This is a genomic window from Leptospira haakeii, from assembly GCF_002812045.1.
Classification (GTDB): Bacteria; Spirochaetota; Leptospiria; order Leptospirales; family Leptospiraceae; genus Leptospira_B; species Leptospira_B haakeii.
The window spans coordinates 1-57671 of record NZ_NPEG01000010.1 but is presented as its reverse complement, the minus strand read 5'-3'; the positions used below and the strand labels follow the sequence as shown (position 1 = coordinate 57671).

General features: G+C 39.4%; 46 protein-coding genes, 1 pseudogene and 1 riboswitch (1 of these 48 running past the window's edge). Of the genes and pseudogenes, 18 read left to right on the top strand and 29 right to left on the bottom strand.

Going from position 1 to position 57671, the window contains the following annotated elements; genetic code table 11:
- The 5 genes from CH377_RS14515 to CH377_RS14495 form a co-directional block, all read left to right on the top strand.
- On the top strand, positions 1 to 1111 hold the 3' portion of the coding sequence (locus CH377_RS14515; RefSeq protein ID WP_100724485.1) for a hypothetical protein. Its footprint begins 80 nt before the window's first position; only the last 1111 of its 1191 coding nucleotides appear in the window; its start codon lies beyond the left edge, outside the window; it ends in the stop codon at positions 1109 to 1111.
- Positions 1112 to 1258: 147 nt separating this feature from the next.
- Positions 1259 to 2083, top strand: coding sequence for a CheR family methyltransferase (locus tag CH377_RS14510; RefSeq protein ID WP_100724484.1), 825 nt, complete (start codon positions 1259 to 1261; stop codon positions 2081 to 2083).
- Positions 2084 to 2101: 18 nt separating this feature from the next.
- Positions 2102 to 2671 carry a chemotaxis protein CheB gene (locus CH377_RS14505; protein ID WP_100724483.1) on the top strand — a complete coding sequence of 190 codons (570 nt, stop codon included), beginning with the start codon at positions 2102 to 2104 and terminating at the stop codon, positions 2669 to 2671.
- A 1-nt stretch (position 2672) separates the two neighbouring features.
- A complete protein-coding gene (locus tag CH377_RS14500) occupies positions 2673 to 6317 on the top strand; it encodes a response regulator (RefSeq protein ID WP_100724482.1) in 3645 nt (1214 codons plus the stop codon).
- A 4-nt stretch (positions 6318 to 6321) separates the two neighbouring features.
- Positions 6322 to 7449: a sensor histidine kinase gene (locus CH377_RS14495; protein WP_100724481.1), complete on the top strand. Its 1128-nt coding sequence runs from the start codon at positions 6322 to 6324 to the stop codon at positions 7447 to 7449.
- 2 nt (positions 7450 to 7451) lie between these two features.
- On the opposite strand, the gene soxR is transcribed toward CH377_RS14495, so the two are convergent.
- On the bottom strand, positions 7452 to 7904 hold the full coding sequence (soxR, locus tag CH377_RS14490) for a redox-sensitive transcriptional activator SoxR (protein WP_100724480.1): 453 nt from the start codon (positions 7902 to 7904) through the stop codon (positions 7452 to 7454).
- 186 nt (positions 7905 to 8090) lie between these two features.
- Between soxR and CH377_RS14485 the strand changes: the two genes are divergently transcribed.
- The 10 genes from CH377_RS14485 to CH377_RS14440 all read left to right on the top strand — a co-directional run bounded on the left by CH377_RS14485 (position 8091) and on the right by CH377_RS14440 (position 22801).
- Entirely contained in the window at positions 8091 to 8687 is a 597-nt protein-coding gene (locus CH377_RS14485; protein ID WP_100724479.1) for an NADPH-dependent FMN reductase, read from the top strand.
- Between the two features lie 16 nt (positions 8688 to 8703).
- Complete coding sequence (locus CH377_RS14480) at positions 8704 to 9963, top strand: MFS transporter (protein WP_100724478.1); 1260 nt, start codon at positions 8704 to 8706, stop codon at positions 9961 to 9963.
- 100 nt (positions 9964 to 10063) lie between these two features.
- Complete coding sequence (locus tag CH377_RS14475; protein ID WP_100724477.1) at positions 10064 to 10456, top strand: OsmC family protein; 393 nt, start codon at positions 10064 to 10066, stop codon at positions 10454 to 10456.
- A gap of 90 nt (positions 10457 to 10546) precedes the next feature.
- A complete protein-coding gene (locus CH377_RS14470) occupies positions 10547 to 11695 on the top strand; it encodes an OTU domain-containing protein (protein ID WP_100724476.1) in 1149 nt (382 codons plus the stop codon).
- A 122-nt stretch (positions 11696 to 11817) separates the two neighbouring features.
- A complete protein-coding gene (locus CH377_RS14465; protein WP_100724475.1) occupies positions 11818 to 13173 on the top strand; it encodes a GAF domain-containing sensor histidine kinase in 1356 nt (451 codons plus the stop codon).
- The gene (locus CH377_RS14460) at positions 13170 to 13802 is read left to right on the top strand and encodes a response regulator (protein ID WP_100724474.1); all 633 of its coding nucleotides are present in this window, start codon (positions 13170 to 13172) and stop codon (positions 13800 to 13802) included. The genes CH377_RS14465 and CH377_RS14460 overlap by 4 nt, the downstream gene beginning before the upstream one ends.
- Positions 13803 to 13996: 194 nt before the next feature.
- Positions 13997 to 20323: a hybrid sensor histidine kinase/response regulator gene (locus tag CH377_RS14455; protein ID WP_100724473.1), complete on the top strand. Its 6327-nt coding sequence runs from the start codon at positions 13997 to 13999 to the stop codon at positions 20321 to 20323.
- A gap of 17 nt (positions 20324 to 20340) precedes the next feature.
- Complete coding sequence (locus CH377_RS14450) at positions 20341 to 21504, top strand: sensor histidine kinase (protein ID WP_100724538.1); 1164 nt, start codon at positions 20341 to 20343, stop codon at positions 21502 to 21504.
- Entirely contained in the window at positions 21501 to 21980 is a 480-nt protein-coding gene (locus CH377_RS14445) for a response regulator (RefSeq protein ID WP_100724472.1), read from the top strand. The genes CH377_RS14450 and CH377_RS14445 overlap by 4 nt, the downstream gene beginning before the upstream one ends.
- 59 nt (positions 21981 to 22039) lie before the next feature.
- Positions 22040 to 22801 carry a response regulator gene (locus CH377_RS14440; RefSeq protein WP_100724471.1) on the top strand — a complete coding sequence of 254 codons (762 nt, stop codon included), beginning with the start codon at positions 22040 to 22042 and terminating at the stop codon, positions 22799 to 22801.
- Between the two features lie 3 nt (positions 22802 to 22804).
- On the opposite strand, the gene CH377_RS14435 is transcribed toward CH377_RS14440, so the two are convergent.
- The 23 genes from CH377_RS14435 to CH377_RS14325 form a co-directional block, all read right to left on the bottom strand.
- The gene (locus CH377_RS14435; RefSeq protein ID WP_100724470.1) at positions 22805 to 24955 is read right to left on the bottom strand and encodes a TonB-dependent receptor; all 2151 of its coding nucleotides are present in this window, start codon (positions 24953 to 24955) and stop codon (positions 22805 to 22807) included.
- A gap of 410 nt (positions 24956 to 25365) precedes the next feature.
- Complete coding sequence (locus tag CH377_RS14430) at positions 25366 to 25968, bottom strand: histidine phosphatase family protein (RefSeq protein WP_100724469.1); 603 nt, start codon at positions 25966 to 25968, stop codon at positions 25366 to 25368.
- Positions 25969 to 25983: 15 nt separating this feature from the next.
- Complete coding sequence (gene cbiB, locus CH377_RS14425; RefSeq protein WP_100724468.1) at positions 25984 to 26949, bottom strand: adenosylcobinamide-phosphate synthase CbiB; 966 nt, start codon at positions 26947 to 26949, stop codon at positions 25984 to 25986.
- Complete coding sequence (locus CH377_RS14420; RefSeq protein WP_100724467.1) at positions 26946 to 29546, bottom strand: cobyric acid synthase; 2601 nt, start codon at positions 29544 to 29546, stop codon at positions 26946 to 26948. Before CH377_RS14420 ends, cbiB begins: the two co-directional genes overlap by 4 nt.
- Positions 29543 to 30097, bottom strand: coding sequence for a bifunctional adenosylcobinamide kinase/adenosylcobinamide-phosphate guanylyltransferase (gene cobU / locus CH377_RS14415; protein WP_100724466.1), 555 nt, complete (start codon positions 30095 to 30097; stop codon positions 29543 to 29545). The genes CH377_RS14420 and cobU overlap by 4 nt, the downstream gene beginning before the upstream one ends.
- The gene (locus CH377_RS14410; protein WP_100724465.1) at positions 30085 to 30714 is read right to left on the bottom strand and encodes a histidine phosphatase family protein; all 630 of its coding nucleotides are present in this window, start codon (positions 30712 to 30714) and stop codon (positions 30085 to 30087) included. The genes cobU and CH377_RS14410 overlap by 13 nt, the downstream gene beginning before the upstream one ends.
- Positions 30711 to 31415, bottom strand: coding sequence for an adenosylcobinamide amidohydrolase (locus CH377_RS14405; protein WP_100724464.1), 705 nt, complete (start codon positions 31413 to 31415; stop codon positions 30711 to 30713). Before CH377_RS14405 ends, CH377_RS14410 begins: the two co-directional genes overlap by 4 nt.
- Positions 31412 to 32791, bottom strand: a complete 1380-nt coding sequence (locus tag CH377_RS14400) for a cobyrinic acid a,c-diamide synthase CobB (RefSeq protein ID WP_100724463.1) — start codon at positions 32789 to 32791, stop codon at positions 31412 to 31414. The genes CH377_RS14405 and CH377_RS14400 overlap by 4 nt, the downstream gene beginning before the upstream one ends.
- Before the next feature lie 6 nt (positions 32792 to 32797).
- Positions 32798 to 33331, bottom strand: a complete 534-nt coding sequence (gene cobO, locus CH377_RS14395; RefSeq protein WP_100724462.1) for a cob(I)yrinic acid a,c-diamide adenosyltransferase — start codon at positions 33329 to 33331, stop codon at positions 32798 to 32800.
- Positions 33315 to 34109, bottom strand: coding sequence for a precorrin-4 C(11)-methyltransferase (gene cobM, locus CH377_RS14390; RefSeq protein WP_100724461.1), 795 nt, complete (start codon positions 34107 to 34109; stop codon positions 33315 to 33317). The genes cobO and cobM overlap by 17 nt, the downstream gene beginning before the upstream one ends.
- 10 nt (positions 34110 to 34119) lie before the next feature.
- A complete protein-coding gene (cobJ, locus tag CH377_RS14385; protein ID WP_100724460.1) occupies positions 34120 to 35583 on the bottom strand; it encodes a precorrin-3B C(17)-methyltransferase in 1464 nt (487 codons plus the stop codon).
- Positions 35580 to 36734: a cobalt-precorrin 5A hydrolase gene (locus tag CH377_RS14380; protein WP_100724459.1), complete on the bottom strand. Its 1155-nt coding sequence runs from the start codon at positions 36732 to 36734 to the stop codon at positions 35580 to 35582. The genes cobJ and CH377_RS14380 overlap by 4 nt, the downstream gene beginning before the upstream one ends.
- Positions 36721 to 37488 (bottom strand): precorrin-2 C(20)-methyltransferase, encoded by a 768-nt coding sequence (cobI, locus tag CH377_RS14375; RefSeq protein WP_100724458.1) that lies wholly within the window; start codon positions 37486 to 37488, stop codon positions 36721 to 36723. The genes CH377_RS14380 and cobI overlap by 14 nt, the downstream gene beginning before the upstream one ends.
- A gap of 8 nt (positions 37489 to 37496) precedes the next feature.
- A complete protein-coding gene (cbiE, locus tag CH377_RS14370; RefSeq protein ID WP_100724457.1) occupies positions 37497 to 38723 on the bottom strand; it encodes a precorrin-6y C5,15-methyltransferase (decarboxylating) subunit CbiE in 1227 nt (408 codons plus the stop codon).
- Entirely contained in the window at positions 38720 to 39388 is a 669-nt protein-coding gene (locus tag CH377_RS14365; protein WP_100724456.1) for a precorrin-8X methylmutase, read from the bottom strand. The genes cbiE and CH377_RS14365 overlap by 4 nt, the downstream gene beginning before the upstream one ends.
- Positions 39389 to 40495 carry a cobalt-precorrin-5B (C(1))-methyltransferase gene (locus tag CH377_RS14360; RefSeq protein ID WP_100724455.1) on the bottom strand — a complete coding sequence of 369 codons (1107 nt, stop codon included), beginning with the start codon at positions 40493 to 40495 and terminating at the stop codon, positions 39389 to 39391.
- Between the two features lie 6 nt (positions 40496 to 40501).
- A complete protein-coding gene (locus tag CH377_RS14355; RefSeq protein ID WP_100724454.1) occupies positions 40502 to 41254 on the bottom strand; it encodes an FAD-dependent oxidoreductase in 753 nt (250 codons plus the stop codon).
- Positions 41255 to 41262: 8 nt separating this feature from the next.
- Entirely contained in the window at positions 41263 to 41637 is a 375-nt protein-coding gene (locus CH377_RS14350; RefSeq protein WP_100724453.1) for a DUF3209 family protein, read from the bottom strand.
- Positions 41638 to 41646: 9 nt separating this feature from the next.
- Positions 41647 to 42837, bottom strand: a complete 1191-nt coding sequence (locus CH377_RS14345; protein ID WP_100724452.1) for a CbiX/SirB N-terminal domain-containing protein — start codon at positions 42835 to 42837, stop codon at positions 41647 to 41649.
- The gene (locus tag CH377_RS14340; protein ID WP_100724451.1) at positions 42834 to 43649 is read right to left on the bottom strand and encodes a CbtA family protein; all 816 of its coding nucleotides are present in this window, start codon (positions 43647 to 43649) and stop codon (positions 42834 to 42836) included. The genes CH377_RS14345 and CH377_RS14340 overlap by 4 nt, the downstream gene beginning before the upstream one ends.
- Positions 43640 to 43822 (bottom strand): CbtB domain-containing protein, encoded by a 183-nt coding sequence (locus CH377_RS14335; protein WP_100724450.1) that lies wholly within the window; start codon positions 43820 to 43822, stop codon positions 43640 to 43642. The genes CH377_RS14340 and CH377_RS14335 overlap by 10 nt, the downstream gene beginning before the upstream one ends.
- A 135-nt stretch (positions 43823 to 43957) precedes the next feature.
- A riboswitch (cobalamin riboswitch) is annotated at positions 43958 to 44142 on the bottom strand.
- A 63-nt stretch (positions 44143 to 44205) separates the two neighbouring features.
- On the bottom strand, positions 44206 to 45198 hold the full coding sequence (locus CH377_RS14330) for a catalase family protein (RefSeq protein ID WP_100724449.1): 993 nt from the start codon (positions 45196 to 45198) through the stop codon (positions 44206 to 44208).
- A gap of 25 nt (positions 45199 to 45223) precedes the next feature.
- Positions 45224 to 46078: an SDR family NAD(P)-dependent oxidoreductase gene (locus tag CH377_RS14325; protein ID WP_100724448.1), complete on the bottom strand. Its 855-nt coding sequence runs from the start codon at positions 46076 to 46078 to the stop codon at positions 45224 to 45226.
- 235 nt (positions 46079 to 46313) lie between these two features.
- Between CH377_RS14325 and CH377_RS14320 the strand changes: the two genes are divergently transcribed.
- Positions 46314 to 46853 carry a Crp/Fnr family transcriptional regulator gene (locus CH377_RS14320; protein WP_243402097.1) on the top strand — a complete coding sequence of 180 codons (540 nt, stop codon included), beginning with the start codon at positions 46314 to 46316 and terminating at the stop codon, positions 46851 to 46853.
- A gap of 45 nt (positions 46854 to 46898) precedes the next feature.
- Here the strand turns inward: CH377_RS14320 and CH377_RS14315 are convergent, their stop codons facing one another.
- The 3 genes from CH377_RS14315 to CH377_RS14305 all read right to left on the bottom strand — a co-directional run bounded on the left by CH377_RS14315 (position 46899) and on the right by CH377_RS14305 (position 50882).
- A complete protein-coding gene (locus tag CH377_RS14315) occupies positions 46899 to 48077 on the bottom strand; it encodes a two-component system sensor histidine kinase NtrB (protein ID WP_243402098.1) in 1179 nt (392 codons plus the stop codon).
- Positions 48078 to 48280: 203 nt separating this feature from the next.
- The gene (locus CH377_RS14310; protein ID WP_207797653.1) at positions 48281 to 50068 is read right to left on the bottom strand and encodes an alginate export family protein; all 1788 of its coding nucleotides are present in this window, start codon (positions 50066 to 50068) and stop codon (positions 48281 to 48283) included.
- 292 nt (positions 50069 to 50360) lie between these two features.
- Entirely contained in the window at positions 50361 to 50882 is a 522-nt protein-coding gene (locus tag CH377_RS14305) for a hypothetical protein (protein ID WP_100724445.1), read from the bottom strand.
- 66 nt (positions 50883 to 50948) lie between these two features.
- On the opposite strand from CH377_RS14305, the gene CH377_RS14300 reads away from it, so the two are divergent.
- Together CH377_RS14300 and CH377_RS14295 are read left to right on the top strand one after the other, a co-directional pair.
- Positions 50949 to 51131 carry a hypothetical protein gene (locus CH377_RS14300; protein WP_100724444.1) on the top strand — a complete coding sequence of 61 codons (183 nt, stop codon included), beginning with the start codon at positions 50949 to 50951 and terminating at the stop codon, positions 51129 to 51131.
- A gap of 76 nt (positions 51132 to 51207) precedes the next feature.
- Positions 51208 to 54735: a nitrate reductase gene (locus CH377_RS14295; RefSeq protein WP_100724443.1), complete on the top strand. Its 3528-nt coding sequence runs from the start codon at positions 51208 to 51210 to the stop codon at positions 54733 to 54735.
- A gap of 5 nt (positions 54736 to 54740) precedes the next feature.
- Here the strand turns inward: CH377_RS14295 and CH377_RS14290 are convergent, their stop codons facing one another.
- Positions 54741 to 57215: a SpoIIE family protein phosphatase gene (locus CH377_RS14290; protein WP_100724442.1), complete on the bottom strand. Its 2475-nt coding sequence runs from the start codon at positions 57213 to 57215 to the stop codon at positions 54741 to 54743.
- 133 nt (positions 57216 to 57348) lie between these two features.
- Positions 57349 to 57671, bottom strand: a pseudogene (locus CH377_RS14285) (TetR/AcrR family transcriptional regulator); the annotation flags it as partial.

Genomic DNA, 57671 nt, shown 5'->3' with positions numbered 1-57671 from the left:
CCAAGAGCCAGAAAAGACGGAACAACCTCTTCCTATTGCAAAGCAAGAAGAGGCCGCTAAAGAAACTTCTTCTTGGTTTAATGATCCTAACGATAAGTTTAGTAAAGTTTTCGAACATAGATTAATGTTCCGAATAGGTGTAGGGATTGGAAATCTTTCTCCTGCGGTATTGAATGAAACAGGACCGGCTTGGTCAAAGGATTCGATACTTAGGAATATAGTAGATCCCGATTCTCCTCCTTCTTTTCCTTATAAAGAAGCTAAATCGTTGGCGGTTCAAACTCAGGCTTGGGATATCAGTTATGGATGGAAAAATCGTTTCGAGATCCAATCTGCCAGAAATTCTTCATTAGGAAAATATGGTAAAGAAGAGCCTGCCTCTACGAATTTTTTCACTCCTAGGACGGATCTATACTGGGCTTCCGCATTCGAAGGAAACAGACTATTAAGATTCGACGGAATAAGTGATCATTTAAGATTTTCTTATATTCATCCTTTTACTTCCAGATTTAGGATCGGACCTTCCGTAAATTTTCATAGATACACGGAGCAGGATACGAGTTCCTATGGATCTTATTCTACTTCTCGCCCTGGTGCTCCGGTTCCGGATAAAGCTACCTGGTCTGTTGGTGGAAATGTAGAATCCAATTTTTCCATGAAAGGAATTCTTCCCGGGATCTACCTGAAATTTAAAATTACCGAATGGTGGGAGATCCGTTCTCGTTTGGAATATTTGGATCGAAAGGGTGATTTTTCGGCGATAGGCAGCCAGGTTTTACAAGAGTCGGTCTCGGGAGGGCCCGGAACTTATAGTATTTCAGTTCCGGCTTATGGAGGTAAGGTCTCCGATAAAGGGACTATCTTTATGTTCGAATCCTCGTTCAGATATTGTAGGTTTAGTCTCGATATAGGAATGATCCGTCAAGATATTACCAGAAGTTATTCTATGTACGTCGGGGATACGATTGGAACAGTCTCTACCAATGATTATCTATTACGTTTCCCGAATATAGATCTAGGTCAAATGAGCCATCATTCCAAACAGACCTTGACAGAAGTTTACATTATGCCCGGAGCTTCGTTTTTTTACGATTCAGACGGGATCTATTGATCCGTTCTACTTTTCAATTCTAACATAAAATCGCATAATTTGGGTTATTTTGACCCAAATTTGAAATAAATAGTTGATTTAAGTTTCCCAAAAACCGTAGAATATTCCCTCGGTTTGGCTCAGGGAAGTTTTATAAAATATTAAAGTATGGCAGCTAAGGATAGTACTGGGATAGAGATCGATTTATTATTGGAAGCACTCTATCAGAAATACGGGTACGACTTTAGGCAATATTCAGATGCTCATATAAAACGCAGGATCACGAATCGAATGGTATTATCAGGATATAATACAGTTTCGGAGATGCAGTTTCAACTTCTACATAATAAAAGTTTTGCGAACGATCTTTTGCATGATCTGTCCATCACAGTCACGGAGATGTTCCGAGATCCTAACTTTTATAGATCCGTTCGAGAAAAGATCATCCCTATCTTAAAAACATATCCTTTCATAAAGATCTGGCATGCAGGTTGTTCCACGGGAGAGGAGGTGTATTCCATGGCAATCCTTCTAACGGAAGAAGGTCTTATGGAGAGAGCAACAATTTACGCGACCGACTTCAATCAGAGGGCTTTAGACGAGGCTAAACAAGGAATATTTTCGAATAATCTAATAAAGGAATATACTTCCAATTACCAAGCTTCAGGGGGGAAAGCCTCTTTTTCGGATTATTATATCGCCGACGATAATATGGCAATCATGAATAAAAATCTCAAAAAGAATATAGTCTGGGCAAATCATAACCTGGTCACTGATAGCGTGTTTGCAGAGGTTCATATGATATTGTGTAGGAATGTGCTCATATATTTCAAAAGAGAACTTCAAAACAAGGTGCATCGTATGTTTTATGAAAGTTTAATAAATGGGGGAGTTCTTTGTTTGGGCTCCAAGGAAGGTATGTATTTCAGCGAGCTAAAGGACGTATACCAGGAGTTGGACGCAAAGCAGAAAATATTCAAGAAGAAGTATTAAGGATTTTTAAATCGATTTATGGGATACGGCGCAATTGTAATTGGAGTTTCTTCAGGAGGGTTAAACGCTCTTGCTAAAATTCTACCATCTTTACCCCAAAATTATCCTATCCCGATAGTAATCGTACAACATGTTAGCCCCCGTTCTGATGGATATTGGGTAGAGAGTATGGATAAGGTCTGTAAATTATTCGTTAAAGAAGCAGACGAAAAGGAAAGAATAGAAAGAGGAAATATTTATATGGCTCCTGCAAATTATCATCTATTGATAGAGAAAGACAAAACATTTTCCTTAAGTACTGACGCGAAGGTGAATTTTGCAAGACCATCTATAGATGTACTTTTTGAATCGGCGGCGGAAGTTTATGGAAAAGAATTGATAGGACTTATTTTAACAGGTTCCAATTCCGATGGTGCTTTGGGTCTGAGAAAAATAAAAGAAGAAGGTGGACTGACAATCGTACAAGATCCTGAAACTGCAGAATCATCTTCTATGCCTGCACATGCGATCTCCACTTCTTCCGTGGATTATATTCTTCCTTTGGAAGAAATACAGAAATTATTAATTAAGTTAGGCGAGAGTAATTGAAGTGGATTTCAAAAAATTAACGATCCGGGCCAAACTTTCTCTAGGTTTTTCCGTTTTACTCGCGATATTCGTGGGCACTTCTATATTTGTGATCAATCAGCTTTCGGAATCGAATTTGCGTTTAGTGCAGATTGTAGACGGATCCGCCAAAAGAGTGAATTTATCTAACGAGATAATGATCGCTCTACTTGATTCCACCCGTCACGAAAAGAATATCATTATCGAACGACGTGCTGCTGAGATGCTTTATTTTAAAGACCGTTTTCAGAAGGCCAGTGATACTGTAGATGATAAAATTGTACAGTTAACCGAATTATCCGACGCAGAAGGAAGAGGTTTGTTGGAGGAGTTTAAGGAAAGCTGGAAACGTTTAAAAAAATACCAAGAACAGATCGTTTCTTTCGCACTTAAAAATCAGAATGACAAGGCGTTTGAGATATCAGCAGGAGAAGGGCTGATCGTCCGTGATCTTGCTACGAAACAGTTTTCTCGCATTGTCGAACGGAACGAAAAATTAATGGATCTGGAGAAAAAGAAAAATATATCAGATTTTCAATATACTTTCGCTTTTTTGATCTTCTTGGTTATCGTATCCGTCATAATCGTTATCGTAATATTCCTCTGGATCGTAAAAAGTGTAGCCGAAAGAATTAATTTTATAGCCCAAAAAGCGGAAATGATCGCAGCCAGAGAATCTACCGATCAGATATTAGTGGATGATGCCAAGGACGAATTAAAATTGATATTTGATTCCTTGGTTAATATTAATGAAAGTTTTAAAGAAGTAACGTATAACGCAAACAATGTAGCGTCCGGAAATTATTCCGTAGATTTAGTTCCCAGATCCGAAAAGGATATTTTGGGAACAGCATTGGTGAAGATGACCCAAGCTCTTCGCCTTACAACCTCAGAAAACGATAGGCATAATTGGCTTACCCAGGGCCAAAATCAATTGAATGAAAAATTAAAGGGAGACCAAAGTTTAGAAGACCTTGCCCAGGGTACCATTACGTTTTTGGGAAATTATTTAGGAATCAGAGTCGGTGCGATGTATCTTTTGGATGAAAGAGATAAGTCGCTTAAATTGATTGGCGAGTATGCTTTTACCGGCGGTAAAATTTCTGAAAAATTTTCCCTAAAAGAAGGTTTAGTCGGTCAGGCAGCCTTCGAGCAAAAAACCATTTTATTAACGGATCTAAAAGAAGAACAGATCCGAGTAATATCTTCATTTTTAGATACAAAGCCAACTAATGTGCTCGTAATTCCTTTTTTATATGAAGGCCAAACTTTAGGAGTGGTCGAGGTTGGAAAATTGAGTCAGTTCACTGAGCTGGAACTAGAGTTTTGCCAGAACTGCATGGAGAATATTGGAATAAGCGTATATTCTGCAATTTCCAGAAAGAAGATCCAAGAATTACTGGAAGAAACACAGGCCCAAAGTGAGGAACTCCAAAGCCAGCAAGAAGAATTGAAACAAATGAATGAAGAGCTGGAGGAGCAGACTCAAGTTTTAAGACAACAACAAGAGGAACTTAGGATCACTAACGAAGAGTTAGAAGAGCAAACCCAAGCTTTAGAAATAAGAAATAAGGAAGTGGAGGATGCAAGATCAGATATAGAACAAAAAAGTAAACAATTAGAGATTAGCAGTAAATACAAATCTGAATTTTTAGCCAATATGTCCCATGAACTAAGGACTCCGTTGAATAGCCTTTTGATCCTATCCAAGGATCTTTCCGAAAACAATAAAAAGAACCTGAGTGATGATCAGGTAGAAAGCGCGAATATCATTTATAAAAGCGGACAAGATCTATTGGCCCTCATAAATGAAGTATTAGATCTTTCTAAAATTGAATCCGGTAAGATGCAGGTTAATGTAGAGAGAGTCTCCGTTAGGAAACTTGTGGATTCTTTGCTGAAAGATTTTAAACATCAGGCAGATAGAAAAAAATTAAGTTTGATCGGTTTTGTTTCCGAGGATTGTCCCGAGTATATTTCTACGGATTCTCAACGTTTGAACCAAATCCTCAAAAATCTATTATCTAATTCTTTAAAATTCACGGAAAAAGGAAAGATTAGTATAGAGATCCGCCCAGAGGGATATCAAAAAATCTTAATATCAGTTTCAGACACAGGAATTGGTATCCCGGAAGAAAAACAAATGTCAATATTCGAAGCATTCCAGCAGGCGGATGGAAGTACTTCTCGTAAATATGGAGGAACAGGCCTTGGATTATCTATCTCCAGGGAATTGGCTAAAATTTTAAGAGGCCATATTAGTTTAGAAAGTAAGGTTAATCAGGGATCCATTTTTTCTCTTTTAATACCTTTGGAAATGAAACCGGAAAATGTGACTACTCCGGCCGAAAGAAAAGTTCCTGTAACCGAGCAAATGTCGGATCCTATTCCTAAAAATTCTCGATTTATCAATTCTCCGAATGCGGAAGACGATAGGGAGGGTATTTCAGAAAACGATAAAGTAGTATTGATCGTAGAAGACGATTTGAAATTTGCATCCGTTCTGATCAAGCAGGCTCATGATAAGGATTTTAAATGTCTATCTGCTTCTACGGGAGAAGACGGATTGATACTTGCAGAGAAATATTTGCCTAACGCTATCATTTTGGATCTGAATCTTCCTGGGATAAACGGAAATACGGTCCTGAACGAACTAAAATCTAACCCGAAAGTTAGGCATATTCCTGTTCATGTCATCTCGGGAAATGAGTATTCTATTGAGCCGATCAAAGAGGGGGCAGTGGAATATCTAGTTAAGCCGGTAAACAAAAAGGAATTGGAAGAGGCGTTTAATCGGATAGAGAACTTCATCAATCGAAAGATGAAAAACCTTTTAATCGTTGAAGACGATGATAATTCCAGGATTGCGATGAGAAAGTTAATCGGAAACGGGGACGTAAAATGTTTCGAAGCGAGTAATGGCAGGGATGCTATTAAGGCTTATCAGGAAAATTATTTCGATTGTATAGTCTTGGATATAGGTCTTCCGGATATGAGTGGATTCGAACTTATTTATGAGCTGGAGAAGATAAAAGGCCAAACTACGCCTCCGATCATTATTTATACAGGGAAAGAGCTTACCAGGGACGAGAATGCGGAACTACAAAAGTATGCGGAGAGTATCATTATTAAAGGAGTTAAATCGGAAGAAAGACTCTTGGATGAAACCGCACTCTTCCTACATAGGACCATCAGTAAACTTCCGGAAGGAAAACAAAAGATCATAAACAATCTATACGATAAGGAAGCGATCTTTCAGAAAAAGAAAGTCCTACTTGTTGATGATGATATGAGAAACGTATTCGCATTATCTAAAATTCTAAAGGATAGAGGAATGGAAGTTTATAAGGCGGATAATGGAATTACCGCTCTAAGCTCTCTGGATTCACAGCAAGATATGGATATTGTTCTAATGGATATAATGATGCCGGAGTTGGACGGTTATGAAACCATGAGAAGGATCCGATCCGAAAGAAAATATGATAAACTTCCGATCATTGCCTTAACTGCCAAAGCCATGAAGGACGATCGGCAGAAATGTATAGATGCAGGTGCGAATGATTATATCTCAAAGCCCGTCGACGTAGAAAGGTTACTTTCTCTGATGAGAGTTTGGCTGAGCAGGTGAGCCGATGAATACCAGACCTAAAATACTGATCGTAGATGATAGGCCGGAAAATCTTGTGGCCTTGGAAACAGTTTTAAAGGACCTGGATGTGGAGTTGATCCGCGCCCTGAGTGGGAACGAGGCTTTAAAGGCAACCTTACATAACGATTTTGCGTTGGCATTATTAGATATCCAGATGCCGGAAATGGACGGATACGAACTTGCAAGTATCCTAAGAGAAGAGGAGAAGACCGCAAGACTTCCTTTTATTTTTATCTCAGCGGTATATACGGATAATTTGAACGTATTTAAAGGTTATGAAAGAGGTGCATTCAGCTTTATTACTAAACCTTTCGAACCTCAGATATTAAGGAACAAGGTCAAATTTTTCGTAGATAAACATTTACAGGAAATCTCACTTCATGTCCTGAACGAGGATCTTAAGAAGAAAAACGATGAATTGGAAAATGCAAACAAGGAGTTGGATGCATTCTGTTATTCCGTTTCTCATGATCTAAGAGGACCATTACGTGCTATCGAAGGTTTTACCAAAATCCTTTACGAAGATCATGTCAAGGACCTGAACGAAGACGCAAAACATTTATTGGATGTGATAGTTGGAAGCACTCAGAAGATGGATAAGCTGATAGATAGTCTTCTTTTGCTTTCTAGAACTGGTAAAAAAGAAATCACTAAAACGATAGTGAACATTTCGGAATTGGTCGAACATACATTGCATGAACTTAGATCGGATACGCAGAATGGAAAAACTAAAATACAGGTCGGTGAATTGTCCCCTGCGATGGGGGATGTATCGTTACTTGAGCAGGTTTTTGTTAATCTAATATCTAACGCGATCAAATACTCATCTAAAAAAGAAGAGCCGATCGTTGAAATAGGATGTAACGCATCGAATGGAGAGAACGTTTACTTTGTTAAGGATAACGGCGCCGGTTTTAATATGAAATATCAGAATAGACTTTTTGGCGTGTTTCAACGATTACATGATAATAGGGATTTTGAAGGTGTGGGTATCGGACTTGCAATCGTACATAGGATCATTTCTAGGCATGGTGGAAAAGTTTGGGCAGAAGGTGAGGTGGGCAAGGGTGCAACCTTCTATATTACCCTTCCTCAGATCCAAGAAATTTAATTTTATTTTTTAGGTTTACCCATCCAACGTAAAGGACCACTTCCGTATCTTCCCAGCTTATCTTGAGGGTTTGCTAATTTACATGTAAGTAGAGAAAGGCAACCACAACCGATACAAACGGAAAGTCCGTTTTTTAATCTGTGAAGTTCCGCTATCTTCTCCTCTATACGTAAACTCCAGGTTTTAGAAAGTTTGGACCAATCCTGCCCGTTAGGAGTATGATCTTCCGGAAGTTTTGCGATCTCTGCAGCAATCTCATCCAAGGAGAGTCCTACTCTTTGTGCAAATACTACAAAAGCTATCCTTCTTAAAACATGTCTGGGATATTGTCTATGGCCGGAACCCGCTCTTACGGAACGGATCAGTCCTCTTTCTTCATAAAAACGTAATGCAGAAGAGGCGACCCCGCTTCTTTTGGATACCTGTCCGATACTTAAAAATTCGTCCTTATCCACCACATTCCCCCAAATCTAAACTTAAAGTGAACTTTAACTATAAATTCTACCAAAACGGCATTCTGAACACAAACATTTTCAAATTTTTTCGGGAAAAATCGTAAAAAAACTAATATGCGCTCTTTACTTCAAGTTCACTTTAACTTGTAGAATATTCTCAGCCAAATAAAGAAAGGGTGTTCTATAATGTTATTAGAAAAAATCAGTACCGGCTCCGGCCTAAGATTAGGAATTATATTAGCTAGTACCAGAAAGGGTAGATTTGGAGAAACGGTAGCGAAATGGTTCGAGGAGATCTCTAAACAAGATTACAGATTCGAGACTGATTTAATAGATCTTTCCGAATTTTCTTTGCCTTGGGACATGTCAAAGGATATGGACTCGGATCTTCCTATATTCTCGGATAGAATAGCAGAAGCAGATGTTTTTGTAGTAATTACACCGGAGTATAACCACGGATATCCTGCGTATTTAAAGTTGGCAATTGACTCACTTCATGAAGAATGGAATGCGAAGCCTCTTGGGTTCGTTTCCTATGGAGGAAGTTCCGGCGGTTTAAGAGCGGTAGAGCAACTTCGTAATGTATTTGCGGAATTGAGAATGACTACCATTCGAGACTGTGTTAGTTTTCATTGGGCTCACGCCAGGTTTCATAACGGAAGACCTACAGAGGAACATCGTTATGCATCTTCGGCTGAGAAATTATTGAATGAATTGTATTGGTGGGGAAACGTTTTGAAACAAGCTAGAATGAATTTCCCACGATCCGTTCTGAGGTCCTGATTTTTAAGGAATAAATATGAAATTTACGTTTAGTAAATACCAAATCTTTGTAGTAGCCTTATTGGCATTTATCCAATTCACAGTGGTTCTGGATTTTATGATCTTATCTCCATTAGGAGTTCAGGTCATGGACCAACTAAAAATATCCACAACGAAGTTCGGTCTGGTAGTTTCCGCTTATGCATTTAGCGCGGGGATTTCAGGGATCTTGGCCGCCGGTTTTGCGGACAGATTCGATCGTAAAAAGATGCTTCTATTCTTTTATACCGGTTTTGTTTTAGGAACTGTCCTTTGTGGGATCGCACCGAATTACGAATTTCTACTATTTGCAAGAATTGTAACAGGTCTTTTCGGTGGGGTGATCGCTTCTATCAGTTTTGCGATCATTGCGGATCTATTTCCTATGGAAGCAAGAGGAAGAGTGATGGGGCTTGTTATGACTGCATTTGCAGCTAGCCAAGTTTTCGGTCTTCCGATTGGAGTGTTTTTCTCCAATCTTTGGGGATGGCAGTCTCCTTTTTGGATGATAGCTATCATTAGTGGTCTTGTAGGAATTGCGGCTCTAATTAAGTTGGAACCGATCGTTTCTCACCTGAGTGAAAAGACGGAGAATAAAGCGATCAAACACTTGGCTGCAACTGCAGGAAATTCGAATTATCTTCCTGGATTTTTAGCAACAATGCTTTTAGCAACCGGCGGTTATATGCTTATGCCTTTCGGTTCTGCATTCAGTGTTCATAATTTAGGAATTACTTTAGAGGATCTTCCTTTAGTATATTTTGTGACCGGGGTTGTGAGTATGGCTGCAGGTCCTTTGATCGGCAGAGCAGCTGATAAATTTGGAAAATATCCAGTGTTCTTTATTTCTTCTCTAATCGCTTGCGGGATACTTTTCTATTACACTGCAATGGGGATTACTCCTCTTTGGTTTGTAATATTGATCAACTCTGCATTATTCGTAGTGATTACAGGTAGAGTGATTTCTGCCCAAGCATTGAATTCTGCAATGCCTGAGCTTAGAGATAGAGGCGCATATATGGCGATTAGCTCTTCTCTGCAACAGTTATCCGGAGGAATTGCTTCTTATGCGGCAGGACTTATCGTTGTCCAAACTCCGAGCGGGTATATCCAAGGTTATCCGAACCTAGGTTACGTTGTGGTTGTAGCTATTCTGATCACCGTGGCGATCATGTATAAGGTAAATGAATACGTTTCTTCTAAACATCCAGCGCCTGTAAAAAGTGAATCCGAGGCAGCTCTCGCTTCAGAAACCTAATAAACTTATATTCGAGAGAAGAAGATGCTCTTCTTCTCTCGAAATTCTAATCTCGATTTAAGATTGCATTTAAAAGCAGATTTCCTATTCTCTTTACTTTATGAGCGACATCGAAGTAACAGTACTTAGCACTCCGGAAAATTATAAGACGATCCTTCGTAGTAAGAACCATGAAGTAATCGCAGACGAATCTAAGGAAGATGGGGGAGGAGATCTGGGACCTTCTCCGCATGAATACCTTCTTCTTTCTTTGGGAGCCTGCACAGACATCACTATCAGAATGTATGCTCAAAGAAAGAAGATGGATCTGAAAGAAGTGATTGTAGAGTTGAATCTCACCAAATGGACAGATCATACTGAGATTGAAAGGACCGTAATATTAACGGGCAATTTGAGCGAGCAGGAAAGAGAAAGACTTTTACAAGTTGCAAATGCTTGTCCAGTCCACAAAACTCTCACCCATCCTATCCAGATAGAGACCAAACTGGGCTAAATTTAAATTTTTCCGCGCCTTCTGGTCGGTTCTTTAGGAAACGAAGATGCTGAAAACCGGGTCCAATAAATCGAATCTCTCTTCGATCGTATGAAATTCATATTCCCTAAGATTATTCCATTCTTCTTATCGTTCTCCCTCGTATTTTTAATTTCCTGCCTTTCTTCCGTAAAAGATCCAAAAGATGAGTTTGTATATGTACAAAACGTCCAGGGCAAAAGTGAAGAAGAATTAGAATTAAACGCAAAACGAAAAATTCTGGAGAATGGCATGGGAGAATTTATCCAAGGATCTTCTCAAGTCATTAGCGGTAGGTTGAAGGAAACTATCGTAAATTCTTATGTTGCGGGATTTGTGCTGGAATATTCTAAGATTGGTCCTACTCGCAAATTAGTTAATGGTATCTTGGAGATAGATGCAAAGGGAAAAGTGAACCAAAAAGCAATCCAAGACGCTGTCCAAGAAAGATATAGGGATATTGGAAAGCCGAAATTTTTAGTATTTATCGAAGAAAGAATATTAGGAAAACAAAATGTAAGGGAGAAGGTCGGGATCACCGAGAATGAGATCATACGGGTTTTTTCGGATTTCAACTTTTTAGATAAAAAACAATTTTATCGTGTTCTTTTTAAGGAAGGGAAGAAGGAACCGAGTACCTTTTCCGAAAACTCCTTTGAGGATAAAATATTATCTTTGGCTTCCGAGTCAGAGGCAGAGATCTTACTAGTGGGCCAAACAGAGGTCACCGATTTAGGAAAGATAGAAGATACAAATCTTCATTCTTACCAATCCGTTCTTAGATTCAAAATTTTTGACGTAAATACTGCACGGATCATCGCGGCAGATAATTCTTCAGGAGTTTCTCCTCATATAAATCCGAATACTGGGATCCAAGAATCTATCAAAAGATCAGTGGAAAAAGCTTATCCTAAAATAAAAGAACAGATCTCTGAAAAATGGAAACCGGGGAATCTGATCCGGATCAAAATAGAAGGATTGAGTTATGATGATTATTTGGATAAGGATGTGCAAGGGATTATAAGAACAATCCAAGGGGTCAATCGAGTAAACGAAACCTCCAGTTCCGACCGGAATAATGGTATTGTTTTAGAAGTTGAAGCATTATATAACGGTGGAACCTTGTATCAAAAGCTTAGAGAAAGAAAAGAAGATTTTGGTCTGGAATTTTCTCTAAAGGAGGTAAAGTCCTCTTATATCCGTTTATTCTTTAAAAAATAGGAATATTCCACTCTATTTATCTCAATAGATCTTTCGATCTATTACATTACTATTTTCTTTTTCTTTACTGTTAGGCGAAAAAACGGATTGAAAGATAAAAATTTTAATTAGATAATCGCGGAGTGCAAGGCTTTTCGAATATCGACCAAGAGCCGAGTTACGGCTCCTTCTCAGAACTTTATCCTCGCGAATCCGAAGGATTTTCTAACGATTATCCTGTTGATAGCCACAATTCGGAAGACCAAAACACTAAAGACGAACTCTTAAAGAAGATCTCCGTTTTAAATCTTCTACAACAAGTGGCGACTGCAGCAAACGAAGCGAATGATGTGGAGTCAGTGCTTCAATTTTCTGTTGATCGGATATGCGCGATTGCAGATTGGAAATTGGGTCTCGTTTGTTTAGTGTTAGAAGAGTCTGAAAAGCCTGAATATTCTTCTATCTCCTTCTCCAGAGAGGAAAAATTCTTAAAGGAGTTTAGGAATTTATTAAGGAGCAAATCCAAAAAAGAAGAATCCATTCTTACGGAAAGAGTTAGAAGCGGTAGAAAACCTATACTGCTCGAAAATTTTTCTTCTTATTTAAAAGGAGATATAAAAGGACTTTCACTCAAAGCCGGAATCGAAGAGGCGATTGGGATCCCTATCTTAGTAAAGGAGAATCTGGTAGGTGTTCTTGAATTTTATTCCGGAAATAAATCTACAGACCCTTCTTTTTTCGAAGCTGTTTCTCATATCAGCTCTCAGATAGGCAGGGTATTTGAAAGAAGGGACGCAGAGAATCATCTTAAGACCTCCGGTGAACAATTGAGGGCATTGTCCGCCAGGCTACAAGAGGTAAGGGAAGAGGAGAGACTACTCGTAGCTAGAGAAATACATGATGAATTAGGGCAATTATTAACCGTTCTTAAAATAGATCTTACATTATTAAAAAATAATTTTCAAAAATCTAAAGGTTCCGATTCGGTAGTGTCCGAACTCCTGTCTATGATCAAAGTGGCTGACTCCGGTATCGAATCTGTGCAGAGGATTGCTACCGAGCTTAGGCCTTTAATTTTAGAGGATTTAGGCTTATTGGAAGGAATTGAATGGTATGCCAAAGATTTCGAAAAAAGGACCGGAATTCGTTGCGAAATCAAGATCCCTGCGGGAATTCTATCGTTGGAAAAAGACGCATCCATAGCTTTATTCCGTATTTTTCAAGAAGCGTTAACTAACGCAGCAAGACATTCCAAGGCGAGTTTAATCCAGGTTTCCTGTCTGGAAGAAGGTCGATTTCTGATTCTGAAAATCCAGGACAATGGAATAGGAATAGATCCCAAAAAGATAAATCAATCTAAGTCACTTGGTTTGATTGGAATGAGAGAAAGAGCAGTAGTTTTAGGCGGCGAAGTTTCCATCTCTGGCGGGTTCGGGAAGGGCGCAAGTGTGATCGTAAAAATACCAATCTCAAATCGAAATAAGGAGGATTTCCTATGATTTCCACATTGATAGCGGATGATCATTTATTGATCCGAGAAGGTTTGCGAAAGATCCTTTCGGAAGAAGAAGATATAGAGATCGTTTACGAGGCGGAAAACGGACAACAGGTTTTGGATTATCTTGCGAGTCAATCCGTACAGGTTCTGATCCTGGACATTAATATGCCGATGATGAGTGGTTTGGATATATTAAAATATGTTCATAAACTTTCTCCTGATACGAGGGTTCTGATCCTAAGTATGTATCCGGAGGATAGATTTGCAGTACGCGCATTGAAGGCCGGAGCCTCTGGTTATATCACTAAGGCAAGCGCAGGAGATGAATTGATCTCAGCAGTACGTAAGGTGATTGATGGAGCAAGGTATATCAGTCCGGAAGCAACAGAGATGCTGGTAAGAGAACTTTCTAAACCGACGGACCGACTTCCTCACGAAACTCTTTCAGAAAGGGAGTTCCAGATTCTTATGCTTTTGGTAAAAGGTAAAAACGTTCGATCTATTGCAGAAGACCTGGGTTTAAGTGTAAATACAGTAAACACGTATCGAGCTAGGATTTTCGAGAAGATGAGTTTGAAATCCACACAAGAACTTGTTCGTTACGCTTACGATCATAAGTTGTTAGAGTAAACCTCCAGGCTCGGAATAACTTGTTTTTGTAATGTCCTTTCATTTCTGTCACATTTCTTGTGACAGAAAAATTCCTCGTTTAACTTAATCCGTACGATCTATTTATGAAATAATTTTTGTTGTTATTCCATTCATTTTACGTCATCATTCTTCTTCGTGCCCATTAACCTTTTCTTATAGGTTCAGGTCCTGACATGAAGAATGCCTCAACGATAGATCCCAAACAAGATAAAGATTCTCTAAATCCAAAACAATTACTGGAAGTTCTCACTGCATTTAAGCGAGGGGATTTCTCCAAACGAATGCCTTTGGATCATGTGGGGATCGCCGGTAAAATTTCAGACTTATTAAACGATATCATGGACCAAAACGATAGAATGGTCAAAGAGTTTGAAAGGATCAGTAACGAAGTAGGGCAAGAAGGTAAAATTTCCCAAAGGGTTAGCGGGATCTCTTCTACAGGTTCTTGGGGAACTTGTATGAATTCAATCAACTCCCTGATCGGGAACTTGGTACAACCGAATACTGAAGTAATGAGGGTGATCGGCGCGGTAGCAGGCGGTGACCTTTCTCAGAACATGTCATTGGAAATAGAAGGAAGACCTCTTAAAGGGGAATTTTTTAGAACAGCGAAGATCGTAAACATCATGGTGGACCAGTTGAATTCATTTGCTTCCGAGGTAACCAGGGTTGCAAAAGAAGTAGGAACAGAAGGTAAATTGGGGGGACAAGCTGACGTTCGAGGTGTTGCGGGAACTTGGAAAGATTTAACAGATAGTGTAAACTCGATGGCGTCTAACTTGACTGGACAGGTTCGTGATATTGCAGAAGTTACCAAGGCGGTTGCGACCGGTGACTTATCGAAAAAGATCACAGTGGATGTTAAGGGGGAGATCTTAGAACTCAAAAACACGATCAACACTATGGTGGACCAGTTGAACTCATTTGCTTCCGAGGTAACCAGGGTTGCAAGAGAGGTAGGAACAGAGGGTAAATTGGGTGGACAAGCAGACGTTCGAGGTGTTGCGGGAACTTGGAAAGACTTAACAGATAGTGTGAATTCTATGGCATCCAACCTTACCGGTCAGGTGCGTAATATTGCAGAAGTTACCACAGCGGTTGCTCGTGGTGACTTGTCCAAAAAGATCACAGTGGATGTTAAGGGAGAGATCTTAGAACTCAAAAACACGATCAACACTATGGTGGACCAGTTGAACTCATTTGCTTCCGAGGTAACGAGGGTTGCAAGAGAGGTGGGAACGGAGGGAGCATTAGGCGGTCAGGCGGATGTGCAGGGTGTTGCAGGAACTTGGAAGGACTTAACAGATAGTGTGAACTCAATGGCATCTAACCTTACGGGTCAGGTGCGTAATATTGCAGAAGTTACTACAGCGGTTGCTCGTGGTGACTTGTCCAAAAAGATCACAGTGGATGTTAAAGGAGAGATCCTAGAACTCAAAAACACGATCAACACGATGGTGGACCAGTTGAACTCATTCGCTTCCGAGGTAACGAGGGTTGCAAGAGAGGTGGGAACGGAAGGAGCATTAGGCGGTCAGGCAGATGTGCAGGGGGTCGCAGGAACTTGGAAGGACTTAACAGATAGTGTGAACTCTATGGCATCCAACCTTACCGGTCAGGTGCGTAATATTGCAGAAGTTACTACAGCCGTTGCTCGTGGTGACTTATCCAAAAAGATCACAGTGGATGTTAAAGGAGAGATCTTAGAATTAAAGGATACTATTAACACGATGGTGGACCAGTTGAACTCATTTGCTTCCGAGGTAACGAGGGTTGCAAGAGAGGTGGGAACAGAAGGTAAACTGGGTGGACAAGCTGATGTGCAGGGTGTCGCAGGAACTTGGAAAGACTTAACAGATAGTGTGAACTCTATGGCATCCAACCTAACCGGTCAGGTGCGTAATATTGCAGAAGTTACTACAGCGGTTGCGACCGGTGACTTATCGAAAAAGATCACAGTGGATGTTAAGGGTGAGATCCTCGAATTAAAGGATACCATTAACACGATGGTGGACCAGTTGAACTCATTTGCTTCCGAGGTAACCAGGGTAGCAAGAGAGGTGGGAACGGAAGGTAAACTTGGCGGACAAGCAAACGTTCGAGGTGTTGCGGGAACTTGGAAAGACTTAACAGATAGTGTGAACTTGATGGCGTCTAACTTGACCGGCCAGGTGCGTAATATTGCAGAAGTTACTACAGCGGTTGCGACCGGTGACTTATCTAATAAGATCACAGTGGATGTTAAAGGTGAGATCCTAGAACTCAAAAACACGATCAACACTATGGTGGACCAGTTGAACTCATTCGCTTCGGAGGTAACGAGGGTTGCAAGAGAGGTGGGTGCAGAAGGTAAACTTGGTGGACAAGCGGATGTTCGAGGAGTTGCAGGAACTTGGAAAGACTTAACAGATAGTGTGAACTTCATGGCCGGTAACTTAACCGGGCAGGTTCGTGATATTGCAGAGGTTACCAAGGCGGTTGCGACCGGTGACTTATCTAAGAAGATCACAGTGGATGTTAAAGGAGAGATCTTAGAACTCAAAAACACGATCAACACTATGGTGGACCAGTTGAACTCATTTGCTTCCGAGGTAACGAGGGTTGCAAAAGAAGTAGGAACAGAAGGTAAACTTGGTGGACAAGCTGATGTTCGTGGTGTTGCTGGAACTTGGAAAGACTTAACAGATAGTGTGAATTCAATGGCATCCAACCTTACTGGTCAGGTGCGTAATATTGCTGAAGTTACTACGGCGGTGGCTCGTGGTGACTTATCCAAAAAAATTACAGTGGATGTTAAAGGTGAGATCCTCGAGTTAAAGGATACCATCAACACTATGGTGGACCAGTTGAACTCATTTGCTTCCGAGGTAACGAGGGTTGCAAGAGAGGTGGGAACTGAAGGAGAACTGGGTGGACAGGCGGATGTTCGAGGAGTTGCTGGAACTTGGAAAGACTTAACAGATAGTGTGAACTCTATGGCATCTAACTTAACCGGTCAGGTGCGTAATATTGCAGAAGTTACTACAGCGGTTGCTCGTGGTGACTTATCCAAGAAGATCACAGTGGATGTTAAAGGTGAGATTCTAGAATTAAAGGACACTATTAACACTATGGTGGACCAGTTGAACTCATTTGCTTCCGAGGTAACCAGGGTTGCGAGAGAGGTGGGAACGGAAGGTAAGCTGGGTGGACAGGCAAATGTGCAGGGGGTTGCAGGTATCTGGAAAGATCTTACCGATAGTGTGAACTTTATGGCGAATAATCTTACCACACAGGTAAGGGGCATCGCAAAAGTTGTGACCTCGGTTGCAAACGGAGACTTAAAGAAAAAGTTATATTTAGAAGCAAAAGGAGAGATCGCAGAGCTCTCGGATACGATCAACGACATGATCGATACATTAGGACTTTTTGGAGACCAGGTAACTACGGTTGCAAAAGAAGTGGGTATCGAGGGAAGATTAGGAGGCCAGGCGAGTGTGCCTGGTGCCGCAGGTCTCTGGAGAAACCTTACGGATAACGTGAACCAGCTCGCTTCTAACTTAACCACTCAGGTAAGGGCGATTGCAGAAGTGGCAACTGGTGTGACCAAAGGAGATCTTTCACGAACCGTAACCATCCAAGCAGCTGGAGAGGTGGCAGCCTTATCGGATAATATTAACGAAATGATCCGAAACTTAAGGGAAACCACTCGGATCAATACTGAGCAAGACTGGTTAAAAACAAACCTCGCAAAATTCACAAGATTATTACAGGGACAAAGGAACTTAGTCAACGTAAGTAAACTGATCTTGTCCGAACTTGCACCTCTTGTTTCTGCACAACATGGGGCATTTTTCATCACAGAAAACGTGGAAGAAGGTCCGCTACTCAAACTACTCGTAAGTTATGCCTACCAAGAAAGGAAAAATGTATCCAATCGTTTTTATCCAGGAGAAGGTCTGATAGGCCAATGTTTCTTGGAAAAAGAAAGGATACTTGTAACTCAGGTCCCTTCCAGTTATATCATGATCAATTCGGCTTTAGGAGAAGCACCTCCTATCAATATAGTCGTCTTACCGGTGTTATTCGAGGGAGAAGTGAAGGCGGTGATAGAACTTGCTTCCTTTTCCAATTTTACTCCCATCCATTTGAACTTCTTGGATCAGTTGACTGAAAGTATCGGGATCGTATTGAACACGATTGCTGCAGGTATGAGAACGGAGGAACTTCTGATCCAATCCCAAACTCTAACAGAAGAGTTGCAAGGACGACAAGAAGAATTAACCAATACCAACCAACGTCTGGAAGAACAAGCCAAATCGCTGAAGGCTTCCGAGGACATGCTCAAGGACCAAAGGGAAGAGTTGCAGGAAAAGAACGAAGAGTTGGAAGAGAAAGCAAGGTTACTCGCCAAAAAGAACAGTGAAGTAGAAAGAAAAAATAGAGAGGTAGAACAGGCAAGACATTCCTTAGAGGAAAAGGCTCGCCAGCTCGCACTCACTTCCAGATACAAATCGGAATTCTTGGCAAACATGTCTCATGAATTAAGAACTCCTTTGAATAATATGCTAATCCTCTCCCGATTATTGTATGATAACGAGAGTAAAAACTTATCTGAAAAACAGACCGAATATGCCAAAACGATCCATAGTTCCGGAAACGATCTATTACAATTGATCAATGATATATTAGATCTTTCTAAAATTGAATCCGGTAAGATGAGTGTGGATCTGGACTCGGTTTCTATAGAGGAACTGGGAGGATATTTAGATCGTTCTTTTAGGGAAACTGCAAGGAATAAAGATCTGAAATTCCAGGTAGAGATAGATTCTGAACTTCCTTCTAGGATCACTACCGACTTGCAAAGATTGCAGCAGATCCTCCAGAACCTTCTATCCAATGCGTTTAAATTTACTCATAAAGGTGGAGTAAAATTGAGAATAGAATCTTCTCCTGCCGGCTGGAGTAAGGATCATAAGATCTTAAACCAATCAGGCGGTGTGATCGCATTCTCTGTAATAGATACAGGTATAGGGATCTCTCCTGAAAAACAAGGCCTGATCTTCGAGGCATTCAGACAAGCGGACGGAAGTACTAGTAGGAAATATGGAGGAACAGGGCTCGGACTTTCTATCAGTAAGGAGATTACTCGCATCTTAGGCGGGGAATTAAAACTGGAAAGTGAGCCGGAAGTGGGAAGTAAATTTACTTTATACCTTCCATTGGATTATATCCAAGTGGAAGAAAATCCAATCGAACCTGATTCGATCAAATGGTCTGAAAATCCGGACAATGACTCATTAGGCTCCGGCGACTCCTATGTAAGAAGTAAGATCAAGGCCACTCGAAGAGTTTTGGAGGATGAAACACAAAACGAATCTAAAGAGAAGGTTTTGATCATCGAAGAAGATGAAACATTCGCGAAATCACTTTTAGAAATAGCTAAAAGTAATGGTTTCAAGGGAACCGTTGCATTGGACGGAAAGAGTGGGATATCGGCGTTACAGGAATCTTCTTTTAATGCGGTCTTGTTGGATGTCCAACTCTCTGATATGGATGGGAGTTTGATCCTGAATTGGTTAAAACGAAATCCTAAACTCAGACAACTCCCTGTTCATGTGCTTTCCGGGGAAAATGATTGGAGAAGAAGTCTGGAGATCGGAGCTATTTCCCATTTAAGAAAACCCGTGGGAATAGAATCGCTTAACGAAGCATTCGAGAAGATTAAGACCTATCTACATAAAACGGACAAAACAGTTTATGTTTGCGGAATAGAGAAGGAGCATTCCGAATTCTTAATCGAAAAACTTACTTCAAAAGATCTTGCTCTGAGGAGTATTGAGTCTGGTCAGGAACTTTTGGATATTCTACAAAAAGAGATCCCGGATTGTATTCTGATCGGCAATGAATTTGAGGACATGTCAGTATCGGATCTGGTTTCTAAGATCACTTTATTGGATCCGGAAAGAACATTGATACTATTCTATTCGGATGATAAGAACGGGCCGGAAAGTTTTCAGAAACTTCTATCCTTTAATGGTTCTAATATTCTGAAATTCGTAAATTCTTTTCCGACTTCTTTGGAAGAGATCAAGATCCATTTACATGAACCGGAATCCATTTCTAAATCGGGAGATACTTATTCTTTGGAAGGCCATAAGGTTTTGATAGTGGATGACGATGTAAGGAATATATTCGCGCTAACGAGTATGTTGGAATTGCATAAGATGAAGATACATTATGCGGAGAATGCGTTAGACGGAATTAATATTTTGGAAAAAAATCCGGACATAGAGATTGTTCTTATGGATGTGATGATGCCGGATATGGATGGATACGAGGCAATGAAAGTGATCCGTTCAAAAGTCGAATTTACAAATCTCCCTATTTTAGCGCTTACAGCAAAGGCGATGAAAGGGGATCGAGAAAAATGTATAGAGGCCGGTGCGACCGAATATATAACTAAACCGGTAAGTGTGGACCATTTGCTTTCTCTACTTCGGGTGTTGTTGTGCAGGTAGAAGATATGGAACAGCCAATGAAAGTGAGTATTTTACTAGTAGATGATCATGCGGACAATCTACAAGTAATGGAGCATATTCTCAAGAGTCCTGAATTAAATTTGATCAAAGCAAGTTCCGGAGAAGCTGCATTGAAGGCACTTCTGGATGAACCGGACGAAGTCGCATTGATATTCATGGACGTGAGAATGCCCGGAATGGACGGCTTCGAAGCGGCAGCATTGATCCGACAAAGGGAAAAATGTGCCAAGATCCCGATCATATTTTTGACTGCTTATGCAAATAACGAAACCGGAATGTTCAAAGGATATTCTTTGGGAGCAGTGGATTTCTTGGTAAAACCTACTGCTCCTGAAATCCTAAGATCTAAGGCTTCGGTATTTGTAGATTTACATAAGAAAAACAAAATATTAAGGATCCAAGAAGAACTTCTAAGACAAAGTCATGACGAGTTGGAGATACGTGTAGAAGAAAGGACTTTCGAGCTGCATAGAGTTAATAATGAGTTAATGACTGAAATTGCAGAAAGGAAAAAAGCAGAAGAAGCATTAACTGCCTCCTTAAAAGAAAAAGAAGTTCTGCTTAGGGAAATACATCATAGGGTTAAGAATAATCTTCAGATCGTTTCCAGTATCCTGAGTTTGCAAGGAAACTATATAACGGACCGTAAATCTTTAGAAATGTTCCAAGATTGCCAATCTAGGATCAAATCTATAGCTCTGATTCATGAGTTATTATACCAAAATGAGGATCTGGCTCATACTGACTTCCAGGAATATCTGAACAGTTTGGTTACCAATCTTCTGAGGACTTACAGAGTAAATTCAAGGATCAAATTCGAAATACATGCAGAATCTGTTCATTTAACGTTAGATACTGCGATCCATTGCGGTTTAATTGTAACGGAACTTGTCACAAATTCATTAAAATACGGATTTAGGAATAGAGATGAAGGGACAATCCAGATCTCTATTATATCTAAGTACGAAGAATATTCCTTAACTGTGGAAGATGACGGGGTAGGGTTTCCTGAAGAAATTGACTATCGACAAACCGATTCTTTGGGTTTACAATTAGTTAATACTTTGACCCAACAAATAGACGGAAGTTTGATCTTGGATCGGAGCAAAGGGACTAAGTTCACATTGGTCTTTAGAGAAAGGAGCCGAGTCCGAAAATGATCTCCAGCGAAGCAAAAATACTGATTGTAGAAGACGAAGGTATCGTAGCCAAAGATATACTTCGTAAATTGTCGGATCTTGGGTATGATTTCGTAAGTATCGCTTCCACAGGAAATGAAGCATTAAGAAAAGTTTATTTGGATAAACCGGACCTTCTACTCATGGATATCATGTTGTCCAGGGGAAATTACGACGGAATAGAGACAGTGCAGGAAATTTTGGATAAGATGGATCTGCCGGTGATCTATCTTACAGCTTATGCGGATGAATCTACTCTTCTTCGTAGTAAACCTACAAGGCCTTATGGATATTTACTGAAACCCTTTCAGACTAAAGAATTACAAATAGCGATAGAGATTGCTCTAAATAAGCATGGACTGGATAAAAAAAGAAAAAGGGAAAGAAGGAACATGTCCGCCATACTTCATGGAGTAAAGGATCTTATAAACACCTCCTCGGAAGAGGCGGGTGTCTGATATAATTTTGGAATTATAATATTTAGATTTTCTGATATTTAAATATTTGGGAATATAAAATGAGGGATACTAGAATTTTGATCGTAGAGGACGAAGGGCTTGTGGCCCAGGATATCCGTCATAGATTGATAAGGATGGGATATCCGGAACCTAGTATTGCAAATACGGGAGAAACTGCGGTCAAACAGGCAATTGCTCTCCAGCCGGATCTGATCCTCATAGATATAGTTCTCGCAAACGGATATTTGGATGGAATAGACGCCGCCAAAAGGATCCGAAAATTTTTAGATGTTCCGATCGTTTATATTACTGCTTCTTCCGATTCTCAGACTTTAACAAGAGCTAAATTAACAGAACCGAATGCATATATTCTAAAACCATTTCAAACCAGAGAGTTGCAAATAGTGATAGAGCTGATCCTTTATAAACACGAAGTGGAAAAGGAATTAATGGAGAAGGCGAAACTTGTTTCTACTGAACTTCGAAATATGCAAGAAGGAGTGATCGCATTCGATTTTAAAGGGCAAATTTCCTTTATGAATTTGTCTGCGGAGAAGCTTACAGGCTGGTTGGAATCAGACGCGATTGGGAAACCTCTCGGAGACGTTTTGAGTATGAAAAACATTCCGGATATGGAAAGTTTCGAGTTGGACGATCGTTTTGCGGAAAAAACTCCGTTAGAGACAGTTCCTTCTCATGGACTTTTACTATCTAAAAACGGGCTTAGTACCGAGGTGTTTACGTTTACTAAGTCCGTTCCTAAAAACAAGGAAGTTGACGTAGATCGTATTTTGGTAATACGGGACTACGTCAAAAAATAGATCTTAAAAAGATGCCCTCATGGATAGTCGTATCGACCTAGGCTGAGCAGGGTGGGTATGAATATCATTATATCCCCCTTCATTAGGGCCGACTACTTCATTCTTTAATCTGGAAGCATAATAATAATCTATATCGCTTACATGAGTATTCAGTAAATTGAATACTTCCAGAACGATACTCAGGTCTTCTCCGAAATTCCTTCCTATTTGAAGATTCACTGTTGTTGTTGCAGGGGACCGAACAGAATTATCTTCTATTAGAGATCGATTTCCGAAATACCTCACTCTAATAGATCCAAAAATGCCATCAGAATTTTTTAATGTGATTCCGGATGCTAATGTATTACGAATAGACCCTGGGATATAATTTCCTGAAGGATCATCGTCTCTGAACCTGGATCTAGAAGTAGCAAAGTCAGCATCTATCATCAGCCAAGAATTATAAGAGTAATAATTGGCCCATTCGAATCCTTTACGAGTGCTTGGCCTACTTGCTTCCGTGGTTCCATTGTCTCCGGTAAACAGGAGTTCGGAATTCATATCCAATTGCCAAACTGAGAACGTGGATTGCCAACCGTGGACGGGCTCGGTTCTAAGTCCAACTTCTCCCCCTCTTGTTTGGACCAGTGGATCAGCAGGGTCCGTTTTTTGAACCACCCCTCTTGCATCATTACTATGGAATCCGTATCCACCGCTTATATAAAATTCTGTTTTGAACCAAGGCCCAATGATGATACTTCCTTTTGGACTATAAATTCTTGCATCTTTACCCGATCTTTCTTTTGTTCCCCAATCATCTACGTTAAATTTAAAATAATCACCTCTTAGTCCGACTACCGTTCTGAATTTTTTGGACCATTGTATCTTATTTTCATAATATATACCCGAACTGAGCTGTATAATCCCGTCTTCTCTAACCGTTTCTAACCTCGCTCTTTTTTCGGTATGAAAAAGACCGTTTTGTATATAATCTCTTCTGATTTGTAATCCGACCGTATTTTCCATACGGATTCCCCAGAATTCACTGATATCCTTATAACTGGATTTACTCCCGGCAATCGTTCTGCGATCCGCTTGTTCGTGTTGGTCCCCTCTTACTGGATCATCTAAATAATAAGTAAAGTTGGAGAATAATCGTAAATCGTAATATATTCCATAAAATTGGGTTTTTGCCTCATACCCTTTTTCTAAACGATGGGCTTCGAAATTAATACTGGCTCTATTAGACCATCCACCATCGTTATGATCCACACTTTCGAATCTACTTAAACCTGAATCGGGATCCAGCCAGGAATCGCCCATTCTAAGAGCCCTTTTAGGAGCTTGGCCAGTGGAATGCCAACTACCTCTATATCCCATAAGACTGATACTAAATCCTTTCTGCTTATCTCCTACGGAATAACTTGTGACACCATTCACTCTTCTGAAGTTGTCCGAAATTACCCAAGGTCCATCGTTATGAGAAGCTTCGAATGCATATAAAAGATCACCCGGACCTATTTTATGGGATTTTGCGATCAGAGTCCTCGCGTAACCTAAAGTTCCACCTTCCACATTCGCGATCCCTTTTGTTAAACTTTTATAATAAGAAATATTGAATGCACCTGCGGAAGCAAAATCTCCTTGGTCTGCATAATAAACGCCTTTCTTGTATTGCATTTGTTCCACAAGTTCTGGAATAAGAAAGTTCAGATCCGTATAACCTTGTCCGTGAGCATGGCTAACATTATTCACGGGCATTCCATCCACATTAGAGGAGAGATCTGTCCCATGGTCCAAATTGAAACCTCTTAGGAAGAACTGATTCGCTTTACCTCCACCACTATGTTGGGTTACGATCACACCCGGGATCAACTCGGCGACTTCTCCTTGTCTCATAATAGGTCTTGTTTTTATTTGCTCGGAACCGACCACACCTTCACTTGCAGAAGAAGCGATCCCGATCAAGTTAGATCTTCTGTCTCTGATCACGATTGCGTCCGGTTTGTACTCGGAAATTTTCTTTTTAAGTTCTAATTTTTCCGCCTCGGTCTTTTCTTTTCCGTTAGTCGGTTTTGTTTCCTGATCCTGAGAAAGGATAGGGGAGAAGATCGTACATAAAAAGTACGATAAGGATATGCCTATAGCAGCAATCCGAAGAATGTTTTTCCTCATGGTTTCGTCCGTTTTTTGGAAAACTTCCGAAACAAAGATAAACTAACAAATGTTAGTCTAATTTATGTCAAAATAAGAATATATAAATTTTATAATGTACAAAATTAGGAATTTACCCTTGTTCGCGGGAGCCCCGATTTTTAACTTCCGGGGCCCTTCGCTGATGCACGGACGTGCTTGGCGAGAATGCAAACTTACCTATCCTCGAGGTTTAAGTCTGCAGGGAGATCTGGCTTGCGGAATTAGAACAGAAAGATAATATCTTAATGATCAGTTCCGATTACAGTTGCGGGTCAGCGTGGGATTTACACCCAACTTCATCCTGAAAGTTAAGACGATCTTTCGAACCGACATGATTTATTCAATGAAAAAAGTTTTATCACTTTCAAAAAAGAACGTTCTAATTTATTTTACTTTTGTACAAATTTTTCCTGAATCTTCGAAGAAAGAACTAATTCCAATACTTCACAATTCCCGAGTTTAGAATGAGGAAATTCTTTTAAAGAAAAATACTCATAAGCTCTGGAAAGAACGAATCCGTGACTACAAATTGCAATATTCTTTTTGTCATACATCTTCAATAAATATAATATAGTTTCGATGATCCGAGATCCTGCCTCCGATTTACTTTCTCCTCCTGGAAATTTAAACTGATCGTGGATCCGATCCTGACTTTTCCAAGCCGAGTAATGTGTTTCCCCAAATATATCAGAAATCTCCGATTCTAATATTCCTTGCGCTTCTCCTAAATGGATCTCTTTCAAACCTGAATGATATATTATCTCTATTCCTAATTGTTGAGAGATTTGTTCGGATGTTTCTTTGGCTCTTTTTAAATCGCTGCTAAAGATAAGTTCTATTCCTTTATTTTTTAATCCTTCGGCTAATTTAGATGCTTGTTTCTTTCCGAGCTCAGAAAGTGGAGTATCGGTTTGTCCTTGTAATCTTCTTTCTTTGTTCCATGCTGTTTCTCCATGTCGAATTAGAAAAAGTTGATATTCTTCTTTGCTCATGGGGCAAGTTTCCGATTAGAAAAAGATCCCAAATAGTAAATGTACCACTTGTCCAATGCCTAAGAACAAAATGGAGGATAGGATAGATGTTAAAAATATAATTTTATTCGCGTCTAAGATGAGGTTTGGGACCAATTTTCGCTCCGAATCACCTAATTTTGGCTTCTCACTTGGGATTCCTGAGTAATAATTTTTTCCGCCTAATTGTATTTTTAAAGCTCCGGCTAAGGCCGCCTCGCAAAGTCCAGAATTAGGACTCGGATGTTTTTTTCCGTCTCGGATCAATATTTTAAAGGAACTTAATGGATAAAAACCTAAAATGGCGGAAGAAATACAAAGTATGGGCGCAGTTAGTCTTGCGGGAATATAATTTGCCAGATCGTCTATTCTGGCGGGAGCCCAACCGAATTTCAGATAGGTCTCATTCTTATAACCGAAAAGTGAATCCAGAGTATTAATGGAACGATATAGCATCGCAAAACTTGGTCCTCCTAAGGCTGCAAAAAAAAGCGGGGCAGTGATCCCATCTACCAGACTTTCTCCTACACTTTCCAAACCTGCTCTGACTATCTCAGGTTCTTCTAAATTTTCTGTATCTCTACCAACGATTCTGCCTACCATAATCCTCGCTTTTTCCAGATCATTTTCATGGAGTGCGGAATATACGTCCTTGCTATGGCCCAAAAGATCCTTTAAAGCAATGCTAGTATATATAATAAATGCAGATGTTAGTTCCGCTAAAAAAGGATGTAGATAGCGGGAAAATTCTATAATTAGCCAAGGTAATATAAAAGAAATAGAATATACCGAAAACGAAGTGATTATTCCTGCAAATCTTTCGGAAAACAAATACTTTCTTGTAATCTTCTCCATAGATCTTGCGAATTTGCCAATCAGTCTGACCGGATGTGGAAAACCTTGGGGATCTCCAAATCCAAGATCCAGGATTATAGAAGCAGGAAGGATCCAAATAGAATTCATGCTAATCCCAAAATTTTATAAATCCAATTCATATTCACTGAATTCCTGACTTCTTCCGCTAATCGATCTAAATTGGTTTCCAATTCATATCTTGCCTGGATTTTAACCAATGGTTTCATTCCTTTTCGGGTTCGGATCTTATCTAAAAAACTTCTTCTAAACTCGTCCTCATCGAATACTCCATGTAAATATGTTCCCCAAATTCTTTCCGAAATTCCTTGGTGTCCTAGGCTTTCTCCGGAGATATCTTGGAATATAGATTTTGCAGAGGTTTCTTTTGTGTTTCCATGATGGATTTCATAACCTGATACTTTTTTTCCGGACACTATATGAATGCCTTCAGTTTGTTTGAGTAATTTTTCTTTTTCTAATACGGTTTTGATTCGGATTAGATTTAAACCTTCTGCTGAGCCTAGATTACTTTCTATTTGGAATGGATCGTGGACAGATTCTCCCAACATCTGGTATCCTCCACAAATTCCAATAATTTCCACTTTTCCTTCTTTATGGAAATTTAAAATAGTTTCTGAAATTCCTGATTCCTTCAGGTAATTTAGATCTGTGATTACGTTTTTACTTCCCGGAAGTATTAAAACATCCGGGTTGCCGATTTCGTCTTTTCTCTGGGCAATTCTGACTCTGACATCAGGCTCTATTCTTAGAGAATCCAGGTCCGTGTGATTTGAGATCCTGGGTGTGTCGATTAGGACTATATCAACTCTGTCTCCCAGTGGGGAGGTATCATTTAAACTGCCTGATTTGAATTCCAGAGAATCTTCTTCAGGTAATCTTAGGTCATTTAGGAATGGTATGATCCCAAATACGTTTTTGCGAGTAGTTTCTTCTAAATATTTGATCCCTGGATCTAATAGGCTTTTTATACCTCTGAACCGATTGATTAGAAAACCTGAAACTAGTTTTCTTTCCCATTCTGACATTGTTTCCATGGCCCCCACGAAAGAGCCGAATACTCCTCCATGATCTATATTACCGATTAATAATACTTTCGCCTTGGCATATTCTGCCATTCTCATGTTTACGATATCTTTATCTTTTAAATTAACTTCAGAGACTCCTCCGGCTCCCTCTAAAATCACCATATCGAATTCTTCCGAAAGTGAACTATATGATTTTTTTACTTCATCGAATGCACTTAACTTGAATTTCATATAGTCTCTGAAATCCATCGCCTCTACAGGTTTCCCATTCAGTATGACTTGGGAATCTTTTTCGCTGGATGGTTTAAGAAGGATAGGGTTCATTCTATAATCTGCCCTGATCTTACAAGCTTGGGCTTGTAATGCCTGAGCTCTTCCTATCTCTGCACCTTCGTAGGTTACGAAAGAGTTTAATGCCATGTTTTGGGATTTGAAAGGTGCTACTTTAAATCCATCTTGGGTAAAGATCCTGCAGAATGCAGTTGCCAATATACTTTTACCTACATTAGAAGCTGTGCCTTGGAGCATAAGCGCAGGTTTTTCTTTTTTTGTTTTAGAAGGTTTTGGATTTTTCTTAAATACAGAACGAACTGCTTGTATAAAGATTTCATTTTCTTTCGGAGTTTTGATCGCGATTCGAATATAATTATTCTCTAATCCATTAAAATTGCTACAATTCCTGACTCCGATCTTGAATTCTTTAAGAAGAAGATTTTCTAAATCCGAAACATTCGTTTTTGGATCTAAAAATTCCAGAAGAAAGAAATTTGTATGTGTATCATGGATCCGAAAAATGTTTAAATCTTCCAAGTTTTTCTTGAATATGTTCTTCCACTCTTGGATTTTTTCTTTCGTTTTTGATAAAAATTCCTGGTCTTCTCCGAATTTTTCTAAAATGGAAGCGCTTAAACTATTTAAAGACCAACTTGGAAGAAGTTTTGAAATTTTAGAAGCGGTCTTAGGATCTGTTAGTAAAACTCCAATCCTAAGTCCAGGAAGAGCTAATATTTTAGTCAAAGACCAAAGAACAGCCAGATTTTCTGATCGAAAATTTCGAAATGAAATATCTCCTGGGCAAAAATCTATAAACGATTCATCTATTACAAAAAATGAATTTTTATGATCCGAGGCTATCTTTAGGATCTTTTCCCTATTTAATAATTTCCCCGTAGGATTATTTGGATGTCCTAACAAAACTAAAATTTGTTTTTCAGGATTCTTTTTACAGATTTGGATGAGCTCTTCATAATTTAATTCAAAGTCGGATTCTTTTTGGAGTTGGATTTCCTGGATTTGTAACCCCGCTAATTTTAAACTTTTTTGATAATCTATATAAGAAGGCTGGGTGATTACTCCCAGATCGAAATTTTTTATCCTAGGGAGGATATTTATCAGCTCCGAGGCACCATTGCCAAAAACAATTTCTTCTTTTGGAATATTCCAATGTTTTTCTAATGAAATTCTTACCTTGCTATAATTCGGATCCGGATAATGTATCAGGTCGCTGATCTTGGAATTAATTAATGGACGGACCCAGTCCGGAAAACCTAAAGGATTTAGGTTAGAAGAGAAGTCCAAAATTTCCTCGGGATCAACGCCGGCAATATCCGCCATTCTGGATAAATTTCCTCCATGCGGACTTACCTCATCCGATTTCATAAATTATTAACCGTAGAAGGTTTGATTCTGATCGGTATACCGCTCACTAAAAAATAAACTTCATTTGCAATAGCAGCAAATGTTTGATTACAGATCCCTAATAGATCTCTATACAATCTGCCTTCTTTATTTTCCGGAACAAGGCCCATTCCGACTTCATTTGTGACTATAAATATATCTTTCGCCTTTGAATCCAAGATATGTTTTCCTAAATTTAAACAAGCTTCACTGACCTGCTCTTGAGTCAGATCTCGGTTCTTGTTACTTGCATCATACATCAAATTATTGATCCATAGGCTTAAACAATCTAACAGTACAACGGATTCTGAAGGAATGGAATCAAATATAGTAGAAAGTTCTAATTCTTCTTCTATCGTGCTCCAATCTATTCTTTCCTGCTTGTGTCTTTGTATTCTTGCATCCATTTCGGAGTCTATACGAGGGCAGGTGGCTAAAAAGAATTTTCTTCTTCCTAGGGAATTCGCCTTTTCTAAGGCAAATCCGCTTTTTCCACTTCTACATCCTCCGGTCACTAAAATTATCCGGGCCATTCCGATCTCCTTGCACCAGGAATTCTAATAAGATCAGTTAGGACTGCTTGGCCATTATGAAATATATCTAAGTAAATGAGTGTAGAAGGAGAAATCCTGAATTTTGTATAGAATGAGTAAGGGAGTTCTAAAAAAGAACAAAGTAAACTGGAGAGGATTCCTCCATGACTTAAAATAAAAATGTAACGATCCGGTGAGGAAAGGATATGTTCTTTGAATACTTCTGTTCTTTTCTGGAATTCATTTAAACTTTCTCCATTAGGAAATCTGAAGGAAGAGGAAAAGTTAGCGAATTTTTTTAAACCTTCTAAATTTATTTCAGCTAATTCTGAGAAGGATCTTCCTTCCCAATTCCCAAAGTCCAATTCTTGCAATTCATCTCTGAGTTCAGGCTCGATTTCTTTAGGGAACTCTAATGTTTTAAAAGTTTCCTTACACTGAAGGGTTGGACTTAAATATATTTTCCCATTCAAAAATTTCTCTTGGACTTTTGTTTTAATTTTTTCAATTTCTTGGATCCCTTCTTGGGAGAGTGAGACTTCCTTTCTGCCCAAATATTTTCCTCTATATTCCGAAGGAATGCTTGGATGCCTAAGTAAACATAATGATTTTTTCATATATTCACGCGCCTTTCATATTCCGAAAGTGATTGATTTCTGGTTTTTGTCCATTTAAGGATGCCTTGTTTAACTGCTTCGTAAGAGGTGGCTCCGATTAGATGTCCTAAAATAGTATGTTTTCCCACATAATCTATTCCGTTAGTCGAAATTGGAGAGATGATCCCTATACAGTCTGTGCCTGTACCTGTCGCAAGGTTGTTTTCATTTTGTACCGAGATCTCCGATTCTAAAACCGCTAGGGTCCTTGCCTCGGACGCTATCGAGATTGCTTCTATACAAGCTGAAAAGGTGATTGTTTCAGAAGTTTGAACGAGTAAGTTAATTGTTCCTATTTTTTTATTTTGTTTTGGAGGATTTCCTACTCGGACTGCATTTCCTAATCCTACGGTTGCTATGGATCTAACGTGCAAATTATCCAGACTTTTTTCTACGACAGAATAATTTAAAAGAGAAGCGCTCGTCATAAAACCAAGGACTTCTTCTTTTTCTCCCTTATCTACTAAGCGATTTCTATAAAATTCTTCCGGAAGCACCTCAGGACTTAAATCCGAATTGGAAACTTTTAACCAGTACACTTTATTAGTGGTTAAATATCCACCTCCTACGACTGCCCAGCTCAAAGAAGAATGAGGTTTCGAAAGTTGGAGTTCCAGCCAAGTTTCGGAGACTCTAATTTGATCGTTTTGAAAAAAGTTCAAACTTTAAATCTCCTACAAGAAGCTATAAAGTTTTTTGGTATTTCTGGATTTGAGGCCCAATGCGCATGCACATAACTTGCTAAAACATTAGAAACGGTATAACCTTCTCTAATTGTTTGTTCTGATTTTCGTTTTCTGATATGATATGAGAATAATGACTCATCTTCATTTTCTATAATCAGGTCAGAGTATCTGAATTGATGTCCTCTAAAACGGATACCGGCTTCACCCAGAATGGTTCTTTTTTCTGTATGAACCTCTACATACCCTAAACTTTTAAGCTTAGGGCCCATGACCGCTTTGCCAGGGATCAGTCCTACCATAGGAAAATTTTTCTCTTCTACGGTCTGAATCTCGGAAGATAAATACATTAATCCTCCACATTCCGCATATATAGGCCTTTCTGAATTTGCGAAATTTCTGATCTCTTGTATTAGATACTTATTTTTCGATAGTGGATCGGCGAATAGTTCCGGATATCCTCCTCCAAAGTATAATCCATCTACTTCCGGTAGTTTAGTGTCTTTTAGTGGAGAGAAGAAAACGAGTTCTGCTCCTTCTTCTTTTAATTTTTTAAAATTCTCTTCATAATAAAAATGAAATGCTTCATCGTAAGCTACTCCGATCTTACAATCTTTTTGTTTTGCTTGGGCTTCGATCGGTTTTTCAACTAAAAGTGGAGGGGCTGAATTCGCGATTTTTAAAATTTTATTTAGATCCAGCCACTCTTCAGATAAATTTCGCCAATAAGAAAGTTTTTCTTCGGTCAAAATATCCGGACCGGCTGTGCGAAGTCCTAAATGTCTTTCCGGAAAGGAGTAATCGTTAGATTTCGGAAATCCTCCCAAGATAGTCAAAGGAATACTTGCAGCTTCTATAATGGAAAGGTGATTTTTACTTCCTATAAAATTTGCAATAAAACCTTGGATGGGAACTTGAAGATCATAATTTTTGATACCGGAAGCAATCGCTGAAAAAGTCGCTGCCATCCCGGATGCATCTATCAATATTAAAGTGGGAGCCTCTAACCATTTAGCAATTTCAGCAGTAGATCCAGCTTCTGAATTGGGTGAATGGCCGTCGAATAATCCCATCACTCCTTCTATAATGGCAATGTCAGATCCTTGGCTTGCGCTTACAAAACTGGAAAGTACTGATTCTTTTCCCATCAACCACCCATCCAGATTTTGACAGGTTTTGCCAGTAACGAAAGAATGATAACCGGGATCCAGATAGTCAGGTCCACATTTGAATACGGAAACTTTTAGGCCTTTCGCTTGTAAGGACTTTGTAAGCGCTATTGTTAGTGTAGTTTTCCCGGTACCGCTTCCTGTTCCGGAGATCAGTATCCTTGGTATTTTGATCTCTTGTATCATATTATTTTAATAGTCTATCCCGATCTGGGCTGGGATCCCATTTTTATAAGGATGTTTCGGGGACTCTATTTGAGTAACTAAATCCGCCATGTCAGTTAAAAGATTAGGGCAGTTTCTTCCTGTGAGAATAATATGCAGATCTGTCGGTTTTTTGGCTAAAACTTCAGAGACTTCTTCGGGAGTAAGCCATCCATAATGGAATGCATAAGTGATTTCATCTAATATGAGTATTTTATAATTTTCTGAAAATATCATTTCACATGATTTTTCCCAGGCTAATCTAGCAGCTTTTTTGTCTTTGTCCAGATCGTCACTTTCCCAGGTGAATCCTAGGCCCATTACATGAAAGTCAAGATCTGCAATTGTTTTGGCAAATTTTCTCTCTCCCGTTTCCCATTTTCCTTTTAAAAATTGAACAACCCCGCATTTCATTCCTCTTCCTAATGCTCTAAATAGAATTCCTAAGGCAGCAGTGGTTTTTCCTTTTCCAGGACCAGTAAATACTAAGATGAGTCCTTTTTTTTCAGGAGAGGGATTCATTTGTTTTCCGAGCGATTTGTTTCTTATTTGCTTTTCTGAATTTATGCGAGAAGTCAGAAGCGTAAAGTCTGGAATCCGCAAAATCGTGGCAGTCCAATACTTTGCCTACGAAGATGATCGCAGTTGCAGTGATTTTTTCTTCCTTCACCTGATGTACTATAGTTTCCAAAGTCCCAGTCACTATTTTTTGTTCCGGCCAAGTGGCCTTCTGCACAACCGATACGGGGCAATTCCCGCCATAATAAGGGATAAGTTCTTCTACAATTTTACGAATATGTAAAACACTTAAAAAGAATACTAGGGTAGCGCCAGTAGAAGCAAAAGTTTCTAATTTTTCTTTTTCCGGCATAGGAGTCCTTCCTTCTGCCCTAGTAATCACTACTGATTGAGAAACTTCCGGAAGAGTAAGCTCCTTACCAAGCATCGCCGCAGCTGCCGTAAATGAGGAGACTCCAGGGACGATCTCGTAGGGAATTCCTAATTCATCCATTTTTCTCATCTGTTCAGCCGTGGAGCCGAAAATAGATGGATCTCCTGTATGGACTCTCGCAACATTTTGATCCTTCTTCTTAGCTTCTTCTAAAATAGAAATAATATCTTCCAAAGTCATTTTAGATGAATCTAATACAGTCGCTGTTGGTGCCGCTCTTTCTATCACTCTTTGAGGCACAAGAGAGCCGGTATAAAGAACGATGGGGCAGGTTTCTACAAGTCTTGCGCCTTTAATAGTGATCAGATCAGGATCTCCTGGACCGGCGCCGATAATATATACTTTCATAATATTGCTCTCAATCGCATTTTAAAATATTTTCTCTAAAAGAGGACCAAACTTGTTTGGGAGAATGTCCCAACCATCTTGCGTCCGCATATTTCTTATTTTGCCAAAGAGTCTTTTTGCTATTATCTAATACATAGTTCCAAAGTCTTTCGCTGATGGATGAATTCCGATAAATGGAAAATAGATCATAAATTTCTTTCGGAGAACCTTCTGACGGAAAAGAGATCAAAAGATCGAATTGGTTTTGAGAAAGAATCGAACGATCTTTAATATTTAGTTTTACCCATTTTTGGTCTTGCTCGGTGGGATTATAAAAGCCGAATGTTTCCAGTTCGATCGGCCTTTTTAATTTTCCGATTAGGTAATAGTCTTCTTCATTTTGGTAAAGAATAGATCCTCCTATACGTCCTAGGTATTGGATTTTTTCTTCAGATATTAATTCGGAGATTCGACTTTCCTTTTTTTGCTGAGTTGTATCTAAGAATTGTAATGCTTTTAATGCGGTAGTTGCGGAAGAATCTTGGACCTCTATTGATTCTTCTCTCTCTTGTTCAAAAATTGTAGTGCTTGTTTTAACGAATGCACCTTGTATTTTTGTGATATTTAAATTTGGAGAAGGCGATTCTTTCGGGATTCTACTTGCCAGATCGTTTTCCGTTCTCAAAGAAACAGCTCTATTTTGTCCGGGCTTTAATGACCCATCTTCCAAAGAATATTTATTTCCGTATCCTCTAGGAGTTACAAAAAATCCTTCATACACGAAAGATTGAGAAGAACCTATAATAACTGTAGTGTTCATCCCGATCTCGAATTCCAGAAAATGATCCAGATCAGAGAACTGAATATTTTCTTGCCTACGATATGCGCTTTTGACGAGTGCAACCGGTGTGCTTCCGGATCTGTATTTTTTGATAATACGAGCAGCTTCTACAATCTGTCTTTGCCTTCTGCCGGAAGCCGGGTTGTATAGATTGATTACAAAATCACCTTTGGCCGCTGACTCGATACGATTTTCGATCACAGTCCAAGGAGTTAAAAGATCGGAAAGTGAAATTCTTGCGGAATCGTGCACCATTGGAGCTCCTACAAGGGAGCCACAAGAACTATCTGCACTTATGCCGGGGATCATTTTGATTTCAGGAGAGTCTCCTTTTTTCCAACCTGTCTTTCTTAAAACTTCAAATACAAGACCTGCCATTCCATAAACGCCTGCGTCTCCGGAAGAGATTAATGTTACTGTCTGTCCGGACTTTGCTGACTCCACAGCCGTTTGTGCACGGGTAATCTCTTCCGTCATTCCTGTTCGAGTGACTTGTTTGCCGCTCAGATGATGTTTTACTAGATTGATATAAGTCGTGTATCCTATTATGGAATCGGCTTCTTTGATGGCGGATAATGCCGCAGGAGTAATATGTGAATCGTTTCCAGGGCCTATCCCTACAATATTCAATTTTCCTTTTGGAGTTTCGTTCATACTTTCTCCAAACTTTCGGAACGGATCTCCGATCTGGTGGCGAACGGTATTCTTGAAACGGCTACCGTTAGATTTTTTCCGTCTTCCGTTTCTTTATATTTCTGTTTAGTCACGAGTAGTTTATATGATCCGGAAAGTAGAAGGGCGGAAGCTTCGCTTACTGATCGAGTTCCGACATATTCGGATGCTGCTTTGGAGATTTCTGAAATCCCATCCACTTGGTTTAATTTTTCCGCGGGGAAGGTTATAAAATCCCATCCATATTTTTTTGAAATTTCCAAAAATGCTGGCTCTTCTTTTTTGGCATCTACACTGGAAATGGCTTTTATACATTCGAAAGATAAATTATATTCTTTTAATACTTTTATAATTCCATTCTCTACTACTTCGCTTGGAATTCCTTTATCACAACCTAATCCTAAAATCAGGGATTTAGGTCGATAGATTACGGAATTAGAATATATTTCCGGAGTTCTTGTTTTGATATTTGTCCTATCGCTCGAGATTAAAAGGATCTCATAATCTTTAGGATCTACATTCTCTAAATTAATGGAATATTCTACGCCCTTAGGTAGGTTTTTTTCTAAAGGCCAAAAATCGGGTTCGCCAGTTTCCTGTACGAATAAAACCTTTGTTTCATTAACTACTGCTGCGCAGGCTCTAGTTACATTCCTATCTTGATCCTCTAAACTCCAACCTAACTCTCTTCCTAAAATATCTACAGTCAAAGTTCCGGAGACATCGGAAGCAGTTGTGATTACCGGAATATTAGCCAAAAGATCGGAAATTTTCTGAGTAAAAAAATTTCCTCTCCCCACATGACCGGATAAAACACAGATAGTAAACTTTGCTTGGTCATCTATACAAAGAACAGCGGGATCGGTTTTCTTACTGACTAAAAGTGGAGAGATCATCCGAACTACTGCACCCACACTGATCACAAAAATATGGCAATCATACTCCATAAAAGTTTCTCTAAGCGTAGGTTCCATAGGAAGAGTTAAAAGTTTGGACTCTTTAGGGGCTTCTGAAATGAATTTTGGAGAAACGAATATATCTGCTCCTTTTAGAGAACGGAATAACTCGTTCCCTGTTTTCAGACCATGTTTAGTGATTACGTAGATTGCGTAGGGTTTTCTACTCTGAATCATCTGAGATTCCCCTTAGGACACCTTTTCGTCTTCGGATAGAAATGACTACCATGGAAAAATAATCGCAAGTTTCATTCTTGATGGATTCTATGTCTTTCACGATCCTTTGTCGGTCAGTTGTTCCGTAAGAAACATAGGTTGCATTTTCTAGAATATTCTGTTCTTTTAATATTCTGATCAATTCCGGAACTACTTGTCCTACTTTTGTGAGAACGATAGTATCAAAATCTTGGATAAGTTTTTCGAGATCTTCTAGGCCGTAAGTTGCAGGAAGAACGCAGAATCTTTCTCTTCCATCTGCAAGTGGTGTAAGCAAACTTGCTGGGATTGCAGTAATCGAAGAAACTGCCGGAACAATTTCTATTTCAATGCCGGGCCATCTTTCTGGGGCCTCATCCAATAGATAGCTCCAAGAGCTATATACGGAGGGATCTCCTTGAGTAATGAATGCAACATCCAGACCCTTTTCTAACCGAAGGCCAATTTCTTTGAATGCCTTGTCCCAAGCCGGGATAAGTATATTCGGATCTTTGGTCATTGGGAAATGTAAGAACAATTTCTCTTGTATTTCATTTTCCTGAACTATAGGGGAACATACTCTCCAGGAAAATGAAGGAAGTGATTCGCTACTTTTGGGAATGGCAAGTACTGGGACAGAGTTAAGGACATTTACCGCTCTAAGTGTGATTAGGTCGGTTGCCCCAGGGCCAACTCCGACTCCGTATAGTTTTCCGTATTTGGTTTTTACATTCATAAAATGTATTATGATTTCCTAATTTTAAAAATATGGATAGGATTCAGTGCCTCATATCTAAGATAATCAGCCAATTTCTGGCCTCTGGAAATATTGATTAAGCTTACTTCCGGGATTAGGTCCATATCCCTGAAAGTTTTGTAAGCTTCAGAAACATTATCCAAGGTAATTGCATTTGCCACTAAACATCCGCCTGCACTTAATCTTTTCCAAGAAAGTTCTATGATTTCTTTCATATTCCCCTTGGAACCTCCTATGAATACGCAGTCTGGGGAGGGGAGGTCGACCAATGCCTGAGGGGCTTTTCCATGTATTATAAAAACATTATCTGCTTTGTGAGAGAGGATATTCTGCTTGCAGATCTCTATCCCTTCCTGATCTATCTCAATTGCGTATATTTTCCCTTCTCTTGCGATCCTGGCTGCTTCTATTGAAACTGCTCCAGAGCCTGCTCCAATATCCCAAACTACGGAATCCGGTCGGATTTCCAAGGCGGCGAGAGAAAGTATTCTGACTTCTTTTTTAGTGATCAGTCCTTTTTTAGGAAGACGTTTCGCATATTCATCTTCTCCTAGAAAAGGAAGCACTGGGGAAGGTTTCCAAGTCGGATCTTTTCTAATTAAGATAAATACATTTAAGCTGGAAATATCGGTTGTTTCCGCTAAAATTTCTAATTCGAATTCACGGACCTTCTCTTCTTTTCCTCCTAAATTTTCACAAACGAATGCTTTCCAATCTATTTCAGAATAATTTAATAAATACTTAGCGATCTTGTCAGGGGAGTTTATCTCGTCTGTAAGGCAGGCGACCTTCGATACATTTTGTAATTTTGTGATAAACCCTTCTATAGGTCTTCCGTGTAGGGAAAGAAAGGAGGCGTCATCCCATTTAACTCCAATTTTGGAGAAAGCGTTTTGAACGGAACTTGGCGCCGGAATAAATTCGACATGATCCCTTCCTACTTTATTTAAGATCAGATTGCCGATCCCGAAAAATAAAGGATCTCCAGAGGCAAGTACACATATCGTATGCTCTGCAGAAAGTTCGGCGATCTTCTCCGCGGTTTTAACCACATCATTTTTGATAATGATCCTTTCCCCGTCAAATTGAGGGAAGAAGTCCAGATGCCTTTCTCCTCCGGCAAGAATTCTTGCTCTTGCAACTGCGCCCATTGCTTTGCTGGAAAGCCCTACGCAGCCATCATCTCCAATTCCTATAACGGTAACAGCTTTCAAAATTTTTTCTCCGTTGAAAGAAGTAGAAGTGCATGTATGATAGAAACAGCGATTGTACTTCCTCCTTTTCTTCCTCTCGTAAGGATATAGGGGATGGAATATTCGGATTGGAATTTGTTATCTAATAATGCTTCCTTGGATTCGGCAGCGGAAACAAATCCGACCGGAACTCCAATCACAAGAGAAGGACGAATTCCTTCTTCTTGTACAAGTCTTACTATTTCTAATAGGGCAGTGGGCGCATTTCCAATCGCGATTACTGCTCCATTCAAAAGTCCTAAACTAGATGCCTTGCGCATGGACTCTATTGCTCTTGTAGAGTTATTTTCCTTTGCTCTTTGGATCACTTCGGGATCACTAATAAAACTATAAGTTTTGCATCCATACGAATCCAAACGTTCATTGTTTAATCCGGCAATGATCATCTGAACATCGCAGATGATAGGGCATCCATTTTTTAATGCTTGGATCCCATCTCGTATCGCGCTGGAATGTATCTTAGTTAAATCCCTATATTCGAAATCGGCAGTGGCATGGATGATCCTTCTTACAACTTCCCAATCACCAGGGGGATGAGAATGATTTCCTGCTTCTTCATCTATGATCGCAAAGGAATTATTCTCGATCTCCCTTCCTAAAGAGGTCATTTGCCTCATATCGTTCATTTATTCCGCTTCTCCTTTGATTCCCCATCCTTCTGGAGCTTCAAACTTTCCTAATAGTGTTCCGTCAAAATCTACCATATAAGTGGAAACTCTTTGGCCCAATCCATGTTTGGAACAATTTTGGGAAACGATCTCGCAGATCCTGGTGGTGATATAAAAATGTCCAGATTCTTTACAAATATCTAATACATGTCTCGCTGTGTTAGCTGCTTCTATGTTGGAGCAGACTTCTTCGGGGATCTCTAATGATCTTGCGATATTAGCGAGCATTTTTGTATTTACGGAAGAGCCACCTCTATGAGTCATCATGACTCCGTCGGCCATCTTGGAAAGTTTTCCGATCATACCAACTATGATCACATGGTTGATATCTTCTTTAATAGAGGTTTTAATACCAGTTCCTATAAAATCACCGACTTGTATAAATGAGATCTCATTCATATTTGGAAGAAGGTCCATTGCGAACTTTTCAGACTTTCCTCCTGTAGTTAAAACGATACTATGTTCTCCGTATTCTCTTGCGACCTGTATTGCCTGTATTACACTTGCCTTATATGCTGCGGTGGAATATGGTTTTACGATCCCGGTTGTGCCTAAGATCGAAATTCCGCCTATCAGTCCCAGACGTTCATTCATTGTTTTTTTGGCCATCTCTTGGCCACCTGGAACACTGATGGTAACTTCCGCGCCTGAGAACGCTGATCCAATCAGTTCTTCTAATATCATTTCCGTAATATTCTTTCTTGGGACCGGGTTAATTGCAGGTTCTCCGATCTCTAAGCCAAGTCCTGCTTTAGTAACTACAGCTACCCCTTCTCCGCCCTTTAATATGATTTTGTTTTCTTGATTGAGTTTTACTAATGCAGTTAATTCAGCACCATGAGTACAATCAGGATCATCTCCTGCGTCCTTGATGATACTACAAACAGCACTATCGTCCGAGATCTCACAACGTTTTAGTTCGAAGATAACTTTTCTTTTATTAGGAAGAGTAGTTTCAATTTCTGTAATTGTTTGGCCTAAGATCAGGACTCTGGTAGCCGCTTTTGCTGCGGCAGCAGAGCATGCTCCCGTAGTGAATCCTTCTCTTAATTCCTTTGTCGCCATTAGAATTTATCCGAGACTTATAGCCGGTGAAGTATTTCTTTGGGTATTGAAGAACGCTTCCATTCCGATCTTGGACTCTAAGGTTCCTAAACGAATTAATTCGGATCTTAATTCTCTTAAAATATTTCCATCTCCACTTAAAAATACGTTCTCTGGAACGGTACAATCTCCTAAGATCGATTTCAAAATTTCTAATGCACTTGAAATTCTATTCTGATCGGAAATAGGCGGGATATGGAATATATTTGGAAAATTGGAAACTTCTGAGAGGGTTTTTGTTAATTCATTTTCCGAAAGAAAATCTTCCTCTTTTGTTTTGAGCCAGACTGCAATTGTACTGTCCAAACGGTTTGAGAATTTTTTAGAAAGAAGAAGTCCTACAAGGGAAGTGATCCCTGTGTCTGTTGCTAAGATCAAAGAAAAACCAGGAGAAGGCCATGTCGGATCCCCTGCAAATTTTCCCCAAGGGCCAGAATATTCTAATTCTGATCCTAATTCTAATGTAGGAAGAATGCTAGATGCTTTGCCGGTTTCTAATCGTTTCACACATATTTGAAAAGAATCAGCTTTGGAATCGGAGGATAGAATGGAATATGCTCTTTTAATAACCTTTCCGTCTTTATCAATTCCGGCATTTAGGATAACGTATTGTCCTCCTACAAATTCGAAAAGGGAACCATCTGCTCTTTCAAAAGTATATATATCCGAATATTCGCTTATATTTTCTTTATGGATTAGTTTGAGAAGTTTTTGGCTCAATGTTCCTCCTAAGAAGGATAGATCTCATGCACGAAGTCATGCATTTCTTCTAAATCCAGATACAAAGTTTGGAATGACTTAGCGGAATTTTTCAGATCCAATTCTACTTTTTTAGTAAGTATCAATAGAGAAGTGTAATATCCTGTTTTTGGATCCTCGGAAGATAGCTTCGAAATTGTTTGTTCCAATTCTACAAGGCTTGCTTCAAAAAACCTGATCAGATCATCGAAATTATTCGCATTTGTTAAAGATTGAATGGGTCCAGGAGAAGAAAGAGCTTCCGGTCCTATTTCATTTTTTTCATGTTGAATGACGGATTCGTCCTTTATTCCAAGAACATTCATCATTCCTAATCTTAAAGCTGCAATTTCATGACATGCCATATTATATTCCTATTGCATAATATTATCAACTAAACGAGAAACCAATCTATCTTGTAAAAGATGCTCGGAAACAAGATCCTCCGCATCTTCTACGCTCACTTTTTGATACCAAACTCCATCCGGATAGATCACGACTACCGGACCTTCTCCACATCGTCCCATACAGGAAGAGCGGGAAATTTTAAAATCCAAATGTCGGCCTTGTAATTTTAAAATAGATCTCATTCGAGCGACTAAGGCTGAACTTCCTTTACTTGCGCAATCTATATTATCGCAAACAAATATATGTTTTTGTAAATTGCGATGAGGGAATAGATGAGGAGCAGCTTGGTTGTGAGTTTCTAGGTGGCGGATACTCCAAAGAAGAGCCTTAAGTCCTCCAACTTTTTTAGATAGACCCGGAAGTTGAGATCTGTATTCGCAGGTATCACAAGGAAGAGAAAACTTTCCGGAGATACAATCTTGGATCCTTTCATCCATGACTGAAAATAATTCTGGGTCCGGTCCCAAGTAAGAGGTCATTTCTGTTTTGATCCATGGGAATTTTTCAGAAAAGTTTTGGACCAAGGTAGAAATTTTTTGGATCAATAGTCCTCCGAATAAAAAGTAGGGGACCACCAGGAGTTTTTCCGGTCTTAACTTGGAAGCTACTTCCAATGTATCAGGAAGAAGAGGGCTGGTGATCCCTATGAAGGAAGGAAGAACAAAGGAGAAATGATTTCCCTCTTGGAACAAACGAACCGTTTTATAAAAGTCTCCGTTCGCATCAGGATCAGAAGAACCTCTGTTTACTATGATAACTCCTGTTTTAGAGGATTGTTCTTTGTTTAGAGGTACAAAATCTTCTACTCGTTTTCTAAGTAAGGATACCATTTTAGAATGGATGCCTAAACTGTTCGCTATTTTGAAAGAATGGCTTGGGAACTCCGATTTAATTCTATCTAGAACGATCGGAATATCGTTTTTAATATGACCTGAAGTGTATAAAAACAGAGGAAATATTATTATATTTGAATATTCTTGTGAAATTTCTCTTAATGCGGTTTCAAGATCAGGTTTTGCAAGTTCCACGTATGCATGTGAAATTTTTAAGTCAGGGCGAGTAAGTGAGTAGGCCTCGACCAGAGAGATAAATTCGAGATTGGAATTTATTTCTCTGCTTCCATGACCCAGCACCAGAACCGCAATTTTAGGTTTCATTTGAATCCTAATACCTGCCTTGGTTTCCAGAATAGGAAAAATGAAGAGGATAATAAATACCAAAAGATCAGGTTTGTGAGCAAGGTCACATATTCGAATTGTATCCTCAATTCTTTTGGAGCGGAGAAATCTTCCGAAATTTTAGGCACACCAATATAAAAGGGAAGTCCTGAAAAAAATAGGATCATTACTGAAGCGAAAGCCCATTTTAATATATTATTGATATTTAAATAATTCAGAAGGATTCGAGAGCATAGGATCCCAACTAAACTTGACCCAACACTAAGATACCACCAGGCCTGTCTTTCTGGATAATCATAACCCCCGGAAGCCCGTCCCGGTAATTCGGGTGGAAGCCCTAAAAATGGAATTCCAAAGAATATTAAAAATCCACCAACTGCAAATAAGAGACTCAGATCGAGGGCCTTGGATAGGGAAGGGTTCTCTAAAAAGCCGTTTGGCGGAAAGAATACCATCCAAAGGGAAACCAAAACTCCGAAAGAAATCCCTAATAGAGCAGATCCTATGATTGTTCCTAAATTTCTTTTTTGCCAGAGACTATCACTATCGACCTTCTCAGAAGAACTTGATTCCACTTTTGAGTGGGAATGACTTTCGCCGTGAGCATGAGAGTGAACATGTGTGTGACCTGTATTTGAATTTTCTGATACAGATTTGGACTCAAACTTCTCCGCTTCTAAGATCAACGGAAGATTCCAAACACAAACCAAGATCCCTAATACAAGGCCAGACACCAGACCGGAAAATATCCCGGTCCGTAAAAGATCAGAAAATCCTGATCTTAATGGCATGGAAAGCCCGTGGAATGTCTTATATCATGAAAAGTATCGTGCAAATACACCATTGGTTCCAGGCCTACCACATAGATCGTGGAAAAAGCAAGAAACCCAGCCATAACCAGAACGGAAGCTCTAAGCCATAATTTGGCTCCTGAAAAATCCTTCGAAACGGAAATAGAGCGCATAAAAATCCCTCCTAAGAGATCTTCGCCTAACAAGATATAAACGATATTAAGGCACAAAAGAATGAACCAAAGTATCGTATGAAAAAAATTTAGTTTAGTTACGTAACCGTCTTACATCCGAGACCGGATCACGTAGCTTCAGGATTTTTGTAAGGTCGTTTTCTGACTCGAGATCTTCCTACTCAGCACGTCTTCCCAGGTTTTTAAACCCAGTGACATCTTGTGCCTTTTGTCCCTCTTACAGCGGCGGGTACCGTGACGGAATTGCACCGTCTTCCCATAGATGGAGACATCTATGTTCCTACAAAAATAGTCTGAGATTTCAGGATCTATTTAGGTGAGTGATTTTGTATAGTATTTTATTTTCGATCGAGCAAAATTCTCTAGACCGCTCCTCTACCTTTTTGACTAGCGAGATATACATGTTTTCTCGCTCTCATGACATCTCCCAAAGGTCTATGTTCTAATAAAGCTTCCCAAGGATCAAAAATTGTATCTTCGATCTTCGATTGTAAGGATAGACCGGGCTCGGACTCAAAATCCTGAGTTGGGATTGTTAGAGTAGCGAGCGTAACGTAAGGCGCTTCTGATTCAGGCCAATTAACAGATGCATCTTCGATTGGTGTTGTTTTTTCATCCGTAAAGAATTGGGCTTGGAATGTATAAACCAGAGGACCTTTTGAAAGTTTTGATTTAATATCATTTGCCCAATCTTTAGATGCATCTTTGTTTGGAGTTACACCAGAAGGAGGAAGAAGTCTAATTCTAGCTGCATAAGGACCGAACGCAATCGGGGCCGCACTATAAAAAGGTTCTGTAGCAAATCCGCTAAAAGGTTTATTAAAACTTTTAGATACTTTTTTTATTCTGGCAAATGCTCCGAAAAATCCGTAAGTGGAAAAAAGGTATTTTAATAATGGACCTCCTCCTTTAGCAGCTGCGGTAACCACGCCTACGAACTCTTCACTTTTGGGAGAAGAGAAAGCTTCTAAATTGATCAATAAAAAATCCTGAGCCGAAGTATTACCGTTCTTTAATGCACTCGGACCATTCACACCTAGGATTTTTAATGCAAATCCCCTGATATCTCCGACGGTATCAGGCTGTAGTTTCATACTTCCACTGGATAAGCGGATCCAAACGTCCTTTGTGCCTGTTGTAGAAAATAAACCTTGTTTCGCATAATCAGGAATATTGGATAAAACTTCAAACTTCGCCTGTAGTCCTAAGATCTGCTTTCTATGCAATGTGCGACCTTTTCCGAATTTGGAAGAGTTTACTTTTTGGATCTTTTGGAATGCTTTTACATATTCAGCAAAACGAATCTCCTCATCCGGAGAAATATCTTCTTTCCATTCCTTGCTAATCGGTTTCATAGAGTCTCCTTAAAAATATCCACAGTTATACTTTTTGTTTTTTCTTATCCAGTCTGGATTGGGCCGCTTTTAATTCTGAATCCGTAAGTTTAATGCTGAACTCGGGAAAATGTCTAAATAGAAAGTATTGGAGCCAAGAATCCCAGCCAGTATAGCCGATGAATTTTTTGTTCGGTATCCATTTTAGGATGGCCTTTGCTACGGAATCAATCGTATGAATTCTATTTAATGCAGAACCCATTTCGATTTCTTTACTCAATTCAGGTTTGTCGGTATTCTCCTTTTCCAAACCGGGAGTGTCTGTTGTAGGAGGAAGAAATAATTTTACCTTCACTCCATGAAGCATCATCTCTTGGCGAAAACCTTGGGCAAAACCCACAATCGCAAACTTACTCGCTGAATAAGCTCCGTATCCGTAGATAGAAAAAAATGCAAGTGTAGAGGCTAAAAATACGATCTCACCACTTTTTTGTTTGGAAAAATGATCACTAAATGCAAGTGCGCTATTCACATGGCCGAAAAAGTTCACATCCATTAGATTTCTATAAACTTCGTCGTCTAGATCGGAAGCTTCTCCCGCTTTTGCAAAACCACTGCTACAGATTAGAATGTCCAATCCTCCTAAGGCCTGGATTACCTTTTTGGCTTCTTTTTCGATGGCCTTTTTGTCTGAAACATCTAAGACCACGAACCCGAATACCGCTGTTGGAGCTCCTACAGCTTTCAATTCCTGGACAGTTTTTTCTAAATTAGATTTCCCTCTGGCAGAAACGATTACACTTGCTCCCGCCTTCGCTAATTGGATCGCAATTCCTTTGCCTATACCCGCGGAACCGCCTGTAATAAAAACTTTTTTGCCTTTGTATCTGCTGAATGACATATTGAAAAATTCTCTTCGATGCGGGCAAGGTTTCCCTTTTTGGGAAACTATTCAATCTAATTCGAAACTTTTTGTATAAAGAATTAGAGAACTTGTTCCAAAATCTCAAATTCCCCGTTTGGTACCAAAACAAATCTTGCCTTTTCATTCCTATAATACTGAATACGGGAGAATCTAAGGCTTCAAGATGCATGAGATACCTTTACTGGAAAACCTAAGGAAGAAGATCCCTAGTTTGGAAAAAAATTGGGACCGTTATACCTCTATGTTAAAAGAAAAGAAAGTCCCGGCAAAAACTGTTCTGATCAAAAGGGGAGTTTATACCAAAAACATATTTATCGTTAAAAAAGGATGCCTACGGTTAAAGTTTGAAGATAAGGGCCGAGATATTACGATCGCGTTTTTCCCTGAGAATAGAGCGATCACTTCTATCCATAGTTATAGAGGAACTTATAAAGATAGCCAACTCAGTGTGGAGAGTATAGAACCCACTGAATTATTAATCTTAAGCGGAGAAGATGCTGAAATTATCTATAAGGAGAATGAGGACGTCCGAGGTTTTTTATTGGAATATGTTGCTGAAAGATTTGATACTTATATGAACTTGTTTTTATCCAGGATCAGGGATAGTCCGGAACAAAGATATTTGAATCTGATCAAAGAGCAACAGGATATAGCAAATCGTATACCTCAACATTATATCGCTTCTTTTTTAGGGATCACTCCTGTTTCATTGAGTAGGATCAGGAACAGGATCTGGAAAGAACAGAAATAAACCTCTTATAAACTTTCTAAAGGGTAGAAGTAGCCGGAATTTCTTCTATTCCACGACCGGAAAATAAATGGAGAATTTTGTGCCTAATCCAAGTTCACTTTCTACTTTGATCTTTCCTTTATGATTTTCTAAAATACCGTAAACGATAGAAAGTCCAAGCCCGGTCCCCTTACCAGGTTCTTTGGTCGTGAAGAATGGATCGAATATTTTACGGATTGTCTTTCTGTCTATTCCAGTCCCGCTGTCTAAAATTTCTATCACAGCGGTTTTTTGGATCTTTTCCGGAGAAATAAAGTCTCCTTCTTCCATTTTTAATTTGATGGAAAGTAAGCCCCCGTTTGGCATCGCATCTTTTGCATTTAAAAATAAGTTCAGAAATACTTGATGGATCTGAGTATGATCCGCTTGGACCATGATAGGATCTTGTGGAAGATCCGAAATTACTCGGATAGAATTAGGAAAAGTAGAAGAGGCTATATGGGTCGCTTCGGATAATAGATCGTTTAAGAGGGAAGGTTTCAGATCCGACTCAACCTTTCTTGCTAAAGTCAAAAGTTGTTTGATCAATGAAGATCCTCTTTCCGCTGTCTTTTTAATAATTTCAGAATATTGTAAGATCTTTTCCGGATGTTCTGAACTCTTTTCTAAAAGGGTAGTGTAGCCTAAAACTACCGTTAGAATATTATTGAAGTCATGGGCAACTCCCCCAGCGAGAGAACCAATTGATTCCATTCTTTGTGAATGGATGAGTTGTTTTTCTAATTCATGATGTTTTGTGATGTCTTGGAATTGAGCTGCAAAATAATTCGGATCTCCTTTTCTATTTCGTATTAATGTTGCATCGACCTGAACCCAGAGTTGATGTCCATCTTTATGGATATATCTTTTTTTCCTTTTGAATATGGATATTAACCCTTTTAGGAATTGATCTTTGGACCGAAGGTCTTCCTCCAAATCATCCGGATGAGTGATATGATCAAAATTCATTCCAACTAATTCGTTTTCTGAATAACCTAAAATTTGAGAAAGTGCAGGATTGGAACTGATAAACTTTCCTTCCAATGATATGATCGCAAATCCGTTCGGAGAATGATAAAGTATATTCTTAAATTGCGCCGCCTGACAGTACCATTCTTCCCAACCCATCTCTTTAGGTAAAAAATCCTTTTCTAAATAACCGGAGGGTTTGTTTATTTTTGGAGGAATTTCATCGCAGTTTTGCATAACCTTCTCTTCCATGCTATTTAAGACAGAGAGCGCGACGGTTTTCGTCTTAACTATTGTTAATAAATTATGTAGCTATTTTGAGATCCATTTAGTAACGAATCATAGTCTAAGTTACTCTAGAGAATAAGAAGGAGTTTGACTTCTCTCAAAAAAAGAAAGGAGAGGTCGAGACTTCGACCCCTCCCAAGGAAAGGATTGCCTTATAGGGAGGCGGAGACCATGAGATAAAAGAACTTAGAAGTATCATCGAATGTATATCTGTTCTCAGGGTTAGAAGCATAAGGATTTGTTCTTTCATTCCCGATCGCTTCTTTAGCTTTTACGAGAGAGAGCCCCATCCAGATCGAAACAGATTCTGTGTAATTATAGATCCAAGTAAAATCATACTGATAGAATAATCTTCTTCCTAATCTAGAATTATCATATGAGAACTTATCGTTAGAATAATTTTCAGTGCTTGCTCCAGTATTTGGAACCCCTGAGACCTTATACCAGGCATCCTGCAAATTTGCTTTTTGAGTATCGTAAATCGCAAATATGAACATCCCATATTCTGTTTTGAGATTTGCTCTGACTGAATAAGATTTTATATTTTCAAATCCGGCCATTAAAGATTGGCCGTTCATAGTATTCCAATTTGGAAAAGAACCTGCGATCTGAGGAAATAAACTCTGCCAGGTTCCTACCTTAGAATCGGATCTATTCGGATCTCCGGATGCGTATGTATAACCTAAACCTAAGCGGATCCAATCGTTGACCTTGATCCCGGTATCCAAAGAGAGAAATTTTGTGTCGTACTGAACCTTCTCCGTATAAATGTTTTTACCGTTACCCGCTTTTTGATCTAAAATGTCCCAATCCGCCTTTACTCTATCCCCGGTCATTCCTGATTGCCATGCTGATTCTATGGTCCAGTCCCAGATCTTTCCGGCTGGTAAAAGATTATTATTCGTTCTATTGGTGAATCTAAAACCTGTGGTCAGTAGGTCGTCTCTTTGTTTTAAACGATTATCAAAGTCTGTAGGATTTGCATTAGGGATCCATTTTTTTGAAACTTCGAACAAATATAGATCCAGGTGAGCTTCTTCCCCGAACTTGATCGTATTATATGCACCGAAAAAATAAGCCTGGTCTATAGAGCCCTTAGATCTTCCATTGCTTGTGGTCAAACCGTAAGGTGCATCATACTGGTTGGACAAGATTGTTCCGAATACATGTGATCTAAACCATTGAGAATCATGGACAAATCTAACTCCATCAAATGCAAAACCTGTATGGAGCCAATTTAGAGGGCCGACAATTTTAAGATCCCCGAAAGCGAATACCTGTCTTCCCACAAATACTGACACGGGAAGTTTATCAGTTTTTTTGAATACTATATAAGCTTCTCTAATATCGGTATTATTCCTAATATTCACATTGGTAGAAGTAGTCGGAGTCAAAGTGGTTCCGGCGCCGGTGCTGAGTCCGTAAGTCCAATTGCCAGCATTTTGAGGAGTTTGGCTTCCTCCCCAAAGTCTGCTGTCTTGTATGGTAACTTTGATTGAATAATAAGGAGAAGGATCGAATAAGAACCAGAGCTGTGTATTCTGTCCTACAAAAGAACTGTAATCATCTGTCTTCTTATTGAAGTCAGGATTCTCTCTAGCTTCAAATCTAGGTCGGAGAGAAACTCCTAATTTCAAATTATCCAACCAAAACAGATCCGATTTTTGTGTATCCTTCATTTGTTCAGGGGTAACCAAAAGAGTTCTGAGATGATCTACTGGAATGTTTCCCTTCCAAGGAGAATTATACTTAGGTTCTTGCTTCTTAGTTTTCTGATCAGTGCTTTCTGTCTTATTCGTATCGGAAGAAGAGGGTAGAGGGTTCTGTATTGTTTCCTTTGTATTCTTATTTGGGTCTTCTTCGGAATATATTGAAATGCTAATAACGATAGTTATTAAGAGAAGTATAAAATTAAGTTTCGGTTTCGGAATCGTATTCATCCAGGAGCAACCCACAGTAAAAGTATCTTTCCAAAACTTTTAGCAATTACTGTGCCAATGATATAAAAATATATAAATATTAAATGAATTGGCTATTTGGAACAATCTGCTGAAATTAGGGTCGGGTATCTTCTTTCGTGTTAGTTTATAAAATATACGTAATGTATAAAATGAGTACTTTTTCTAGGAAAACTACTTTTGTAGTAACTTCGACGACTGCAAGATGGGACCAAATTGATAATTGGAATTACTATTTCTGCAAATTTTTATAGATTGGCACGAAATTTGCTGACTAAAAGATGATGTCTATATTTAGTTTTTTACGGAAATTGAATCCGTAATGTTCTATCAATTCCAGTTCGAGTTCATTATTGAAACGAATTATACTCTTAGCGGTTTCTTCCAATGAAATTAGTAAGGGCCCTTTTTTTCCTTCTTGGATCTCTTTTTGAAGATTCCAGAAGTATTTACTGTTTTGAAGGGACTTCTTCTTATCCGTTTGTTTACTTTCAGAAACTCTTTTATAGATCGAAACAAGTTCGCTTGGAGTTTTTATATTTATATCTACTTTTTTTAATTCGTAAGAAAAGTCGGGATCGTGCCCATTTTCGGAAGAATGTTTTGTTTTTGAGATCACGGAAGGGAGAAGTTTAGAAATGTCTTCATAGATCGGAAAGGCAGCAAAAATCCAATTCACAAGATTTAAACAGGAAAGTTTTGCAGGAGATCTTTTGTATTCCGCCCAGACTTCTTCTAAAAAATCCGCTTGGGAATAGAAAAAAAACAAAATTTCATGCTCGTTCTTCTCTTTCATTTTTGGGTTCGAGCCTGGGGGACCCGTTAGTATCCAAGGGATACTTTTTCTTTATATGCAGGATAAATGCCAGATCTAAAAAAGAAAGGCAATTCGTTTATAGCCACTTTGAATCCTAATTCCAGTGCATATTCTACACTTACTGGCCATAGGGGAGAATTGGATCTTGGCTCTAAGAGTTTTGTCGAAGATACTACATTGCAGAAATTCTACACAAACTGCTTCAGAACTGAGGATGAGAAAGCCTGATTCCACTGAAAGCAGATTCCAGAAGCTTCTATTTGTTCCGTTTTCTAAATAATCCAAGGTCTGGCGTGATAATTGCATGAATATAGGCATGCAAAACCCGGAAACCTTTCAGACCACCTGTCCGTACTGTGGGGTGGGTTGTGGCCTAAGGGTGGAAAAATCCGGCCCCCTGGATATATCCGTGAGCGGGGACCTTGATCATCCTACAAACAGAGGAATACTTTGTTCAAAAGGGATGAATTTGCATTATTCTGTCATGGACAGGTCGGACAGACTTCTTTTCCCTATGATGAGGGAAGATCGTTTGGCTCCTCTCAAAAGAACTAGTTGGGAGAAGGCCCTCGACTTGGCCGCTGAAAAATTCAAAAGTTTTATCGAAGAATTCGGACCTGACTCGGTGGGCTTTTACGTTTCGGGGCAACTTTTAACGGAAGAATACTATATTATAAATAAGTTAACTAAGGGGTTTCTTGGAACAAATAATATAGATACAAATTCCAGGCTTTGTATGAGTTCTGCAGTTACAGGATATAAGATGGCATTCGGAGAAGATGTTGTTCCTGTCGGTTACGAGGACTTGGATCTTGCGGATTGTTTTTTGGTGGCTGGTGCAAATCCTGCCTGGTGCCATCCGATTGTATTTAGAAGAATTGAAGCTCGGAAAAAAGAAAATCCGAATATCAAGTTGATCGTGGTAGATCCTCGCAGGACCGAGTCCTGTGAACATGCGGATATTCATCTACAAATAGATCCCGGAACTGATATTTATTTATTTCATGCAATTGCAAGAATTCTAATAGAGAAGGACTGGATAGATCCTAAGTTTATACAAGATCACACGGAAGGATTTGAGGAATTAAAGACAAAAGTTTTTGAAATTTCGGTTTCTAAAGCCGCGGAGATCTGCGGGATTTCTTCCGAACTAATTTATGAGACTGCAGAATACATTTCTAAAGCAAATGGTTTTATTAGCCTATGGGCAATGGGTTTGAACCAAAGTGTGGTTGGAGTAAGTAAAAATTTAGCTCTTATCAATCTTTCCCTTCTTACAGGCCATATCGGTAAACCTGGTTCAGGCCCATTCTCCTTAACCGGACAATCCAATGCGATGGGAGGAAGAGAGGTTGGAGGACTTTGTAATCTTCTTCCTGCGCATAGAGATCTCGAAAATCCGGAACATAGAAAGGAGGTCGCAAAATTTTGGGGAGTAGATTCTATCTCGGAAACTCCGGGTTATAGTGCGACTGAAATTTTTGAAAAGCTTGCTTCCGGTAGAATGAAAGCAATCTGGATCATCTGTACAAATCCTGCTGTAAGTCTTCCTGACGTGAGGTCTGCAGAATCGGGCCTTCGTTTGGCTGAGTTTGTGGTCGTTCAGGATATTTCTGCAGACTCAAGTGTGATCCCTTTTGCGGATCTTGTTTTACCTGCTGCAGGTTGGGCGGAGAAAAAAGGCACAATGACTAGCTCCGACAGGAGTATTTCAGTTCTTTCTAAAGTTTTAGAACCTCCAGGCGAGGCAAGAGCGGATTCTTGGATCATACAGGATTTTGCGAAACGAATGGGATTTGGTTCTTCTTTCCAATATTCGGATGAAGAAGAAATTTTTCTGGAGCATTGTAGGTTAACCGAAGGAACTAATATAGACATATTAGGTTTAGATTATGAAGAAATTCGTAAACACAGGACCGTAAGGTGGCCTTATCCTAAAAAAGGACATTCTGATAATATAAGATTATTCGAAGACGGGAAATTTTATAGAAAGAATGAAAGGGCTAAGATCCATTCTGTAAGATCCGAAGATGATTCTGAAAAACCGGACGAGGATTTTCCTTTAGTACTTACAACAGGTAGGATCAGGGATCAGTGGCATACGATGACTCGGACCGGTAAGGTCAAAAAATTAAGAGAGCATAGACCAGAACCTTTTTTAGAGATCCACCCGGACGACGCTTATAAATACGATATCAAAGATGGAATGGTGGTAACCATTTCGAGTAAAAGAGGATCCGTTCGGGCAAAGGCACTTCTGACCGAATCAATCAAACGAGGTGTCGTTTTTTTACCGATGCATTGGGGAAGAAAGAACGGAACAGATATATTCAGATCTAATAACCTTACGAGTTCCGCTTCCGATCCTTTTTCAAAGCAGCCGGGGTTCAAAATTTCAACCGTCCGTATCACTCCTTATAAAAAACCCAAAGAGAAAATTCTCATCGTTGGCGGTGGAACCGCGGCTTATGCATTCTTAAAACAATATAGAGATCTTGCTCCTGGCGATGATATTACCGTAATGTGTAGAGAGGAAAATCCGTTTTATAATAGGGTGCTTCTTCCTGATTATATCGGAGGGGAGAAGGAATTCGACGATCTGATGCCTGCAGATCCTGAGGAAGTTAAGTCCTGGAATTTGGACCTGTTCCCGAATAAATCAGTTCAGTTGATCTACACGGAAGGAAAGAAGGTCCGTGATACGGAAGGAACATTATATTCTTATAATAAACTAGTACTTGCGATGGGAAGTTCTCCCGTTTGGCCTACTAAGGTTCCTTCCGAAATGTTGGGAGTGTTTAGTTTAAGGAGTAAAGCGGACGCGGATCGTATCAAAGGTTTTTTCGTACCAAAATCCCATGCATTGATCGTAGGTGGAGGACTTTTAGGATTAGAACTTGCCGCCGCTTTAAAAGGTGTAGGAGTGCAGGTGACTGTTCTTGTTCGATCAGATCGTTTGATGTCCCAAAAACTGGATTCGGTCGGAGCTGATATCTTAAAAGAAGAGATTCTTGCAAGAGGAATAGAATTAATATTTGAATGTGAGATTTCCAAAATAGAAGGAACTGAACGAGTTTCTAAAGTTCAGCTTACGAACGGGAATTTTATAGAACCGGATGGGATCATCTTTGCAATCGGGACTAAACCGAATTTTGAGATCGCAGTGAAGGGTGGATTGGATTGTAATAGCGGGGTAGTGGTGGATTCTTTTTTAAGATCCAGTGATCCGGACGTATATTGTATCGGGGAAATTGCGGAGCATAAAACTGGGACTTACGGAAATATTTCTGCAGTGGATGATCAGGCAAAGATTGCTGCTCAACATCTATTTGGTTATGCGTTTAACGAATACACCGGTTCCTTACATGCCCATATTCTAAAAATCCCAGGTTTGGAACTCGCTACTATTCGTCTTCCTGATGTTCCCATGGAAATTCCTAAGGATAAAAAAGGAGAATTCGAGGAGATCATATTCTTAGATCGTAAAAAACGTTTTTATAAAAAATGTATTATCCGAAACGACAGATTAGTTGCTGCGATACTAATTGGAGACAAATCTTCTTTTAGTAGAATGAAAGACTGGGTCTCTTCCGGCATAGAATTGGGAGATCGTAGGAAACATTTATTGAATGATGGAGAGATGATGAAACCTCTCCAGGGAAAGGTTGTCTGTTCCTGCAATGGAGTAGGCGAGGGCAATATTAGGGAGGCTATACGGGACGGAGAACGGACCTTGGAGGCAATCGGAAGAAGGACCGGAGCGGGAACAGGATGTGGAAGCTGCCGTTTAGAAGTATCCACAATCCTGAAAGGTATGCTAAAAGAAGTTTGAGGTTCTTAATCTATTTTAGATTTAGATGCCGTTAATAAAGCTTCTGCTCTTACCTTGTTTCCATTTTTATAATGTAGCTTACTTAAATGTTCCAAGTTTTTTGAATGGCTTGGATCTCTCATAAGAAGAACTTCTCCAAAGTCGATTGCCTTCTCGTAATTTCCAAGTCTTGCAAGGGCATAAGAAACCCAAAGATATACAGCACTATCATCCGGATATTTTTCGAGATATTTTTGGCCTTCCGATCCTACGTAAATATAATCTTTCTCTTCTATTGCATTCCTAAGTGCTTTTCTACGATTTGATTTTTCGGAGATTGCATCAGGCGCTTGTTGGTTCTGGAAAGGATCATCTAAAATATCCGCAACGGAAGTCATTTCTTCCTTATAAGAAATCCTTACAAGGCTTAGATCGTCTATGATATCTCCTCTGGAATGGATCAAAGCTTCTATCTGTAGTAGTTCTGCTTTTGCTTCTTCCACATCTCTTAAGAATGCTCTTTCGTCTTCGTTGATGATCTGGTTCCCATCCTCGTTTATTCCAAGTTGAACGTCGTCTCTTCCATCGGAACCGATTAATATGACATCATTCGGTTTGAGTTGGAGTGTTTGGACCACGAATATTTCTTCAGGATCTTCTACTCCCACTTTTCTTAACATTCCATTTTCGGATAAGAAATCCGCTCTTCCGTCTCTGTACATCACTACTTGAGGATGTTCTGCATTCACGAAATACATTAGGCCAGATTCTTCGTCTACAATCCCTACTACCATGGAGATCAACATTCTTCCGTCAAAAGAGACGAATACACTTTTTAGTTCATGGTAACATCTTTTGAGCCAATGTTCCGGGAAGAGTTCCTGCATTTCTATAGTATTTTGCGTTCTTGTAACAATGGTCTTAAAGATGGTTCCCATAATGAGAGCTCCACCGGCTCCTTGCATGGATTTACCCATAGCGTCTCCATTAAAGAAAACTAATACAGGCCTTCCTTTTAGTTTGAGGGAGTATACCGCACATAAATCCCCTCCTAGTTCTCCCTGCCAATTCCTGAACTGGAATCTTTTCTTTTGTCGGCAAAGTATTTCCGCTCTTACAATTTCGCTATGCCCATAGTTTCCGGCGAGAGGTTGCATTAATTGAGAAGTTAAGAAATAATCCCCATCTTGTTGGTGTTTGAGTTCTTTGATCTCGGTTAGGCTTTTTTGAAGGTCATTTGTTCTTTGGCGGACCTTCTCCTCGAGACTAGCATTTAGCTCTTCCACCTCGTTGTGAACACGAACGAAACGATTTGCCAATATGAATGCTATCCCCAGGATAAATGCCAGGAAGGTAAAAGGCATGATGAGCGCTGAATTGATAAGCCTGTTTGTCACGGCATAATCGTGTAAACCGCCCAGAGCGATTAAAGCCACTCCGCCTAAAAGTAATCTTGCGTCAGAATTCCCTTTCCAAGCGGATCTTCCCGTTATGAATGAGATATAAGGAAGAACGAAAACTACAGTTAGCCCTGCAATAATTGTAAGTAATAAATCTCGAATATACTGGTTTACGAATATATCCAGGAGGCCTACGATTCCATAAAGCGCAGCGAAATATACTGCAAATTTCGGATGTTTTCCTTGGAAGAATCTTGCAATGAACAAGAGAAGGCTTCCGATGAACATCATGAGTGAGAACTGATCTACCTTAGACTGTAATTGTCTATGAGAACCGAAAAGTATCTCTGCCGTAGAATTATTAGTAAGATGGAATATGGAGAAGAAGATCGCGAATAATCCGAAATACAAATTGAATATATCGCTTGGTCTTCTGATCGCTAAAAGAAGATGATAAAGTCCTACGCTGATATAAACTGCAGCTAATAGAAACGCTACACTTAGCTCTAATCCGAATTTTTTAAAAATAGATTCAGAAAGTCCTAAAGAAACTGTAGGCCCGCTCCAATGGAAAGGTTTTCCAGGGATTTTGCAGATCTTTGCGTATATAAAATTTTCACCGCCTGGACGAAATGCGGCAGCTGGAAGTACAGATACGATCCTTCCGTCTTGTCCGGAAAGATAAGGATCTCTTCTTCCTGTTTTTCCGATTAAACCTAATTTAGAAGTTTCGTTTAAATAAAATTCTGCAAAGTCAGAACTATGACCTGAGTCGATTGCAACCGAGGTCTGCTGATTCATCCAAGCACGGACCTTCTCCGGTAGCGCATGACGTATGGAAATACATCCGTCAAAATTTTGGTAAACATCGTCAGAACTAAAATCAAACGGAACAGTGATCTTAGTTCCTTTTTTGAAGTCTGGATTGGTGTTATTGTCGGAGATAAATTCCCATTCTCCGTTCAAAGAAAGAATAGAATCTTCCGCGATCCAAGAAGCTCTCTCACAATTACCAAGGAAAAAAACTAGGCAGAATATAAGAAGTTTTTGTGAGACAAATCTGTGTAAATTAGATGGAATGAGAAATTTCAGTTTGGTCATTACGATTCTTGTAAAAAGTCTGCTGCAGGGTATAATACCCCGATTTATTGGCAAGAGCTAAATCCTAAGACGTAGCATGATTGTAATTTTCGACCGGGAAAGGTCGGAAAATTATTGAAAACGAGAAATATCTCTAACGTGTGAATCTTTCCGTGAGTAATTCCACCCTTTTGCGTAAAACTTTCGTTTTCGGAAGGTCCGCAGAAAGTCCTTCCAAAGCCAGGAAAAACACTTTTGCGCTTTCCTTATCCCCTAATATCTGTTCTGTGAATTTGATAATTTGGCGTTCGTATTTTTGAATACTCTTCGGAGATAATTTAGAACAGGTTTCATAAAACTCGGAGGTCTTAGGCTTTCCTTCTATTTTGGCCCAAGGTTCTATCAGTATCAATTCACAGACGCGAAGAAGTTTTTGTTTAGCAGAAATATTTTGACTCAAAACCTTCTCCGCTTCTT

Coding starts and splice junctions, on each gene's coding strand:
- CH377_RS14475 (WP_100724477.1), top strand. CDS start 10,064: ATGAGCGACATCGAAGTAACAGTACTTAGCACTCCGGAAAATTATAAG.
- CH377_RS14435 (WP_100724470.1), bottom strand. CDS start 24,955: ATGAGGAAAAACATTCTTCGGATTGCTGCTATAGGCATATCCTTATCG.
- CH377_RS14295 (WP_100724443.1), top strand. CDS start 51,208: ATGAATATAGGCATGCAAAACCCGGAAACCTTTCAGACCACCTGTCCG.
- CH377_RS14360 (WP_100724455.1), bottom strand. CDS start 40,495: ATGGCGACAAAGGAATTAAGAGAAGGATTCACTACGGGAGCATGCTCT.
- CH377_RS14380 (WP_100724459.1), bottom strand. CDS start 36,734: ATGATTCAGAGTAGAAAACCCTACGCAATCTACGTAATCACTAAACAT.
- CH377_RS14430 (WP_100724469.1), bottom strand. CDS start 25,968: ATGAGCAAAGAAGAATATCAACTTTTTCTAATTCGACATGGAGAAACA.
- CH377_RS14325 (WP_100724448.1), bottom strand. CDS start 46,078: ATGTCATTCAGCAGATACAAAGGCAAAAAAGTTTTTATTACAGGCGGT.
- cbiB (WP_100724468.1), bottom strand. CDS start 26,949: ATGAATTCTATTTGGATCCTTCCTGCTTCTATAATCCTGGATCTTGGA.
- CH377_RS14420 (WP_100724467.1), bottom strand. CDS start 29,546: ATGAAATCGGATGAGGTAAGTCCGCATGGAGGAAATTTATCCAGAATG.
- CH377_RS14505 (WP_100724483.1), top strand. CDS start 2,102: ATGGGATACGGCGCAATTGTAATTGGAGTTTCTTCAGGAGGGTTAAAC.
- cobO (WP_100724462.1), bottom strand. CDS start 33,331: ATGAATCCCTCTCCTGAAAAAAAAGGACTCATCTTAGTATTTACTGGT.
- CH377_RS14410 (WP_100724465.1), bottom strand. CDS start 30,714: ATGAAAAAATCATTATGTTTACTTAGGCATCCAAGCATTCCTTCGGAA.
- cobM (WP_100724461.1), bottom strand. CDS start 34,109: ATGAAAGTATATATTATCGGCGCCGGTCCAGGAGATCCTGATCTGATC.
- CH377_RS14345 (WP_100724452.1), bottom strand. CDS start 42,837: ATGAAACCTAAAATTGCGGTTCTGGTGCTGGGTCATGGAAGCAGAGAA.
- CH377_RS14310 (WP_207797653.1), bottom strand. CDS start 50,068: ATGAATACGATTCCGAAACCGAAACTTAATTTTATACTTCTCTTAATA.
- CH377_RS14440 (WP_100724471.1), top strand. CDS start 22,040: ATGAGGGATACTAGAATTTTGATCGTAGAGGACGAAGGGCTTGTGGCC.
- cobU (WP_100724466.1), bottom strand. CDS start 30,097: ATGGCCCGGATAATTTTAGTGACCGGAGGATGTAGAAGTGGAAAAAGC.
- cobI (WP_100724458.1), bottom strand. CDS start 37,488: ATGAATGTAAAAACCAAATACGGAAAACTATACGGAGTCGGAGTTGGC.
- CH377_RS14460 (WP_100724474.1), top strand. CDS start 13,170: ATGATTTCCACATTGATAGCGGATGATCATTTATTGATCCGAGAAGGT.
- CH377_RS14485 (WP_100724479.1), top strand. CDS start 8,091: ATGTTATTAGAAAAAATCAGTACCGGCTCCGGCCTAAGATTAGGAATT.
- CH377_RS14455 (WP_100724473.1), top strand. CDS start 13,997: ATGAAGAATGCCTCAACGATAGATCCCAAACAAGATAAAGATTCTCTA.
- CH377_RS14480 (WP_100724478.1), top strand. CDS start 8,704: ATGAAATTTACGTTTAGTAAATACCAAATCTTTGTAGTAGCCTTATTG.
- CH377_RS14335 (WP_100724450.1), bottom strand. CDS start 43,822: ATGCGCTCTATTTCCGTTTCGAAGGATTTTTCAGGAGCCAAATTATGG.
- CH377_RS14300 (WP_100724444.1), top strand. CDS start 50,949: ATGCCAGATCTAAAAAAGAAAGGCAATTCGTTTATAGCCACTTTGAAT.
- CH377_RS14470 (WP_100724476.1), top strand. CDS start 10,547: ATGAAATTCATATTCCCTAAGATTATTCCATTCTTCTTATCGTTCTCC.
- CH377_RS14330 (WP_100724449.1), bottom strand. CDS start 45,198: ATGAAACCGATTAGCAAGGAATGGAAAGAAGATATTTCTCCGGATGAG.
- CH377_RS14495 (WP_100724481.1), top strand. CDS start 6,322: ATGAATACCAGACCTAAAATACTGATCGTAGATGATAGGCCGGAAAAT.
- CH377_RS14305 (WP_100724445.1), bottom strand. CDS start 50,882: ATGAAAGAGAAGAACGAGCATGAAATTTTGTTTTTTTTCTATTCCCAA.
- CH377_RS14290 (WP_100724442.1), bottom strand. CDS start 57,215: ATGACCAAACTGAAATTTCTCATTCCATCTAATTTACACAGATTTGTC.
- CH377_RS14340 (WP_100724451.1), bottom strand. CDS start 43,649: ATGCCATTAAGATCAGGATTTTCTGATCTTTTACGGACCGGGATATTT.
- CH377_RS14445 (WP_100724472.1), top strand. CDS start 21,501: ATGATCTCCAGCGAAGCAAAAATACTGATTGTAGAAGACGAAGGTATC.
- CH377_RS14365 (WP_100724456.1), bottom strand. CDS start 39,388: ATGAACGATATGAGGCAAATGACCTCTTTAGGAAGGGAGATCGAGAAT.
- CH377_RS14510 (WP_100724484.1), top strand. CDS start 1,259: ATGGCAGCTAAGGATAGTACTGGGATAGAGATCGATTTATTATTGGAA.
- CH377_RS14315 (WP_243402098.1), bottom strand. CDS start 48,077: ATGCAAAACTGCGATGAAATTCCTCCAAAAATAAACAAACCCTCCGGT.
- CH377_RS14400 (WP_100724463.1), bottom strand. CDS start 32,791: ATGATACAAGAGATCAAAATACCAAGGATACTGATCTCCGGAACAGGA.
- cobJ (WP_100724460.1), bottom strand. CDS start 35,583: ATGAACGAAACTCCAAAAGGAAAATTGAATATTGTAGGGATAGGCCCT.
- CH377_RS14350 (WP_100724453.1), bottom strand. CDS start 41,637: ATGGCATGTCATGAAATTGCAGCTTTAAGATTAGGAATGATGAATGTT.
- CH377_RS14450 (WP_100724538.1), top strand. CDS start 20,341: ATGAAAGTGAGTATTTTACTAGTAGATGATCATGCGGACAATCTACAA.